Genomic DNA, 57671 nt, shown 5'->3' on the forward strand with positions numbered 1-57671 from the left:
TTTGCAAATGTGACAGATAAGCCTCAAGAACTCTATTTAGTGTGGACACCTGATACACCGGATGTTTCATTCCTTCCGTACTTTTTAAACGCAGGAACAATTCGCGATCCCGAGAATCCAGATCAAATACCAGATTTCATGTCAAAGATTAGGCTTGTGAGCATGGCTTCTACATATGGAAAAAATCAAAGCGATAGTTTCTGGCAATTCGTGGAGAAGGTCGAGGAGATTGATCACATTCCTAATATGATAGATAATCGAGAAAGGTTACTAGAATTGATGGTAGGCAAGAATGAGTGCTAGTTGAGAAGGGGAAAATGAAACACATTGCGGTTGTTGATTGTGGCCTTGGCGAGCTGCAATTTCCGTGATATTTCAAAATTGAGATTTTCGATTGTAGTGTATTTTAGGAATCTGAGATTTTCAAAAATTGGTGCTGGAATTCATCTCACTCCTATCGTGGTTAAAGCACTAGAATGAGCTAGACTAAAAGAAAAGTTCATTGGAAGCTCAAGACATTCCCGAGCCGAAATACATATACAGGAGATACAATTACCGAGTTGGTCTTGGGTGATGCAATAATTGAGCAGTGCGGTTCACCCTACTTTACGGTTCAGCATGGCGATTTTCGTACATTGATGGTCAATAGCTCAGTCCTGGACGCTTAAATTTGGAAAGCGTCTAAAAAACTTATCGATTATGGTAACGAGGTCCATTTGTATTTCGCTGATTTAGTTATAGGTGCAGATGGATTGGGAGCTGTTGTCGGAATATCGGATGTTTAAATTTTTTATCTTATTACTTAAAGAAGGCATAATTTTGTAGTTTTGTTAATTTGAGTAAACTTGGAAAGAATCAGTATCTAACAAATGAGCTGAAAAAATGGAGAGCGATGACTGTTGCTTCATTGCTTATTATTTGAATGAGCAGCGTAATCGGTACTACTTTGTTGCTAGATTTCCGCAAGAGGAATGAGACTCGGCATGAGCGAGTTGCAAAGAATTTCAAGTAAAAACAGTTGGATGCGGCCACTCTGATCCGGGGTGGTTAGCTTCTTTTGAATCTTGAAATTTACCTTTTGCCAGCACAAAAGAAAACTAATTCGATATACCTCTATTAAAATTAAAAAGTTTCATAGAATAAAAGAAAGTGAGGATGTATTATGCTGGAAACTGATGTTGTGATTATTGGAAGTGGGCCTGCAGGCTCATCTGCTGGATTGATGTTGAGCTCTTACGGAATCAAGAATACTATCGTCACTAAACACAGGTGGTTGGCGAACTCTCCACGTGCTCACTATGTGAGTCAGAGGACAATGGAAGTTATCCGAGACCTTGGCATTTCCGATGAAGTGATTGCGAAGGCATCTCCAAAAGAAATTATGGGAGATGTAGTGTTTTGTACCTCCCTCACAGGAGATGAGATCGGTCGATTTCCTTTTGGAATGAACAGTCCACAGCGGACTACGGATTATTTGGAAGCTAGTCCGTGTGAACAATATGATTTGCCTCAGCATCTCTTTGAACCGATTCTACTTTCAAATGCTGCAACTCGTGGTTCACACATCCGCTTTGATACGGAATACCTTTCTCATCTACAAGATGCGAAAGGTGTAACGGTTGATGTGCTAGATCGCCTTACTGGGGAGATATATCAAATTCGATGCAAATATTTAATAGGTGCTGATGGAGCAGCTAGTAAGGTCGCCACGGATTTAGGTTTGCCGATGGCTGGTGAGATGGGGAAAAGAGGTAGTATCAGCATCATCTTTGATGCCGATCTGACTAAGCACATTGCTCATCGACCTGGGTATCTGTGGTGGATTATACAACCTGGTGCAAATATCGGTGGAATCGGTTTAGGTTTGTTGCGCATGGTAAGGCCTTGGAATGAATGGCAAATTGTGTGGGGCTATGACATTAACCAACCTGCACCAGAACTAACAACGGAAGAGGCTATTTCCATTTGCCGTCAACTGATCGGTGATGCTGAAATAGAGATTAAGATAAAAAGCAAATCCATCTGGACGGTTAATGAGATGTACGCTACGCAATATTCCCTTGGTAGGGTATTTTGTATGGGGGACGCGGTGCATCGTCATCCACCATCCAATGGACTTGGTTCAAATACATCAATTCAAGATGCATATAATTTGTGTTGGAAGCTTGCGTTCGTGCTGAAAGGAAAAGCTGGATCAGAGTTACTCGATACCTACAGTGTCGAACGTGCCCCTGTTGGTGAAAGGATAGTAAAACGTGCTAATAAAAGCGTTCGAGAATTTAAACCAATATTTGAAGCACTTAACCTTGATGGACAGTACAGCGCTGAAGAAATGATGACCGGTATCAAATCGCTGAAAGGGACTAGTAATTCGGATGCTGTCATGCGAGCAAAACTCAGGGAAGCCATAAGTCTCAAAGCATATGAATTTGCGGCCTTGGGCGTGGAAACGAATATTTACTATCATTCGACGGCGATTAGTGGTAAAGGAATCCAAAAAACTGATCCAGAATGTGACAAAGACCTATACTATTTCCCTTCATGTATTCCTGGTCACAAATTGCCTCATGGTTGGTTGGTTCGCGATGGTATCAAAATCTCAACCTTGGATTTAGTAGGTGGAGGGCAGTTTACCCTGCTTTGTTGGCTTCAAGGTGAGGATTGGGTCAACTCAGCAAGACAGCTAGTAGCCGATACTGGTATCGACATCGAGGTTGTGCAAATCGGTCCAGGATTGAGCGTGCAGGACCCTTACGGCGACTTGGCACGACTTTGGGGAAGCGACGAGCAGGGATGTCTTTTGATACGACCAGATGGATATATCGCTTGGAAGGGCAATAACACGGCTCTTGCAGACGATGTTTTACGTGAACACGTCCAGAGCGTTTTAAGTCTCAGTTCCGCTGCGAAGTTGGAAAAAATATAGTGAGGTCTACAGATTGTAAATAGGTTTTAAGCACTTGCTACTAAGTGCTGTAGTTCTTTGTACACTGAAAAGACGGAGTCTGATTCAAGACTTCGTCTCTGTTTATTTATGGGCTGAATCGTTCTAATCTCTTTTAAGGTATGTGAAGTAGGACGAATATTTTGGAAGTCAGAAGATTTCGCAAGTCGTCGTTATATATGTCGATGCTTAGTGGTACAATGTTTTGTACGTACATAAAGGCCGCTTGATGATCGCTTGTTCTACGAAGTTGAAAATCTAAAGTATACTTATCTCCATTAATTGCACGATAAAGATAGCAACAATCCTCTTTAACTTTGCTGTACGTCTCAACTATATGCCAAGTATTGTGTGCAGTTTTGTTTTTCTTTTTCAAAATTTGATAAATCTAATTACGATAATCATGCACCCAACGCATGATTAATGGAAGACTTAATTTCAAAAATTTTTTCTGGACTTATCGTTCCGAAAAATTTATACTAAATTATATGATAGGGGGTGTTGTAAAATGGGTAGACGTATTAGTTTTAACAAAGAACACGCTTTGAATAAAGCTATGTATTTATTCTGGGAAAAAGGTTATGACGCTACATATATCTCAGATCTTATTGAAACGATGGGAATAAGTCGGTCTACTCTCTACGATAGTTTTGGAGATAAGGATGAACTATTTAAACTGGTTTTAGAACATTATAAAAACTATAGCTATCAAAAGAGAAATTTACTTTTTAGTGGTATAAACACCAAAGCATCACTTAAATCCTTTTTTTATCAACATATTGAAAAATGTTATTCAGATGATATTCCCAAAAGTTGTATTATAACTAATTCTTCACTGCTTATTGGACATATTGACCCATCCATAGAAAAAATACTTATAAATGATTTTAATGAACTCGAAAAAGTATTTAAGCAAGTCATTGAAGAAGGAAAAAGGAAAGGGGAAATTTCACAAGAGGCTAATTCTGAATTAGTTGCATATTCTTTATTAAGTTTAAATCATAGCATTAATTTTATGTCCAGATATAAAAAGGAGAAAAATTTAGCCTATCATTTAGTGGATAAGACTATTGCAGACCTATAGTCTTTCTTTTTTAAGAATTCCGGAACGAACGTACCAAAAAAATAAATAAATAAAAGGAATGATAAAGTTGACTAAAAAGGAAAATTTTCTAATATTTATTTTGGCAATTAGTTGTGGTTCACTTGCTGCAAATATTTATTATGCACAACCAATTGTACAATTCATGGCAAAAGATTTGAACATCTCTTCTGACTTATCCGGCTTGCTCACTACCTTGACACAAATTGGGTATGGATTGGGATTGTTTTTCATCGTGCCAATGGCTGACTTATTTAAAAGTAAGAAAATAATAAGCATTCTTATTGGCCTAACTATTATTTCATTAATTGGTACGCTAATTTCGACAAACGGAATTGTTTTTTTAATATTAACAACTATAATTGGCATTGGAGCCTGTGCGGCTCAAATGTTAGTTCCACTAACAATGAGAATTGTGCCTATTGAAGAGACAGGTAAATATGTGGGTAAAGTGATGAGTGGTTTATTAATTGGGATTATGATTGCTCGTCCATTATCTATCGGAATAGCTGACTGGTTTGGCTGGAGAATGGTATTTCTTTTTTCATTAATAACACTAGTTACCGTATTACTGTTAATTATAAAATTTTTGCCTAACTATGAAGTGGTATCGACTAGTAACATGTTATATCCAGATTTAATAGCTTCTATGGTAAAACTACTAATAAATACTTCTCCGTTACAACAAAGAGCTTTTTATCACGCATGCTTATTTGCAACATTTAGTCTTTATTGGACAGTTATTCCCATTTTATTAAGGTCAGAGCCATTACATTTTTCAAATAATGAAATTGCATTATTCGGCTTTGTTGCAATAGCTGGAGCTTTATTAACTCCTACTATTGGTAAAATGGCAGATAAAGGTTATATTTTTACAATGACTAATGTATCAATGGTGCTCGTACTATTATCTGTTGTACTATTATTTTTCGTTCAAGATCATTCACTATTTAGTATAATTTTAATACTTATCTCAGGTATTTGTATTGATATTGGTGTAGCGGGAAATTTATTATTAGGTCAAAAAGTTATCTTTGGTTTGAATCCAGAGATAAGAAATAGACTAAATGGATTATATATGACTATTTTCTTTTTGGGAGGAGCCTTTGGTTCATGGATTGGAAGTTATACTTACTATAAATTTAATAGTGAAGTAACTTTACTCATTGGAGCAGCTTTGCCATTAATCGCCCTATTCGTTCATCTAATAAAAAATAATACAATAAATTTATCAAAAACCAAAAATAAATACATTTCCTAACTGTCAATATCCCCTCAAAATTAGAGGGAAATCTAATTTTGAGGGGAGTATTAGCATTATCGGTTCTGTTGCACAGTTAGAAAAATAAGAGATTCCTACAGATTGGAATTAGGCTTAAGCACTCGTACTAATTGCTGTAGTTCTTTGTATACTGAAAAGACGGAGTCTGATTCAATACTTCGTCTCCGTGTATATAGGGATTAGATCGTTTCAATCCCTTTTATCGTACGTAAAGCATAACGAATATTTTGGAAAATCGCCGTTGTATATGTTGATGCTCCTGTTCAAACAGGTAATTTAGATGTTTAGCGGTACAATGCTTTGTACGCACATATAAGTTGTTCTTTTTCAGTTATTTGAACGTTCAAAGTAAGTCCGGATTCTTGTATGTTGTGATAATCGCGTGTTCTACAAAGTTGGAGATTAAAGTATACCCATCTCCATCAATTGTACGATAAAGATAGCCCCCCTTTAATTTTGCTGTACGTCTCACCTAAATGCCAAGCATAGTTTGCAGCTTTGTTTTTCTCTTTCCAAATTTGATAAATCAAAATTCTAGATTAATCCACCCGAAGCATGATTGTTGTAGGGTGAACGGAAACTCCTCGTTTTTGTAGAATCTCAGATACATCACAATAGCTTAAAGAAAACGACAGTAGTAGCCAATGGCTACCAAAATAATGTCCTTTTTGAATAGTTTCCCTTTAAAATATCACATTTATGATTCTCCTTATCCTTTTTCTAAGGTGTAGTCTTACTTAGAAAGCTTTACAACAAAACCAATTATTAAAACACCAGTGGTAATTCTGCAGTTTTTGTTAAAGGAGAAGGTAAACAAGTCTGTGTTACTCAACACTATAATAACAAAGGAGAGTTATTATGATAAAAACATTTACTGAAACACAAGCTTTGCGTGTTGCACTTGTTATAGGAGGTTCTGGTGGCATTGGACACGCCATAGTAAAAAAATTAGTCAAAAATGGATTTGCTGTAGCTGTGCATTATTCTGGAAATAAGCTTAAAGCGGATACTATAGTGAATGATATTATAAAGCAAGGCGGAAAAGCAATTAGTATTGGTGGAGATGTTGCAGATGAAAAAATTATGCAAGAAGTTTTCAATATAGTTGAAGAAAAATGGGGTGGTATTGATGTCGTAATCAATACAGCAGGTATTATGTTACTTAGCTCTATCGCAGATATGAACTTAGCTGATTTAGATAAAATGTACCGTACAAACATTCGGGGAGCTTTTGTGATTTCACAACAAGCGGCGCGCCGTGTCCGCAAAGATGGTGCAATTATCAATTTTTCTACTTCTGTTACTCGTACAAAATTCCTAACATATGGTGCTTACGTTGCAAGTAAAGCAGCGGTTGAATCAGTGACAATGGTATTGGCTCGCGAATTGCGTGGTAAAGATATCACAGTTAATGTGGTGGCTCCAGGTCCAACTGCAACACCATTATTCTTGGATGGAAAAGATGAGCAAACAATAAATAATCTTTCTAAAGCAGCACCACTTGAACGTCTGGGTACACCAGAAGACATTGCCGATACAGTAATGTTTTTAGTAACTTCAGGACGCTGGATTAATGGACAAGTTATATTTTCAAATGGTGGTCTTGCATAATAAAAATAGTTCTGGTGAAAAAATCATTTAATAGAGTTATAAAGCCCTACACAGTCTATGTGATTACAAATTATTATGCAATTCCAAACAGATTATGTATAAACTTCACCTGACGATGAAGTGTTGTCCTTTTTTCAGGTCCCCAATCATTTGGCTCCTATTTATCCTGGTTCAGGAGGATGTGCATACACAGCTGGTATTAAGATTCAGCTAGAGTATGATTTGCATAGTGGGAAATTTCTTAATTTTCAAATGAAACCAGGTAAAAATAATGGTAAAACCTTTGGTACAGAGTGTTTAGATATCTTACGCCCAGGAGATTTATGTATTCGAGATTTAGGGTGCTTTTCTCTAAAAGATTTAGACCAGATGGATCAACGAGGTGTATTCAATGTTTCACGGCTGAAGTTGAATAATAGAGTATACGTGAAGAATGAATCTCCAGAATTCTTTCGGGATGGAACAGTAAAAAAGCGATCTTTATATGTTTTACTTAACCTTGAAGATATTATGCATCAGATAAAACCAGGAGAAACTTATGAAATTTGAAATGCCTATATTGGAAAACAAAAATTACCCTCGCGAGTTGTAATATACAGACCCACATCAACTCAAATTCATAAACGTAGAAAACAGCAAACTTATGTTGAAAAGAAAAAAGGAGTTACATACTTTGAAAACAGCAAACGATTAACAGAAATCAACGTTTATATTACCAGCATACAATGGACAAGCATCCGTGTATCGTTATTTTTAGTAGTTATTTTGTAATAGTTTGTTGTAAAAAGAGAATTATATTTCTCTCTTTACAAGTACATTTCAGAGGAGTATATTAACAGTCAGAATAGCTCAATTTGTATTTGACAGCTGAATATGTATCGCTTAATCCATTATGGAGCGGGGGAACCAAATTTGTGCATATGGCACTAGGGGTGAATCCTTTTATAGGTAGGGCTACTCTCAAGGTCCGAATCCGACAGCTAACCTCGTCAGCGTTTTGAGAGGGGGGACTTGTGTATATTAAACACTAGGTGCAACCTAGTGTTTTCTTTTTTTATTCTCTTATTAGCAAAAAATGAAAATATGTATTCGTAAAGAGAGGGAGAAAAGAATGAGCTGGTTTACAAGTCTAATTACAATTGGTCTATTCGTGTTAATCGCAAAACCTATGGGAGATTATTTATATAACGCTTTTCAAAAGCATCATTTATTGCAAAAAGTATTTGGACCGATAGAAACAATATTATTTAAAGTGACTGGGGTTAAAGGTCATAGTCAAAGTGGTAAAAGATATGTCTTTTGCTTATTAATGACGAATTTTTCTTTTATTGTAGTCGTATATGCTATTTTTAGGCTACAAGGAATGTTACCGTTAAACCCTAATCATTTTGAGGGCTTAGAACCTACTTTAGCTTTTCATACAGCGATTACGTTTATGACGAATGCTAATTTACAACATTATGGTGGAGAAAGTAGCTTATCTTATTTTTCTCAAATGATAGGTGTAACGTTTATGATGTTTGCTGCTCCTGCCACTTCATTGGCAGTTGGTATTACATTTATTCGTCTATTAGCTGGGAAAAGAATTGGGAACTTTTTTGTTGATTTTGTACAATCTATTACACGTGTACTTCTGCCGATTGCGTTTATAACATCATTGTTATTTGTATTATTAGGAGTACCTCAAACGATAGATTCAACAGTAATCGTGAAAACGATTGAGGGAACTATACAAGAACTACCTCGTGGGCCGGTAGCTTCTTTATTATCTATTAAGGAACTTGGGGACAACGGCGGTGGTTTTTTTGGAACGGTATCTGCACACCCTTTCGAAAATCCTAATATGGTCAGTAATGTGTTACAGATGGTATTACAAATGCTAATTCCAATGGCATTTCCATTTGTATACGGTAGAATGGTCGGTAATCGAAAGCAAGGAAGAATGCTTTTTATATCAATGCTTATTCTTTTTATAATTAGTTTTTCGGTTCTTGTTACGACTGAATTAAAGGGGAATCCGCTGTTAAGTCAATTAGGAGTAGAAAGTTCACAAGGGAATATGGAAGGGAAGGAAACTCGTCTTGGAATTATCTCTTCTGCACTTTATGCGAATGTAACAAGTGCTTCTGGTACTGGTGGGGTCAATACGACTCATGATACGCTAACGCCGATTGGAGGAATGGTTCCGCTTGTAAATATGCTTTTAGGAGCGGTGTTTGGTGGTATTGGAGTTGGGTTTATGAATGTAATCATGTATGCGATGATTGCTGTGTTTTTAGCAGGATTAATGGTCGGTCGTACACCAGAGTTTTTAAATAAAAAATTAGAAGGAAAAGAAATGAAGTTAATTGCGATTACGATTGTATCTCAGCCATTACTTATTCTTGGAGTGGCGGCAATTGCTTTTTCTACTTATCATGGAACGGACGCTATTTCCAGTCCTGGTTTTCACGGTTTAACGCAAGTAATATATGAATATACGTCGTCAGCTGTTAATAATGGATCTGGATTTGAAGGGTTAAAAGATAATACACCGTTTTGGAATCTTTCAACGGGTATTGTAATGTATATCAGCAGATATTTAGGAATCATTACAATGCTTGCTGTTGCAGTAGGGCTTAAAAAGAAGAAGATTATTCCTGAAACGATAGGAACTTTTCAAACGGATACTCGTTTATTTGGCGGCATTTTGTTAGGGACAATATGTATAGTAGGCGCATTAACATTTTTACCAGTGCTTGTACTTGGCCCCATTGCTGAATTTTTAACGATAATTTAACTTTCTTAATGAATAAAACAGGCTAATCCATATTTTATAAGGATTAACCTGTTTTTATTTATGTATTAAAAAATCGGCGGAGTAACAGAAAATAAGACAATCGCATTTTTCTCAAAACGATTTACCCATTTATGTTTTAGATAAGCAGGTATTTTTACACTATCACCAGTTTTTAAAATGTACTCTTCTTCATTTAAATATAATGTAATTGTTCCGTCTAATACGAAGGCTAATTCTTCTCCTTTATGCTCTAGGACATTTTCTGATGAAGCAGTATTTGGAGGAACAGTCATAATTGCTGTTGCTAAATTTCCTGTGAAATCAGGTGATAACAATTCATACGATAAATTATCGATAATCATTTTTTTACGTTTATGAGAGCGTACGATTAAATCGTCTGTATTTGTTTCTTCAAGTAAAAAACTAAATGTTGGAACATCAAGGGCTTTAGCGAGCACTTTTAATGTTTGAATAGAAGGGTTAGCAGACCCGCGCTCAATTTGACTTAACATAGATGGTGTAATATCGGCCATCTTTGCTAGTTCTTTACTAGTTAAGCCTTTTTCTTTTCTTTGTTTTTCAATCTTTTTACCAATATCTATATTTTCCATAATTAAAAGCTCCTTAATAATTATTAAATTATATTTTAAAAAATTAAATTGAAATTAACTAAAATTATTTTTTATGTTAAACTATATTAAAATTAAATTAATTTAATTATAATTTATTGAATCGTAAGCTACAAGGTTATGAGGGGGAAGAGGAATGAAGGGAATAGAGAAACTAAAAGAGCAATGTCCACTATTAAACAACTTAATTGCAACAGAAGAAGTATTTTGGATAAACCCGAATATAGAAAATTATGAAACAGCGATAAAAGGCTCACCACTAAATGAAGAAAATGTAAAAGATGCGGAAGAGAGGTTAAAACGTTTTGCACCATATATTGCGAAAGTTTTTCCTGAAACGAAAGAGACGAGTGGAATTATAGAATCACCTTTAGTGAAAATACCTGCTATGAAGCAGTCTTTAGAGAAGAAATACGGGCAACCAATATTAGGAGAATTACTATTAAAGTGTGATAGTCAGCTTCCGATATCAGGATCGATAAAGGCGAGAGGTGGCATTTATGAAGTGTTGAAACATGCTGAGCAATTGGCACTTCAGCATGGAATATTAACTGAGAAAGACGATTATTCAGTTTTAGATAGCGACACATGTAGGAAGTTTTTTGCAAAATATTCTATTGCGGTAGGTTCGACAGGAAACTTAGGACTGAGCATTGGCATTATGAGTGCGAAACTAGGATTTAATGTGACTGTTCATATGTCAGCAGACGCAAAAGAATGGAAGAAAGATTTATTAAGAAGTAAAAATGTAAATGTTATTGAATATGAGGCTGATTATAGTAAAGCAGTAGAAGAAGGAAGAACGCAAGCTGAGGCTGATCCTAGCTGTTATTTTGTCGATGATGAAAACTCGCATGATTTATTTTTAGGATACGCAGTAGCGGCATCACGTTTGCAAAAGCAATTAGAAGAGTTAGAGATTGTAGTAGACGAAGAACATCCTTTATTCGTTTACCTTCCATGCGGAGTAGGGGGCGGACCTGGTGGAGTAGCGTTTGGCCTAAAGTTATTGTATAAAGACAACGTACACTGCTTCTTTGCAGAGCCAACACACTCTCCATGTATGCTACTCGGGTTAATGACAGGACTTCATGATAAAATTGCTGTTCAAGATATCGGGATTGATAATATAACAGATGCGGATGGACTGGCGGTAGGAAGACCGTCTGGATTTGTCGGTAAAACGATGGAACCATTTTTGAGCGGGAATTACACAGTAAGTGATGAAGAGTTGTATAGATTGTTAAAAGAATTGGCTGATACGGAAAATATTTATTTAGAGCCTTCTGCATTAGCGGGTATGAAAGGTCCGTTGAATGTATGTAAAGCTGAAAACGAGTATTTACAAAAAAAACAGTTAACAGAGAAGGTGAAAAAAGGTACTCATATTGTGTGGGGAACTGGTGGGAGTATGGTTCCAGAAGAAGTGATGAGTGGCTATTATAAAAAGGGTTTGGAATTAACGATAGCAGAGTAACGGAAAATGAGGCGATTTAAAGCCTCATTTTTTCATGTACATAAAATTCTTTGTTATTTTCACGTTAGTTCATTATAGTATAGATATAAAGGATTACTAATATCGATTAAAGAAAAGCTTTATTTTACATGATAAGAGGATGTGTGTATACGATGTCATTACAGACTAAATATATAGCGGGTATTTCACTTGGGGTTATGGGTGTAGGGTTTGCGGCTTCCATCCCTTTTCAAGGAACGATAGCTGGGGAGATTATACAAGGGGGATTTGAAGCCGGATTGGTTGGTGGACTTGCGGATTGGTTTGCGGTTACAGCCCTATTCCGTCATCCAATGGGAATCCAAATTCCACATACAGCTTTATTACCTAAAAATCGAAAGAGGGTAACGAAAGGACTCATTAATACGTTAGAAAATGAATGGCTGACGAAAGAAAGTATTACGAATAAAGTAAAAGAGATGCAGTTAGCACAAATGGTGCTACAAATTGCTGAGAGAGAAATGCAATCTGATGCTGTGAAAAAGGGGATTGTAACGATTACGGAGAAAGCGATTGTTACAATAGATACGGAAAAGTTAGCTGTTATTATTGAAAAAGAATTAAAAACGTATTTGCATACAATTAATACAAGTAACATCTTACAAGTGCTTGTTGATCAATTAGTTGTGCAAGAATATGATGAAAAGACACTTGATTACATATTAGTAAAAGTGAAAGATTGGACAGCGCAAGATGAAGCGCGTTACCAGCTTGGAAGTTTAGGAATGAAGGCGATGGAAAATATAAAAGTAGATGGATTCTTGCAGTTTACTTTGAAATCGTTTATGAATATTGTAGATGAAGATAAAATTGGAGGCATTTTGCAGAAGTTTATTATTAGCAATATTAACAGCTTACAAGATGCTGATAATAGTACAAGACAACTTATACTAGCGAAGATTCGTCAAGAAATTATAAATGTAAAAGAAAATGAAGCTTTACTACAGGAATTAGAAAATTGGAAAGAAAAATGGATTGCGAATTGGGATGCTACAGACAAAATAAAAGAGATGCTGGAGCAAGTACAACAAAGAGCAGTTGCCTTTGTAAACAATAAAGAATTTGCTGATAAATATGTTATTCCATTTTTAAAAACACAAATGAATAAAATAAAAGAAGACGAACAGACTGTTCAAAGAATAGAAGATTGGTTACAAAAACAAGTTGTGAATCTTGTTGAAAATAACCATTCGAAAATCGGAAAACTTGTGCAAGAGAATCTTGATAAGTTAGACGATAAAACTTTAATCGAAATGATTGAAAATAATGTAGGGAAAGATTTGCAATGGATTCGTGTGAATGGGGCTGTTTGCGGATTTATGATTGGGTTAGTTTTAGAAGGAATAAAAGCGATTATATGAGAAAAACCTTCCACAATTGTGGAAGGTTTTTTATTTTTCAATAACGCTCATATTCAAATTATAAGCTTTCTCAATATTTAATTTGAACGTTCCATTTCCTGTTTTAATCGAGTTTTTATACCAATGTTCTTGCTCGTTTAATTCTGGATTTTCTTCTGAAGAATTATTTTCTTTTTTCGTTAAATCTTCTACTTGTTCCCAAGGTGTGTTTCCGTGAGTTTCTTTTTGATTTGTTACGGCTGTTAAAGAAACATCACTTTCTTTTGCTAAATGAACAGATACGCTCGAGCTGTTTTGTACAAACCAATTATTTTGTAATTGACCTGGATAAAGAGATAGTTCGTTATTTGAAGCACGAATTTCCACATTTTTATTTTGCGGAAGAACGAGCGTTGGCTTCACCTGTGGTGCTGAGTTAAATAACGTATGCTGAACAGGTAATGATTTTAAAGTTATATACATTGTTTCTCCAGCCGTTTGAACTGAAAGAAAATCCTCTCGTTTTAAATTGAGTTTTTCATTTGCTTTCGTCGTCATTTCATATGTTCCAAAAAGATGAATCTGATTTGTATTATTTCCCTCAATTGTTAGAGGGTGATGCCCTGCATCCACTACGATTTTTTTGATAGATTCAGGTATATCAAGTTGTCCGTCTGGAATATTACTCGTTTGCCTAGTTGTGTTAATAGAATGACGAACTTCTTCTAGTAATCCAGTTGATAATAAACAGTAAAAAGCAATTCCAACGCTTCCTAAAACTCCGATAAAGAAAATACTAAAAATATCATATTTAATAAATGATTGTTCCTTCTTAGAAAATAGAAGGTAAAGTAAAATTTCAGCGCCAAGTATGATCAGTAAAACAGGCCACCATGCTGTTAGTGTATCTAATGCTTGAACTCCTTTTACGACTGAAAAAAGTAAAAAGCAACCTAACAATATAATGGAAATGCCCATTGAGAATGTTCCGACACGCCAAGTCCTCATTCGTTTGTCCCACCTTTGTTTTCTTTATTTCCAAGTAGTAATTTAAAGCCACCGCCAATTAAGAGGAGTGCAACGATCGATGTTTGGAAATAGCGATAATATAGTTCGCTAAGATGAATATTAAATATAGTTGCAAAATAATTGTCCAAAATAGGAAGGAGTGTTTGGTCTAATAAATAATAACCACCTAATGCAATTAACCCAATACCAATCCATCTTTGATGATTTATAAAATAATCGATAATAGGTTCGTCATGTACGCGTTCTTTTCCGTATTTTGCTGTTTGCTGTAATGTGTCAAAAAAGCTATAAAACCAAATGATTGGTACTAAAAATAAAAACGCAGAGAGTCTTAATAAATCGAGTAAATAAATAGATAGTAAAAAGGCTGCCATAAGTTGAAGACCACGGCGTTGCAAGCCTAAATACATATGCCCTGCTCCAGGAAACATCGCTAAAATAGAAGCGAATGTTTTACTTTTCTTTCCTTGTTCTCGATGTTCTTCAAACTCTTCAAAAATAGTACGATCAACTAATTGCTCGCCACGTTCTTTTTTCTGTAGTTGGTGAACAACATCGAAGAAATTATAAATCCATAAAACAGGTAACGTAATAAGGAAGATAAGGAAGCTTCCTTGAGATGTTAAGAGTGCAACGAATATAATCATACTTCCTATCCCTGTACAAGCTACTAGAAATGTAAGCCCACGTTGCATAAGTCCTAATTGGAAATGACCAAGTCCAGGGATGATTGATAGGAGAATGATATAAAATCGTTCACTTTCTTTAGATGGCTCTGTAAATTGTCCAGCTGCTTGTTTTTTCGATTGATTTATAATAGTGATAACTAAATCTAGTAAGTTGATTACCCATAACAATGCTAGTAAAAATAGAGAAAGAAAAGCAATATTACGTTCTCCTAATATTATTGTACAAAATACTGCAAAGGAAAATAGTAATAAAGCTCCTCCGCTATATAAAATAAACCGTCCGAATTTCTTTAAATATAAATGTCCAAGCCCAGGGATTAGCCCTAATACAAGTGCTAAAAAGGGATTTTTATTCATGCTTTAAACCTCCGTCCTTTTTTGATGTGTGCACTGTTTTGTTTACAAGTTGTTGTGAGATAGAAGTCTCATTATGTTTCGAAGATTTTTCGAAATTTGATGTCGCTGTGAAAATATAATGGAATAAACCACTTACCATAAAAATGATTGTAGCCGCTGTCGCAATTATGTAGTGAATAATCGTGCGCTTTAGTTGGTTTGATTTCATATTTTCATTAGATTGTAGCGTTTCAAAATTAATTTGTGCCATAACTTCGTTCGTAAATGAATCATCATTTATCATTGGAAGGTTTTCATTTTGTTCATCAATACTTTCCATATAAAGTGCTAAACAATGATCACATTCATAAAGGTGTTCTTCCATAGATTCACGTTCATTGCTTGCTATAAAATCTAATGTATAATTGCGCCAATCTTCTTTTGAATAATGCATCATAGAAACTCTTCCTCCTTCCAATGTTTTTTAATCCATTTTCTTGCCCTATACAGTTTCATTTCGACTGTTTTTACTTCGATATTTTCCTGAAAAGCAATTTCTTGATAGCTTTTTTCCTCTAAGTAATGCGCGAGAACGACATTACGGTAATTTTCCGGAAGTTCTCTTAGTTTTTGAGCAATCAATAATTTTTGCTCTTTCGTCAATAGTAAAGCTTCAATGTTATGAGAGGATTTTATATTTTCCTCAGTTTCTTTACATAAGGAGAGTTCTTCGTTTTCTCTAGCTTTCTTCCTCTTATAATCAATAGCGTGATTGGTAGCAATACGTGCCATCCACGTTTTTAATCCGCGATATTGATAATTAGGGAGAGAGGTGTGAATTTTTACGAATACTTCTTGTGTAACATCTTTAGCATCTTCTTCATGTCTTAAAATAGAAAAGATAACTTGAAAAATATAATGACGATATGTTTGTACAAGGATACGAAAAGCATGTTCGCTTCCTTGCTGTGCTTTTTCGATTAATTGTTTTTCTTCAATTGTGCTTTCCCTCCTTTTGACGCCTTCTATTATATAGACGTAAAAAACAATAAGTCACCCTACACATGTTGTAAAAAAAGAATAATATATTTTTAGAGAAGGGGCTATATGAAAAAGGTGTGAAAAAATGGTAAGAAGAAGTATATAATGAGCAAGTAGGAAATGTTACGTGAAGAAAGGATGTGAATGTTAGTAGGGAAAGGTCCATACTAACAAACATGAAAATTAAAATATTAATAGCAGATGATAATTCTTTTATTAGAGAAGGCATGAAAATTATTTTAAATACATACGAAGAGTTCGAAGTATTAGATACTGTAAATGATGGAAAAGAAGCTGTAGCATATTGCAAAAAACATGATGTAGATATTGCTCTTTTAGATGTTCGTATGCCAAATATGAACGGTGTAGAGGCAACGAAATTTATTTGTGAAGAGACGAAAACGAAACCGCTAATTTTAACGACGTTTGATGATGATGAATATATTTTAGACGCAGTAAAAAACGGAGCAAAAGGTTATTTATTAAAAAATAATGATCCAGAGCGTATTCGTGATGCGATAAAAGGAGTATATAACGGTCAAACTGTTATGCAAGATATTGTTCTTGATAAAATTAAGAGTAATTTACTAGAAAATAAAGAAACAGAGTCTAAAATAGATAAGAGTCTTTTCACAGAAAGGGAGCTTAGTATTATTGCATTAATTGCAAAAGGCTTCTCAAATAAAGAAATTTCGAAGCAGCTCTTCATATCAGAAGGAACGATTGCAAATTATATTACATCAGTTTTAGGGAAAACTGGACTTGAGCATCGCACACAAATTGCAATTTATTACTTAACAGGGAAAGTAGATTAATGATATGGAATTTTGGTTAACTGTAAGTAAATTAATTGTCTTTATATATATTGTGTTTAGTTACATTCACTCAAATGTTACGAACTTACCGTGGGTTATATTTACGTTACTTATATACCTTTCTGTAAACGTAATGATTTCTATATTAAAAAAAGATACATACAAAAAGTTTTTAATCTGTGTGTCCATTGGCGTAGTTATGTTATTTACATGGAAGGTTCATCCGTTTTTTATTTTGTTTTTGCCTTTGAATTTATACGAAATTACATCAAATTATATAGAGAAGAAATGGCAGCTCTTTATCATTATGATGATTCCTATTGTTTTTATAGATGAAAGTATTCGAATGACCTATGGATTAATTGTTGCATTTTCTTTTCTTGTTTTAACTATGGCAGATCGATATATATCGCGTGTATTAAAGCTTGAATCACAAAATGATAAGATGCGAAAAGATATGCAGCGACTTACGAAAAGCCTAAATGAAAATAAAGAATACATGAGACAATCAGAGTACACATTTAAGTTAGAAGAGAGAAATCGACTATCTCAAGAAATTCATGATAAAATCGGTCACTCGATGACAGGCGCACTGATTCAAATGGAAGCAGCAAAGAGATTGCTTGAAATAGATAAAGAAAAAGCTGCGGAGTTATTACAAAATGCCATTCATATTTCAAAAGATGGAATTGAAAGCATTCGGATTACATTAAAAAATATGAAGCCACCAACAGAGCAAATTGGCATTCATCGTATGAAATTATTCATAGAGGAATTTGCCGGCAAGCATGATGTAAACATTCCTTTCGTATATAAAGGAAACTTAGATATGATTTCTCCCATTCAGTGGAAAATTATCGGTGAAAATGTTACGGAGGCATTAACAAATACGATGAAATATGCTGATGCGACAGTCATCTCAATAGATATTCATGTACTTAACAAAGTGGTTAAAGTACAAGTGAAGGATAATGGTAAGGGGGCAGTTCTTGTTAAAAAAGGCCTCGGTATTATGGGGATGGAGGAGCGAACAGCGTCTGTAAACGGAAAAATTATTGTAGATGGTACAAGTGGTTTTTCAGTAACAATGTTGTTGCCGATATAAGGGAATGGGACGAGGATGAATCATCTCATATGAAAAAAGTGAATAATCTCATGTGAAAAGAATGAATTTCTGCACTGAGCAGGTTCATTCTTTTTGTTTATAATAACAGCAGAGAAACCGAAATAGGGGTGAAATGATGAATACATTAGAAATTAAAAATTTAACGAAAAAATTTGGTGATTTCATCGCGGTAGATAATATGTCCTTATCTATTAAAGAGGGAGAAATATTTGGCTTTTTAGGATCGAATGGTGCTGGTAAAAGCACAACGATTAATATGATTGCTGGTTTATTAAGAAGTAATGAAGGTGAAATTAGTATACTAGGAAAAAATATAAAGAAACATAATCGATTTGCAAAGATGAATATCGGTATCGTTCCACAAGATATTGCGATTTATGAAGAGTTAACTGCCTATGAGAATGTGAAATTCTTTGCTGGATTGTACGGGTTACGAGGAGTTGAATTAAAAGCAAGAGTAGAGGAAGCACTTCAATTTGTAGGACTAAGTGATAAACATAAAAGTTATCCGAAAAACTTTTCTGGCGGGATGAAACGAAGACTGAATATCGCTTGTGCAATCGCACATAGACCGAAGTTAATTATTATGGATGAACCGACAGTTGGAATTGATCCGCAGTCAAGAAACTATATCCTTCAGTCTGTCCGAAAATTAAATGAAATGGGAAGTACGATTATTTATACGAGTCACTACATGGAAGAAGTAGAAGAGATTTGTACGAAAATCGCAATTGTAGATCACGGTAAAGTAATTGCAGAAGGAACGAAAGAACAGTTAAAAGCGATTATTACCGATACGAAAGATATTTGGATTGAAGTGAAGTCAGTAGAAAATCTAGATGTAGAAAAATTAAAAGAAATAAACGGTGTGAAAGCTGTTCAAATCGAAGAGAACGTAATTAAAGTGAATTCCGATGCAGGATTAAACAATTTAAATAAAATTATTCAACACTGCATTAATCACGATATTGAAATTCGTTCGTTAGAGGAGCAGGCTCCAAACTTAGAAACTGTATTCCTTACGTTGACTGGAAGAAACTTACGAGATAAATAAAGGTAAATGAAGAAAAGGTAAAGGGAGGTTCATCAATTGAACATCTTCAATATTGCAGTTATGCATATTAAAAGAGATTTCAGGGACGTAAGAACTTTAGTTTTTATGTTAGCATTTCCAATTGTGCTTATGCTTGTGTTAGGAACAGCGTTAAGTAACGCATTTAATAGCGATAGTCATTCCATTAAAGATATACAAGTGCTATACAAAGATGAAGCGAGTAGTACATTTTCTCAATCATTTGAAGCATTTACGAAAGAAGTCGATAAATCAGGAATTCACTTTAAGAAAATTTCCGAAGGTATAGATGGGAAAGAAGAAGTAAAGCAAAATAAATATGCTGCTTATGTAGAGTTAAAGAAAGATGGTGCGAAATTTTTTGGAAGCGATAGAAGTAGTGTAGAGGGAAGTATTGTGGAAGGTATGCTTACGACATTTGTTGATAAGTACAATGTAGCGGTCGAAGTTGCAAAAGTAGATCCGAGTAAGGTTAGCGCAGTTATTTCAAATGGAAATCATAATGATTATATAAAAGAAACATCTTTACAAGCTGCTAAAAAACCAGGTTCAATGGATTACTATGCGGTTGTAATGACGACGATGATTGCACTGTACGCTGCAATGGGAGCAAGTTTTTTAATTCGAGGAGAACGAATACGTAAAACAGGAGATCGTCTCATTGCTGCGCCTATAAGTAAGGCTGAAATTTTCATTGGAAAAGTGCTCGGTAGTCTTGTAGCGAATGCGCTTTGCATAGTACTTGTTATTTTATTTAGTAAATTTGTTTTTCAAGCAAATTGGGGCGACCACCTTGGAATCATATTTTTTATTTTATTAACAGAAGTCTTTCTAGCAATTAGCTTCGGTTTAGGGGTCGGATATATTACAAAAACAGGTGAAGCATCTAGAGCAATTATTATGGTTGTTGTGCAATTAGCTTCTATTTTTGGCGGTGCTTATTTCGTAGTGGAAGAAAATGTCGTTACGAATTTATCGCCATTAACGTGGGCCAACACAGCCATTATGAAAATTATTTATGCAAATGACATAGGAGCAGCACTGCCGGTTATTTCTTTAAATCTTGGAATTTCAGCAATCTTTTTATTAATCGCGATTATCGCATTACGTAGACGGGAGGGGCTGTAATATGAAAGATATTTTATGGCTCATACGAAAAACATTAGCTGCGCTTTTAAAAAATAAAAAAGGATTATTACTTATTGTAAGTTTGCCGATAATAGGAACGCTCATTTCTTTTTCAATATATGGAAATGTAGGGCAAGGAACGTTAAATATTGGGGTTATAAATAAAGAAAATCAGCCTATCGCAAATGATACAATGAAATTTTTAGAAGGACTCAAGCATGTAAATGTTAGTAAAATTAAGGAATCTGAAGTGGAAGATAAACTCACTTCAAAAAAACTTGATGGTGTTATTACATTACAGTCTGGTTTTTCCGAAAGTGTTCGAGCAGGGAAACCGAGTCATATTGAAGTTTCATCGATTAAAGGTGATCAAGTAACAGTATTTATAAAATCATATTTATATAACTATGTTGATAATATCGCTGCGATTAGTAAAGTGGCAGGGGCGGATCAAAGTACGTTTGATAGTATGTACGCTGGTTATCAAAAAAGTTCATTTAAAGTAAAGTCTGAGACACTTGAAGATACTTCGAAAAATAAGGATATGACAAATCAAACGATTGGTTATCTTATCATGTTTATGCTATTTTCGGCAGCGAATTTATCAGGAATTATTTTAAAAGAAAAAGAGAACAGAACGTATTTTAGATTATTATCGACACCGATAGATGGAAAGAAATTTATATTATCTAATGTCGCGGTGAATATGATTATACTAACAGTGCAGATTGTAATTGCCGTATTATTTATGAAGTATGTTTTTCATACAAATATAAATATGCCTTTCACAGTGATGATTGGTGTACTCATGATATTTGCTTTAATCGCAATTGGTTTATCATTAGTCATTGTGTCTTTTTCAAAAAGTTCGACAGCTTCAAATGCATTGCAAAATATAGTGATAGTACCAACATGTTTGCTTGCTGGATGTTATTTTCCATATGACATCATGCCGAAAGCAGTACAAAAAGCAGCCGATTTTCTTCCGCAACGTTGGTTACTAGACACGATCTCAAAACTACAGCAAGGAATTCCATTTTCTGAGTTGTATTTAAACATTTTAATCTTATTCGCCTTTGCGATTGCATTTTTCTTAATTGCGATTTATAAGTTTGGAAGAAATAATGATGCAAGGAACTTCATTTAATGAAAAAAGGTGCGGCGTAATGCCACACCTTTTTGTATTTGAAATTTAAAGTATCTTTTGTAATATAGGGATACTTTTATATAACACTTCATTATGTGAAGCATGCACAATATATTTATTACCATCTAGAAGAAAAACGCTATGTAAAACAGTGTTGCCATCACCATGCTTTGTAAGTATATCACCAACGACTTTGCCATCTGTCCATTTCAGTTTGGAATGTGAAGGAGCGACTTGTAAATATTGAATTGTTTCCTCTCCGTCTCCTGTAATGAGAGTCGTCTCAATGTTTCTTTTCTGTATAATAAATCTATTTTCATTTAATGTATCGAGGAAAGGGTTTTTCGTTTGCATCTTACTATAAGGAAGAAATGTAATGAAAGACCCCGATCTTGTGAATAAATAATTTCCATAATCTTTGCAAGGGATAGCATCTTGTAATCCTGGAAAGTAAAGGCGTATCGCCTCAACTTTATTCATTTTGTGTAAGGTGCTTAAGTAGTGAATGTATTGTTCCATACAAAAATGAACGATATTTATTTTAGAAGAGGCATGGACAGGGAGACTACCTCCAGTCCAATAACTGTAATTGGGGGGAGATCCAGCGTTTGGTGTACAAAGTATAATAAGCTGATTCACATCATTTTTATATTCTTCACTTTGCACGTAAGAACGTCCAAGAAGTCCGCCCATACTATGACAAATTAGATTTAGTTTATCGCAACCTGTAAATTCTTTAACATAGGCAATTGTTTTTAATAAGTATTTTTGAGTAGAAAAAACAATAAGCTGCCTCCAGTCATAAAAACAGACAAACAGATTTCTATTTCGTTCGTACCCCATACTTTCTAACATCATGATGAAGGGTTCGTAAATGAATGTAGAAAGTCCAAAGCTCCAACTACCAGTACCAGGAATAATAATATTACTCATTGAACTGAAAAGACCTGGGATAAAAATAATCGGAGTTTTTCCTTTTTGCATATTTCTCTCTCCTTTAACTGTTTAGCATTAATAAAAATAAGAAATACATTTCGTATGAAAACATATTTTAATGAAACACTACGAAATAATAAGTAATATGAGCGGAAGGAAATCAAAATGATTAAAAAAATATTGCGAGTTACTTCTATTATTATTGCTATTTTCATTTTTATTTTAATTTGGATGCATATTGATGTTACCCTCGGCAGGAAGATGGAAGCTGGGAAAAACATGCCGACAGAGTATGCGCCTCATTATAGTGATTTTCAATTATATGTAGAAGGGAAATCATTATATGAGCAGCTATTCGAAGATATTAAAAAAGCGAAAAGCTCCATCTACACTTATTTTTTCATTTTGTCGGATGATAAAAGTAGCCATACTTTTTTAAACTTATTAAAAAAGAAGGCGAAAGAAGGAGTAAACGTATATTTATCAGTTGATCGTATTAATGATTTATCATTTGAAAGAAAGATGAAAAATGAATTGCGGGAAAGTGGTGTACATTTTACATATAGTAGAAAACCTGAATTGCCATTCGGATTTTATTCCCTTCATCATCGTAATCATCGACGTATTACGACGATTGATGGAGAAATTGGTTATACAGGTGGTTTTAATATAGGGGATGAGTACTTAGGGAAAGATAAGCGATTTGGATATTGGCGTGATTACCATGTGCGGATAAGAGGAGAAGGGACAAAAGATTTAGAAGAACAGTTCGCTTTAGACTGGAAACGAGATACGAAAAAAGAGATAAAAAGAAGTACGAATAAAGCTAGTAAAGGGAATACATTACATACTATGGCTAGTTACAATGGGCATTACGTCGCTGAAAAATATATAGAGTTAATAAAACAAGCGAAGCATTCGATTGTCATTACAACGCCATATTTTATAGCGAAAAATAAAGAGTTAATGAATGCTTTAATCGCGGCGCAAAAACGTGGTGTTACTATAAAAATACTTTGGTCATATAAACCAGATATTCCTCTCATTAAAGAGGCAGCATATCCGTACATACGTCAAGTTGTTAATAACGGGATTACGGTATATGGTTATAAAAAAGGGATGTTTCATGGAAAGTTAATGCTTATTGATAATGAATTAACTGTTATCGGTACAACGAACATAACTGCACGTAGCTTCTATATAAATGATGAGATGAATTTTTATATTCATGGTGGACCGATTATAACCAAAGTTAATGAGGTGTTAGCGCAAGATTTTCATGATTCAAAAGAGATGACAAAAACGTTTTTTGACAATTTATCTTTTTGGGAGCGTTGTAAGGAGAAAGTGGCGGGATTGGTTGATTTTTATTTGTGATGATTAAGAAAGAAAAGGTGTCCTTTATAGACACCTTTTTTTGATGGAAATAATCATTATTCATGCACAAGCATCGAAACATCATCATTAATCAGCGTCCCCACATGTTCCCCTAAACATATTTTCTTCATCACTCCAGGCTCATCAAAGTTAAAGACGTGTGCTGGTAAATTGTAATCCCGAGCAAGTAATAAAGCGGCTTGATCCATGACTTGAATGTTTTGCCTAACAACATCGTTATAGTTTAGTTTCCGGTACATTTTTGCTGATTTATTTTGTTTGGGATCACTTGTAAAGACACCGTCTACTCCTTGTTTTGCGACTAAAATGGCGTCACTATTCATTTCAATGGCTCTTTGGACACTAGGGTAATCTGTCGTAACGAACGGTTGCCCATTTCCGCCTCCAAAAATGACGATATATCCGTTATCTAAATGATGGACTGCGCGTAGGCGAATGTAAGGTTCTGCTACTGCATTAAATGGGAGGGAGGTCATAACGCGTACTTCTCTATCTGTTTTACTTGTTAAAACACCGCGGAGCATTAAGCTATTAATAATTGTACCTAATGTACCGATATTATCAGCTTCTACACGATCAATTCCCCATTCTTCAGCTAGATGACCTCTGAAAATGTTACCGCCACCGATGACGATGGATACCTCAATACCTAAATCAACAATGGATAAAATTTCGTTTGCGATATGTTCTAATCGTTTGGAGTTAAAGCTATTTCCAGATTGATCGGCAAGTGCGCCGCCGCTTAATTTAATTAAGACCCGTTTATATGGTTTCACAACAATTCCCCCTATATAGATCGCAATAAAAAAGGAACAAAGGCGAATGCCCTTGTTCCTTTTTAAGAAAATGAAAAAGAAAAGAAGAAGATAGGACGAATTTCTGTACATAGTTTTTCATAACATCCACTCCTTTTCATTTCGATTTGTTGTAAGTGTATATCTTTTTGATTATACAAAATAATCCGATTCCTTATCAAGTATATTTTATCGCTTTTTAATAAAATGGTGTCAATGAAAAAGAAAAGAAAAATTTTCGAATTTTTTGTGACGAACTTGTAGGTTTTTGTATGATTTTGTAGGTTCGCTTATAAGATGTGTGAGTAAGCCTTTATAAATACAAATTGAAAGCGTTCGCATGAAGGGGATGAACATATATGAAAAAATTCGGATTGGCAACACAAATTTTTGTCGCGCTTGTTTTAGGGATTGTAGTAGGGGCAATCTTTTATGGCAATAAAACGGCGATTTCTTATATTACACCAATTGGGGATATATTTATTCATTTAATTAAAATGATTGTAGTGCCAATTGTTATTTCAGCATTAATTGTTGCGGTAGCTGGTGTAGGAGATATGAAGAAGCTTGGGAAACTAGGCGGAAAAACAATTCTTTATTTCGAAATTATTACGACGATTGCTATTTTAATGGGATTACTGGCAGCAAATATATTCCAACCAGGTGCTGGCGTTGATATGAACAACTTACAGCAAAGTGATATTTCTTCTTATAAGCAAACGGCAGATGCGACAGCGAAGAAAGGGTTTGCAGAAACGATTGTTCATATTGTACCGAAAAACGTGTTTGAATCAATTGCACAGGGGGACTTATTACCGATTATTTTCTTCTCAGTATTATTCGGTTTAGGTGTTGCAGCAATTGGTGAAAAAGGAAAACCTGTATTTAACTTTTTTGAAGGTGTGCTCGAAGCGATGTTTTGGGTTACAAATCAAGTAATGAAATTTGCACCATTTGGTGTATTTGCATTAATTGCTGTTACGGTTGCAAAATTTGGTGTAGGAACATTACTTCCGTTAGGAAAATTAGTGCTAGCTGTATACGTAACTGTTATACTATTCGTTGTGATTGTAATGGGTATAAACGCGAGAATGGTTGGAATAAACATTTTCACATTAATAAAGATTTTAAAAGAAGAGCTGATTCTATCATTTACGACAGCAAGTTCAGAAGCAGTTTTACCCAATATAATGAGAAAAATGGAAGAGTTCGGTTGTCCAAAGGCAGTTGCCTCTTTCGTAATTCCGACAGGTTATACATTTAACTTGACTGGATCGGCTATTTATCAAGCGTTAGCGGCATTGTTTGTTGCGCAAATGTATGGTGTGCACATGTCCCTGACGGAGCAAATAACGTTATTATTCGTTCTCATGTTAACATCCAAAGGTATGGCGGGAGTTCCAGGTGCATCGTTCGTTGTTGTATTAGCGACGTTAGGTTCAATGGGTTTACCGTTAGAAGGTATCGCGTTAATTGCGGGAATTGACCGTATTTTAGATATGATTCGCTCAGCTGTCAATGTATTAGGAAATGCATTAGCGGCCATTGTTATGTCGAAGTGGGAAGGCGAATTCGATAATGAGAAAGCAAAACAATATGTAGAAACAGTCAAACAAACAGAAGCAGCATAAGAAATCGTTAAGGAGTGAATAATCATGGCAACATTAACTGAAGTTAAAAATGATGTGCGAATTGAAAAAGATTTTTTAGGTGAAAAAGAAGTACCGAACTATGCGTACTACGGCGTTCAAACATTGCGTGCGGTAGAAAACTTCCCGATTACAGGGTACAAAATTCATGAAGGTTTAATTAGAGCATTCGCAATTGTAAAAAAAGCAGCAGCGCTTGCAAATACAGATGTAGGAAGATTGGAATTGAATAAGGGTGGCGCGATCGCAGAAGCAGCTCAAGAAATTCTAGATGGAAAATGGCATGATCATTTCATCGTCGATCCAATCCAAGGCGGAGCAGGTACTTCAATGAACATGAACGCAAATGAAGTCATTGCCAATCGTGCTCTTGAATTATTAGGAATGGGAAAGGGAGACTATCATTATATTAGTCCAAATAGTCATGTGAATATGGCACAATCAACAAACGATGCATTCCCAACAGCGATTCATATCGCAACATTAAATGCATTAGAAGGCTTATTACAAACGATGGGTTATATGCATGATGTATTTGAATTAAAAGCAGAACAGTTCGATCATGTTATTAAAATGGGGCGTACACATTTACAAGATGCTGTTCCAATTCGTCTTGGACAAGAATTTAAAGCATACTCTCGCGTACTAGAACGTGATATGAAACGAATTCAGCAATCACGTCAACATTTATATGAAGTAAATATGGGAGCAACTGCAGTTGGTACAGGGTTAAATGCAGATCCAGAATATATTCAAGCTGTTGTAAAACATCTTGCTACAATTAGTGAATTACCACTTGTTGGTGCGGAAGATTTAGTGGATGCAACACAAAATACGGATGCATACACGGAAGTATCAGCGGCACTTAAAGTATGTATGATGAATATGTCTAAAATTGCGAATGACCTTCGCTTAATGGCATCAGGTCCACGTGTTGGTTTAGCAGAAATTATGTTGCCAGCTCGTCAACCAGGTTCTTCTATTATGCCAGGGAAAGTAAACCCTGTTATGCCAGAAGTAATTAATCAAATTGCATTCCAAGTAATTGGTAACGACCATACAATTTGTCTTGCTTCAGAAGCAGGACAATTAGAATTAAATGTTATGGAACCAGTACTTGTTTTCAACTTACTTCAATCTATTAGCATTATGAATAACGGTTTCCGTGCCTTTACAGATAATTGCTTAAAAGGAATTGAAGCGAATGAAGATCGCTTAAAAGAGTATGTTGAGAAGAGTGTAGGAATTATTACAGCCGTGAACCCTCATATCGGTTATGAAGCAGCAGCTCGCGTTGCAAAAGAAGCAATTGCAACAGGTCAATCCGTTCGAGAACTTTGTGTGAAAAATGGAGTATTGTCACAAGAAGACTTAGAATTAATTCTAGATCCATTCGAAATGACTCATCCAGGGATTGCAGGAGCAACTCTTTTAAAGAAAAATTAAAAGAAGAGGGGGGACAATCCCCTCTTTTTTGTTTACAATATAGAAATGCTATATATGAATAGAGGTAGGGATGTTATGAGTAAGTTTACAGTGGCTTCTAATGGTTCATTAGAAACAACATTAAGAGGAGTAGAAGTATTAGCGACACCACTTTTAAATAAGGGGGTAGCTTTCACACAAGAAGAAAGAGAAGAGTTAGGCTTAAAAGGGTTATTACCGCCAGCGGTTTTAACGTTAGAAGAACAAGCACGCCGAGCATATGAACAATTTTGTTCTCAGCCGGATGATTTATTAAAAAATGTATACTTAACAGCGTTACATGATCGAAATGAAGTGTTATTTTATCGTATATTAACAGATCATTTACGTGAAATGTTACCGATCGTATATACACCAACAGTTGGTGTAGCAATTCAAAGATATAGTCATGAATACCGTAAACCACGTGGGATTTATTTATCAATTAACGATCCATCAGGTATTGAAGAAGCATTTGCAAATATCGGTGCAACAGCTGAAAACATTGATTTAGTCGTTGTAACAGATGGAGAAGGTATATTAGGAATTGGTGACTGGGGTGTTGGTGGTATTAACATAGCGATTGGGAAATTAGCTGTTTATACGGCCGCAGTTGGAATCGATCCTAGCCGTGTATTACCGGTAATTTTAGATGTAGGTACAAATCGTGAGGAACTACTAAACAATCCATTTTATATTGGAAATCGTCACCCTCGTATAACAGGTGAAGCTTACGATGAATTTATTGATACATTTGTACAAGCGGTAAATAAACAATTTCCGAAAGCACTTTTACATTGGGAAGACTTCAGTTCTCGAAATGCACGAAAAATTCTAGATAAATATCGTCATGACGTTTGTACATTTAATGATGATATTCAAGGTACAGGTGCAGTTTCACTTGCTGCAGTATTATCGGCGGTAAAAGCTTCTGGTGTACCGTTAAGTGAACACCGTGTCGTTGTGTTTGGTGCGGGTACGGCTGGAATCGGTATCGCAGATCAAGTAAGAGATGCAATGGTCCGTGCGGGCTTATCAGACGAAGAATCGCATAATCGTTTCTGGTGTATTGACCGTAACGGGTTAGTTACAGATAATATGGAAGATCTTCTTGATTTCCAAATTCCATATGCAAGAAAAGAAGCTGAAGTAAGTGAGTGGAAACAAAATGATGTGATTGGACTAGCTGAAGTTGTGAAACATGTAAAACCGACAATTTTAATTGGTACATCTACTGTTGCGGGCGCATTTAAAGAGGAAATTATTAAAGAAATGGCTTCTCACGTAGAAAGACCAATCATTTTACCGATGTCGAATCCAACGCCACTTGCTGAAGCGAAACCAGCAGATTTAATCGAGTGGACAGAAGGAAGAGCGTTAGTTGCAACAGGAAGTCCATTTGAACCGGTTACATACAACGGTGTAACGTATGTGATTGGACAGTCAAATAACGCACTTATTTTCCCTGGACTAGGTCTTGGAACTATTGTTGTCCGTGCAAGCGTCATGACGGATGGAATGTTCGCAGCAGCTGCTGAAGCAGTTGCAGGTATGGTCGATACAAGTCAGCCAGGAGCACCTATTTTGCCAGAAGTTGAAGAGTTACGTAATATTTCTGAAATGGTTGCAATTGAAGTAGCTAAAGTTGCAGTTGCAGAAGGAATTGCTAGAGAGAACTTAAGTGATAACGATATCAAGATTGCAGTGAAAGAAGCAATGTGGAAGCCTGAGTATCGTCAAATAAAAGCGGTAGAAAAGGTTAGCATATAGAAAAAAAGCCCGTTTATAATAATAAGCGGGCTTTACTTGTACATTTTTGAAAAAATACATAGGAAGTGGCATCTTTGAATTGGAATCAAATATGGAAGAAAGATATGTATCTTTTAATTATATTAATGGTGGTTGTCCCAATTGCTGGAGAACTAAATTTTCATCCTTTTAATGATACGTTTCGTGTTAGCTTCGGGACACCGCTTTTCTTCTTTTTATTACTATTTTTAAGAAGAATACCAGCAGCTGCTGCGGGTATTCTTGTCGGTATATCTGTAGTCTTATTCCGTGTATGTCTTGACTGGGTATTGCAAGGATCATTTCATATGACAGAATCATTTTATTTGCGCTATCCTGTATTCTTTTATTATTTTATTTATGGAAGTCTTTTTTCGCTTTGTAGGGTGAATAAGTTCCATCAGAAGCCAATTGTTATTGGGTGCCTTGGAATTTCAATTGAAATTATCGCAAGTATGTCTGAACTTGCGTTTTATCATATGTTAGTGCTTGGGACAACAATAACAGTTTCTGAAGTAAATAAACTCATTATAATTGCTATTTTTCGTAGTTTCTTTGCACTTGGTTTTTTAAATATGATGAATTTATATGAAACGAAATTAAAAGAATCCCAAGTTCGAAAAGAAAATGAAAATATGTTAATGCATCTCTCTAATTTATATGTGGAATCTGTTCATTTGAAAAAGACGTTACAAAATGCGGAGTTAATTACACAAGAAGCATATCAATTATACCGAAATTTACAAGCGAACGATGATTCGAATAGTAAAACAGCATTAAAAATAGCAGGAGAAGTGCATGAAATAAAAAAGGATAATCAAAGGATTTTTGCAGGATTATCTAAACTGTTATTAGATAAAAATGTGGCTGAGTATGTAGAAGGACATGAATTAGCGGAAATGATTGTAAGAATAAATGAGAAGTATGCTGAAATGCTAGAAAAAGATATACGTTTTTCTAAACATATAGAAGGTGAGCACGCTGCATATCACGTGTATACAGTTCTATCAATTTTTAATAATTTAGTTGCAAATGCAGTTGAAGCAATTGAGGATAGAGGCCTCATTATTATTAAGCTATATAAACGAGATAAACATATATTCTTTGAAGTAATTGACGATGGTCCTGGTATTGCACAGAAGTATAAGAAATTAGTATTTAAGCCAGGGTTTACTTCAAAGTATGATCAAACGGGAACACCGTCCACAGGAATTGGACTTTCTTACATAAACGAAATGGTAACAGAGCTCGGCGGAGAAGTGAGGTTAGAAGACCGAAAAACTGGAAGAGGGTGCAAGTTTATCGTTTGTTTACCGGAGTGTAGTTTAAAGCGGGAAGGGGAATAGATTTGTTTTATTATATCGTAGATGATGACGAAGTTTTCCGTTCGATGCTTTCGCAAATTATTGAAGATGGAGATCTTGGGGAAGTAATTGGAGAGTCGGAAGATGGAGCTTTTATTGAAGCGGACCAACTGAATTTTAAAAAAGTAGATATTTTGTTTATTGATTTATTAATGCCACTACGAGACGGGATTGAAACAGTTCGTCATATTGCGTCAGCTTTTACTGGGAAAATCATTATGATTTCTCAAGTTGAATCGAAGCAACTTATAGGTGAGGCGTATACACTTGGAGTAGAATATTATATTACAAAACCACTAAATAAAATTGAAGTTGTATCTGTTGTACGAAAAGTGATGGAGCGTATTCGCTTGGAGCGTTCTATACATGATATTCAAAAATCATTGAATAACGTTTTTAAGTGGGAACAGCCGCAAGTTCGAAATGAGCCAATACAAGAAGGGAAAAAAATAGCGGATTCAGGGCGCTATTTATTATCAGAACTCGGTATTGCGGGAGAGAACGGGAGCAAAGACTTACTTAGTATGTTGGAATATTTATATGGACAGGAAAAGGCACAAACATTTGAATTTGGATTTCCTGCGTTAAAAGATATTTTCCACCATATTACGATGAAAAAATTGGGGGATATAGCTTTAGATACGGATATTGATAAAGAGAAAAAAGCATCTGAACAAAGAGTGCGCAGAGCCATTTATCAGTCGTTAAATCATTTGGCCTCTTTAGGATTAACCGACTTTTCAAATCCGAAATTTGAAAGCTATGCGCCGAAATTTTTTGATTTCACTGTAGTTAGAAAACGGATGACAGAAATGACGAAAGATGAACTAGCATCTTCTGGTCATACACGAATTAATACGAAAAAATTTATTCAAGTATTGTATTTTGAGGCGAAACGGTTGATGGAGATAGAGTGAAGAAGGTGCTTATAAATAAGCATCTTTTTTTGTTAAATCAACATTTTATATTTTTCTAGATAGCATGTAAAATGTTAGATAAGAGAATATGGTTTGAGATTAAGGAAGTGTCAAAACAATGAGTTTTACATTAAATAAATCGATTATTAAAGAGGTATGCGGAGAGACCTCATATAAAAGAGGAGAGGCGTATTACCGATCAAATAAAGTAATTATTAATCGTTACGATGATAAAAAAGAGATTTGCGAAGCGACAGTAAAAGGAACTGAAGATTTTCATGTTACAGTAGAAAAAGCTAAAAAGGGTGATGTTGTTGCGAAATGTAGTTGTCCTTCATTAGCGTCTTTTCAAACGTACTGTCAACATGTTGCAGCAGTATTGATACAAATAAATTATAATCAGCAGACGGGTGGAATGCTCCCTGCTAGTCGCGAAAATATGAGCGGTAATGATCAATTAACAAGTGGGATGTTTCAATTGTTTGCAGACAAACCACTGAGGCCAAAAAGTAAACAACACCGTTTTGATACACGTGAAATACTCCATGTTGAATTTATTTGTACACCAGTAGTTACGAAACAAGGAGGAGCACTTCTAGCAATTCAGTTGAAACTTGCCAAAACGTATTTCGTAAATCGTATTAGAGAGTTTCTTTCTAAAGTGGAGAAAAGAGAGCTTTTTAATTGTTCCAGTGAGTTTACATATACACCAGATGTACATAGCTTTAAACAAGATACAGATGCGATTATTCAGCAACTTATTAAAATGTATCATAATGAAAAAATGTACGAGGAAGCGCTAGAAGTACATGCGAAACAAGATGACAGTATGATTTTAATACCGCCAGCTTCGTGGCAAGATATGCTTTCTTTACTTTCTAGAGTAGAATTTGTGAAACTTAATCAAAATGGACAATCTTTTCACGGTTTACAAATTTCAAAAGGACTACTTCCTTTACATTTTGAGTTTAATAAAGGGAGTAACGGTGGGTTTACACTTTATATTGATGGCTTACAACAAGTTGAGGTAATGGATACGTATAGTTATGCTCTATTTGGAGGGAAACTGTATCAGTTGAACGCTGAGGATTGCAAGCGACTTATCGAATTAAAAAAAATGATGAATCGCTCTAGTAGTAACCAATTATATATTCCGGTGGATAAGATGGAATATTTCGTAGCGAAAGTTGTACCAGGTTTAATGAAGTTAGGAACTGTACGAATAGATGAAGTAGTATCATATCGTGTTGAAACACCCGTATTAAAAGCGAAATTATATTTAGATAGAGTGAAAAATCGCTTGTTAGCGGGTCTTGAATTTCACTATGGAAACGTCATAATTAATCCGCTAGAAGAGGATGGACAGCCGTCTGTTTTTAATCGTGATGAGAAAAAGGAAAAAGAGATTTTAGACATTATGAGTGAAAGTGCCTTTGCGAAAACGGAAGGCGGTTACTTTATGCATAATGAAGAAGCTGAGTACAATTTTTTATATCATGTCGTTCCAACATTAAAAGGTTTACTAGATATTTATGCGACGACAGCAATCAAATTACGAATTCATAAAGGGGATACAGCTCCTCTTATTAGGGTGAGAAGAAAAGAAAGAATAGACTGGTTGTCATTTCGTTTTGATATAAAAGGAATACCGGAGGCGGAAATTAAAGGTGTATTAGCAGCTCTTGAAGAGAAACGTAAATATTATCGATTAGCGAACGGCTCTTTATTATCACTGGAGAGTAAAGAGTTTAATGAAATTAATCAATTTGTAAAAGAATCGGGTATTCGGAAAGAATTTTTACATGGTGAAGAAGTGAATGTACCGCTAATTCGGAGTGTAAAATGGATGAACGGACTTCACGAAGGAAATGTATTAAGTTTGGATGATTCTGTTCAAGAGTTAGTAGAAAATATTCAAAACCCGAAAAAATTAAAGTTTGCTGTTCCAAATACGTTACAAGCAGTAATGAGAGAATATCAAGTATATGGATTTCAGTGGATGAAAACACTCGCACATTACCGTTTTGGTGGTATTTTAGCAGATGATATGGGGCTTGGGAAAACACTGCAGAGCATTGCTTTTATAGATTCTGTTTTACCTGAAATTAGAGAGAAAGAACTGCCTATATTAGTGGTTTCTCCGTCATCTCTCGTTTATAACTGGCTTAGTGAGTTGAAAAAATTCGCCCCGCATATTAGAGCAGTTATTGCAGATGGAAATCAGGCAGAGCGCCGTAAAATTTTAAAAGATATGAAGAAATTTGATGTCGTAATTACGTCATATCCATTACTTAGAAGAGATATAAGATTGTATGCAAGGCCGTTTCATTCGCTATTTCTGGATGAAGCACAAGCGTTTAAAAATCCTACAACACAAACAGCAAGAGCAGTGAAAACGATTCAAGCTGAGTATCGTTTCGGACTTACGGGAACACCTGTAGAAAATTCATTGGAAGAGCTATGGTCTATCTTCCATGTCGTCTTCCCAGAATTACTACCAGGTAGAAAAGAGTTCGGTGATTTAAGACGTGAAGATATTGCGAAGCGCGTCAAACCTTTTGTATTAAGAAGGCTAAAAGAGGACGTTTTAAATGAGTTGCCAGATAAAATAGAGCATTTACAGTCATCGGAGTTGTTACCAGATCAAAAGAGACTGTATGCTGCTTATTTAGCGAAATTAAGGGAAGAAACGTTAAAGCATTTAGATAAAGATACGTTGCGCAAAAATAAAATTAGAATTTTAGCTGGTTTAACGAGACTACGCCAAATTTGTTGTCATCCTGCTTTATTTGTTGATGATTATAAGGGGAGTGCAGCTAAATTTGAACAACTGTTAGAGATTTTAGAGGAATGTAGAAGTACGGGGAAGAGAATTCTTATCTTTTCTCAATTTACGAAGATGCTTTCCATTATTGGTCGGGAGTTAAATCGTCAAGCGATTCCATACTTTTATTTAGACGGGAGTACACCTTCGCAAGAGCGTGTAGAGCTATGCAATCGGTTTAACGAAGGAGAAGGGGATCTATTTCTTATTTCTTTAAAAGCTGGTGGTACGGGCCTTAACTTAACTGGTGCAGATACAGTCATATTATACGATTTATGGTGGAATCCAGCTGTTGAACAACAAGCAGCGGATAGAGCATACCGAATGGGACAAAAAAATACAGTGCAAGTTATTAAGTTAGTTGCTCATGGGACAATTGAGGAAAAAATGCATGAACTTCAAGAGAGTAAGAAAAATTTAATCGCTGAAGTGATTGAGCCAGGAGAAGAGAAATTATCTTCTATAACTGAGGAAGAAATTCGAGATATTCTTATGATTTAATATGGAAAAAGCTATGCTTTCAAACTTATGAGAGCATAGCTTTTTTGTTGTAATAATTATATTTTGTTTTGTACAAAGTAAAGAAATCAAATGCTATTTAGATTACTTCTTTGTGCCTTTACTTTTGTATGGCTTTGCAGCTTTCTTTTTCTTTGCGCTTGATTGCCAACGGTTCCATCCTTTACTTCCTGTGCCTTGTCCTACACCTTTTTTCGGTTTTGCTTTCGTTTTGCTCATATAATCACTCCGTTATATAAAAAATCTTATTTGATAATAGTCAATGATTTAGAAAATACTCTTGATAAATGACTATGTTTGCTTTAAGTAAAAACAAACTGCTTGAATGGTATAGTATATCATGAATTTGCAAGTAAACTGAAAGGAATTACAAAGAAAATGAAAATAATAAGAAATACTGCGGATTCTATTTTTCGAACGATTACATTACTTGTTGTGTATATGTTAGTTTCGGTTAGTGAAACGTTTTTTGGATTGACGAGGCAAAAGAAATAAAGACGCTATATTAAAAACAATCAATAAAGCCGTAAAATAGAGAATTGAAAAATATTTTAAAACTTTTTGTTGACTTTCTCGATTTTTTGTATAGAATAATCATTAATAAAATGTTTCAGAGATGTGACAACAAAACGACTATGAAAGGACGAGTAGTAGTAGGACGTAGTCTAAGCGAGTCAGGGGTGGTGTGAGCCTGATACGAAGCCTATTATGAAGAACCTCCTGGAGTTGCTAACCGAAATCCTTTATAGGAAAGTAGACTTAGCCGGGAACTTCGCCGTTACAAGAAGAACAGTATCGAGATACTTCATCTCCGTACTGTATAAGTGAGCAACCTCTGTTGCTAATTTGGGTGGTACCGCGGAACCAAAGCCTTTCGTCCCAGTTTTTTGGGGAAGAAGGGCTTTTTTTGTTGGCTTCTTTTCACAACATCCAAACATTTTAGGAGGAAACCACCATGTATCAATCATTAATGACAGTAAGAGAGACTCAAATTGCAATTAAGGAAGTTAAAACATTTTTCGAGGATCAATTAGCAAAACGTCTTGGACTATTCCGCGTATCTGCACCATTATTCGTAACGAAAAAATCAGGATTAAACGATCACTTAAACGGTGTAGAACGTCCAATTGAATTTGATATGTTACATTCAGGAGAAGAATTAGAAATTGTTCATTCACTAGCGAAGTGGAAACGATTTGCAATACATGAATATGGATATGAAGCTGGTGAAGGTTTATATACAAACATGAACGCGATTCGTCGTGATGAAGAACTTGATGCAACACATTCCATTTATGTTGACCAATGGGATTGGGAAAAAATCGTTCAAAAAGAATGGCGTACTGTAGAATACTTGCAAGAAACAGTAAAAATAATTTATGGAATATTCAAAGATTTAGAAGATCACTTATTTGAAAAATACCCGTTCCTTGGAAAGTATTTACCGGAAGATGTTGTTTTCATTACTTCCCAAGAACTAGAAGATAAATATCCAGAATTAACACCGAAAGATCGTGAACATGCAATTGCGAAAGAACACGGTGCAGTCTTTATTATCGGAATTGGTGATGTGCTTCGTTCAGGTGAAAAGCACGATGGACGCGCAGCTGATTATGATGATTGGAAATTAAACGGTGACATTTTATTCTGGCACCCAGTACTTCAATCTTCATTCGAACTATCATCAATGGGAATTCGTGTTGATAGTAAATCACTTGATGAACAATTAACGAAAACGGGTGAAGACTTCAAACGTGAGTATGATTTCCATAAAGGTATTTTAGAAGACGTACTACCATTAACAATCGGCGGTGGTATTGGACAATCAAGAATGTGCATGTACTTCTTACGTAAGGCACATATCGGTGAAGTTCAATCTTCTGTATGGCCTGACGATTTACGCGATGCTTGTAAGAAAGAAAACATTCATCTGTTTTAATAATAGAAGTGAGAGAGAATAGCTCAAATATAGAGCTATTCTCTCTTTTTTATTAAATGCGAACTTTTTTTGAAAATATTTTCACTTCAGCAATGTATATTTCAGTAAAAGTTTTTTATAAAACATCACTTACTTTTTTGTCACTTTACACTATGCAAACAGCTTTTTATTTAATAGGAAGGAAATAGATTAATATGATTTTTTATAAGCTTTACTGAAAATATTAAATTAGCCCATGTGTACTAAAGGTTCAATTTTCGCCATAAATGATTGATGAAGTGCTTCAACACCTGTTACTAAATGAAGGCGGTCGATAACGACAGACACTTTAATTTCTGATGTACTTACCATTTTAATATGAATATCTTCTTCTTTTAAAGTAGTGAACATATTAGCAGCAACCCCCGGATTAGATACCATACCAGATCCTACAATTGATACTTTTGCTAAATGATTTTCATGTTCTACAGACCCATAGTGAAGAGTTTCTTGATATTGTTCTAACACTTCTAAAGTCTCTCTTAAATCATTAGAGTGAATTGAGAAGGAGAGGTGAACAGTTCCTTCATTTGTAATACTTTGAATAATAATATCTACATTAATATGTGCCTCTGCTAATGTAGAGAAAACTGTTGAAAGTGAACCTTGTTCTAATCCTTTAATTGTAACGCGTGTAATATTATCTTCAAATGCAATACCTTTAACGATTGATTGTTGTTCCATGTTACATTCTCCTTTTACAATTGTTCCGTTTTCTTGTTCCATACTTGAGCGAACTTCTAAAACGACATTATGATTTTTAGCAAATTCAACAGCACGTGGATGTAATACACCAGCACCGAGATTTGCAAGCTCTAACATTTCGTCATAAGAAATTTCATCTAATTTGTAAGCATCTTGTACAACTCGTGGGTCTGTCGTATATACACCTGTCACATCTGTATAAATATCACATTTTTTCGCTTTTAATGCCGCCGCTAATGCAACAGCTGTCGTATCAGAACCACCACGGCCAAGCGTTGTAATTTCATTTTCTTCACTGATTCCTTGGAAACCAGCTACGATAACAATCGTACCTTCAGCAAGATAAGACTGAATTCGATCTGTATTAATATCAGTAATCCGTGCACTACTATGTACAGATTCAGTCGTAATACCAGCTTGCCATCCTGTTAATGAAATTGCGTTATAACCTTTTGCTTGTAGTACCATTGTTAATAATGAAATAGTTACTTGTTCTCCTGTCGATAGAAGCATATCCATTTCACGTTTGCTTGGATTTTCAGCAATGGCGTTAGCAAGTGCTACAAGTTCATCTGTACTTTTCCCCATTGCTGAAACGACAGAGACAATGCTATGACCTCGTTCATATTCTTCAATAATTAAATTTGCTACATGTTGAATGCGTTCAATGCTCTCGACAGAAGTACCACCAAATTTTTGTACAATCGTTTCCATTACGAATTCCTTCTTTCGTCCATTTTTAAGAATAGATTAGGACATATACAAATCCCAATATTCCTGTAGTTACCAGAGAGAAAAGCAAAAAACACCATCTCAAATAAGTGAGGATGGTGCTGTTACAGGAAAAGGGAAACAGAAAACGGAGCTAATAAAAAAACCGCCAAAAAAGGAATATCATAAAGATGATATCTCTTTTTTGTAGATAGCTCTTCATACGCACACGTCTGTACATATGACAGTTCTGTTTCTATTCGAAAACAGCCCCAATTGATAAATGCAGAGAAATTTATCAATTTCGGCAACACTTCCTTTCATCTAATTTCATAGACATCTCTGTGTCTCCATTAGAATACTCATAAGTATTGCAACCTCTATCTCACGTTTTAGGCGAGAGTGTTTGATTTATGAAGTTGTTGGTAACATTTGTTTTATAATAATTTAAATTTTTCAGGGAATCAAGTGTTTTATATATATTTTCAAAATTCTTTCTTTTCCGAAAAAAAGTTTGTGAAAAATGTAGCAAAATAAATTTATTATATGTACATTAAAAATATAGAGTATAGGAGGTGGAAGCATGAAAAGGAAAAGGTCTATTTATGTTGCGACAGAGATGAAAACAACAATGGAGAAATTATGGGAATATACGCAAGAACCAGACATACATACAGAGTGGGATGCTCGTTTTACTGAAATTTCTTATTTAGAGAAGAAAGAGGGAGAACCGCAGAAGTTTTTATATAAAACAAAGATCGGTTTTGGACTTGAAATAGCCGGAGAAGGGGAATCGATAGGTGAAATAAGAAAAGAAACTGGTGAACGGATTTCTTCTTTGAAATTTTGGACAGAAAATACATTATCACTTATACAAATAGGGCGTGGTTATTGGAAGTATACACCGCATAAAGAGTGTATTCATTTTGAAACGCAATATGATTATGATACGAGATTTGGTCATATAGGAAATGTGATCGATTCATATATGTTTCGTCCTTTATTAGGATGGGCGACAGCATGGAGTTTTGACGCTTTAAAATTGTGGCTAGAAAAGGAGCTGCATCCTAGTCTACTAATTAGAAGAACGATTACGTATTGGCTCGTTTGTTTTTTATTTGCTTTCGTATGGATATATCAAGGGATTGTCCCAAAAATAATCTTTAGCCATCCAGAAGAAGTGAAGATGCTTTCAATACTAATTGGGTCGAATGAGAGTAGTATTTTTATACTTAAAATAGTTGGGTTGTTAGAAATAATATGGGGTGTTATGTGGTTATTGCCACTTCAAAAACGAAAGTTGTTTATATTACATATTGGTATGTTAATAGGTTTAACTATAGTGGCAGGATTTACGAATATCGCAAGCTTTACACAACCGTTTAATCCAATTACATTAAACCTCCTTTTAATAGGATTATCGATTGTAGGTTATATAAATAGCTTTGATTTGCCAAGCGCAAAAAATTGCAAGCGGATGAGAAAGGGATAAATGTATGGCTAATATTTACGAAAGACTATTAGGGGATTCTTATAAGAAACTTCATCCAAAATTACAGAAACGCTATGAGATTACAGAAGAATATAGCTTCATCGGAGAAGGGAAGATGGATGAAATTTACGGAGGTTCTTTTTTCGTTAAAATGATATTAAAAATTGCATCGAAGTTCCGAATGTTTTTTTCTGAGCGGGGGCAAGAAGTTCCGTTTACGATACATAATTCCGCTGAGCGGGATGAACATGGAAATGAATTTGTACGGTGGAATCGTACCTTTTATTTTCATAATAAGAAAAGATATTTTAACGCCGTTATGCAGCTGGATGAAGAAGAAAATAAAATTGTTGATTATTTTGGTGAACCACATTTACTCGTTTCTACATTGAATTTTTATATTGATGATATGGGGGCAATGCATATTTCTTCTTCTAAACAATGGTTTTATATGTTTAGAAGAAAAATACCATTACCGAAATTTTTATACGGAGAAGCAAAAATTGTTGAAAGCTATGATGAAACACTACAATGTTTTCTAATTCATGTACAAGTACGAAATCCGTTAATTGGGTCACTATTTTCATATAAAGGAACATTTGTGGAAAGGAAATAAACGAAATGAAAAATATAATATTTGGACTTGCTTGTTATATTGTTTTTCTAATATGTGAGTGGTCGAATATAAATCCTGTTGAAGCAATTATATTATTATCTGTTTTATTATTTATACCGATGTCTTTTTGTATTATTGATAAAAAAACAAGAAATGAATCGTATTTATTATTGTATAAATTCGTATCGTTTTTATATCCAGTTGCAGCAATTTGTGCAATGCTAGCTTTCGTAACAAATCATTTTGTTTTTGCACTCCTTTGGTTTATATATACAGGAATTATCGCGTTATTTGGTGTTAGTAGGTTGCTAGAAAGAGGATGGAAGCCTTTAGAAGAAACAGCTATAGATAGTGCGTTTATTTATTTGTTTTTAGGAGGTTTTTGGTTTTTTGCTTCAGTATGGAAGCTTAAAATTATGAATTTTAGTTCAGATATAGTTTTACTTACAGCTGCACATTTTCATTACTCAGCATTTCTATTACCACTATCAGTTGGATTACTTGGAAGAATAAGAGAAAAGAGAAGTAAACTTTATGATGCTATTACACTTATCATCGTTATTTCTCCAATGACAGTTGCTATAGGAATTACATATTCGAGGATATTTGAATTTTTTGCAGTTGTGCTATATTTATGTGCTATTTATGGATATGGTATTTACGTTTGGCGAACGAAATTTAATTCGATTACTGCAAAGGTGCTCTTAATTATTTCGTCAAGTACGCTCATGGTAACGATTATGTTCTCGCTCATATACTCATATGGAAATTTGAAACAAGTAATGACAATTACAATTGCACAAATGGTTTGGATTCACGGTGTTGTAAATGGAATTGGAGTAGCGTTACCGGCATTTGTCGGCTGGATGGTTGAAAAGAGTGTTCCGAATTATAAATATTACGGGAAACCCATGAGCCAATTAAAAGGGAGTTCTACAGTCGGAGAGATGTTTTTACATAATCAAAACGTAATAGATAGTAAAGAATATAGTGGAATAGTTGAAAAAATGAATGATTTCCATAGTGATACATTTCATAAAACGAAGATACCTGTAAGTATTATTCAATTTTATGAGAATACGAAAGAGTATCATTTACAAGCAAACATTAGCTGGGCACGTTGGTTTCGTCCATTCGCATCTTGTTATGAAAAAATAAGTAAACGTGTAGGACAAATACATTTAGGAATGGGCGACAAGTGGGAAACGATGCATGGCTCTATCGTTAGTGTTATAGATGAGAAAGATGGAAGGGAAAACGTAAGAGCTTGGCTAAGACAAAATGAAGAAGGAGAGTCTATTTTTGTAGCCCTTTACTCAAAACATACACACGAGAATGAGACATATATGAATATCGGATTACCTTTACCATATTCGAATATGACGGGTATTTTGAGATTACGCAATGATAATGATGATTTAATCATTACTAGTAAGTTAAGAGAAAACGGTAAGGGAGATGAGGGGATTTATTTATATACTCGTTTTTTAACAATGCGATTACCGTTAGCAGAGACTTTTATCATTAAAGAGAGCGCTGATCACACTTTAACAGCTCACCATAAAATGTGTCTATTCGGAATGGAGTTTTTACATATTCATTATAAAATTAACAAAATTGAGAAGAAATAAGAAAAGCTTGGAGAGGTTTCCAAGCTTTTTTTATGGATAATTGTTAAATGGATATGTGTATACCTTCTGGATAATTTAACAGATTAGGAGATTTCATTTGCGATATCTTATTATTACGTTGAATTATACTCGTATTGTTTTGGAGTAGGGTGAGTTTGATTCTTGAATTTTTTTGGTAATTTTATCCTAATATGAATTATTTCGTATATAATTAAAAGTGTAATAGTTTTAATTTTCTGCATTCAATTCAAGTATTAGGGGTATCGGAAAAGAGGAGAGAAAAATGCAAGGGGAAGTACAAACAGAAAAAGGTTTAGGATATGTCGGCAAATTACTGTTGCCAGTTAAAGTGTCACGGCATTTTAAGTTTTTGTGGATTGGACAATTGTTTTCAACATTAGGGAGTTCTATAACAATGGTTATTTTGCCAGTCGTTGTATACTCATTAACTGGTTCAACAGTTGTAATGGGGATGACTATGGCAATGTATATGCTACCTAATATTCTTGCTTTACCGTTTGCAGGGTTAGTTGTAGATCGAATTGACCGAATAAAATTAATGTTATTTACAGATATAATCCGCTCTATATTAATGCTATTACTTGCATCGCTTATATTTATGGATTTGTTAACGATTACACTTTTATATGTCCTCGTTGCCTTATACGGACTTATGGAAGGGATATTCCAGCCAGCATATTCTGCTGTGAGGGCGAAAGTATTCGTACCTGAAATTCGTAATGCAGCTAACGCACTCACACAAATGAGTAATCAAGGCATACGGTTAATTGGACCAGCACTTGGTGGATTAATCGTTTCAGTTACATCTGCAGGAATAGGATTTGGACTAGATGCAGCAACGTACTTATTATCATTTTTATGTTTATTATTTTTAAAAGAAATTAAGTTTAAAAAAGTAAAATCGATTGAAAGGAATAAGGTCGATTACAAAACAGATTTTATGGAGGGCGTTTTAGTTCTAAAAAGTCATCCGTGGCTGTGGATTACAATTTTAGTTTTTTCTTTCGTGAATATTTGTTATGCCGGCATTATCGTCGTATTAATTCCATGGTTGTTTAATGTTCATCATCATTTTGATGCTTACGTTTACGGACTAGGAATGGCATCTTCTGGTGGTGGGGCTGTAATAGCTGCACTAATGTTTGGCGGGAAGCAGCAGTGGCAGAAGAGGGGATTGCTTGCTTATGGAGGTGTGTTAATAAGTGGGCTGGCACTTTTAATTATGCCTTTCATTTCTTGGGCACCTGTTTTAATAGTTTTAATGGCAATTGAAGGGTTCGGTATGATGATATTTGGCCTTATTTGGGAAACGAGTTTACAAGAGCTCGTGCCGGAAGAAGCTTTCGGAAGAGTAGCAAGTCTAGATATGTTAGGATCATTTGCATTATTGCCACTAGGATATGTAGTTGTTGGTTGGTTAGCGAATGTAATAGGCGGAGAGGTAACTATACTAATGCTAGCACTATTAGTAATCTTTACAATTGCAATTGCGGTATCTGTTCCAAGTATTCGTAAGTTTGATTAATAATTTAGATTAAAATGAAAGGAGTTATCTTATATGGTTGTACATTACCTCAACGATTTTTTAGTATCGGAACTAGAAGACGTATATGTTGTAAAAGAACAGGTATTTGATGCGAAGAATTTCACTGTATATATTGTGACTCCTGTTGATAATGAAATAGAGTATGAACGACTCATATTACTGAAGCATTTTTCTAATGAAGAGCCTTCTGTACATATTTGGGAAACAGGTATTTGTAAGGAAGCAACGAAAATGGAAATTGCAAACGAAGTGACAGAAGCGATCCAATCTGGTTTCATAAACAAAGACTAAGCCATAAAGCAAGGCTTAGTCTTCATTAAATACAAATGTTTGTTTCATTTTCTTACCCTCATTTACCGGATGACCGCTGTAAGAGAAATTCTTCTCTTCCCAAGTGATAACGACTTTAAAATTATGGCTATTAAAGTCTAATGGAAATACCATGTAGTCAAAGCTTGTATGACTTTCAGAAATGTTTACATCAGATGTAGTAGGTTTAAAGGTAGCTTTAGATGTAGGATTGTTATCAAGTATTTCCACAGATACATTTGATACATCATTACCGATGTTTTTTACGAATAAACTATACGTATCATATATACCTTGTTTTGGCTGGATTGCTTGTTTGTTTGAGTTATGAGATTTATCAATTTCGATATACCATTGTTTAGACTTTGACACAATTGGTAGCGACTGAAATGTGTAAGCACTAGCTTGCATTGGTAGTGCGATACAGATAAGCACAAAGAGAGAGAATATTATTCGTTTCATCTTTATAGAACTCCCATTCTGTAATGGATTTATTGGTTATTATCTTCTCTTTGTGATTGAATATACCATATAATGTAAGGTGGAGTGTTAGGAATCATTATATTATTTACCATGACTATATTCGGCATAGTTGTGTATGTAGTAAGAAAAAATAAATTTGTTTTTTCTATACTTAATTTCCTACTATTATGCGGGATTATTTTATCGATTTCTTTAATTTCTGGTATATATGATCCGTATGCTGATACACATTCGATTCAATCGAAATAAATGAAATAGTGAACATAGGGGAAATGTGTGTTGAGAATAGTAGTAATCATTGGCTTTACAATGTTTTCTTATTTTTTACCAGAAGGGGGATTTCACCTATAATTCGCTTCTAGTATAGGTGATGTAATAAGGCTTCAATTTTTTGTGTCGTAATATAAAGGACAGCTCAAAATAAGTCAAAATGAAAGTGAATATGAAAAAATTCCCAAAAATATGTTAAAATAACATTGTCATACAACAAGGGGGATTTGTTTTATGGAAAATGGGCATCTTGCTAAAGTGGATTTAACGAAAAAAAATGAATCGAAATCTAAGTACAATAAGAAACTCGAAAGATACCAAAGACGTTTATTAGCGCTGCAGCAAATTTTAAAAGAAGAAAAAATTGCGGTTATGCTCGTTATGGAAGGTTGGGATGCGGCAGGTAAAGGTGGAGCGATTAAGCGGGTGACGGAGCACCTTGATCCACGCGGTTTCCAAGTAACTCCAATTGGAGCACCTGCACCTCATGAAAAACGGTACCATTATTTGCAACGTTTCTGGAGGAAAATTCCTCAGTACGGGCAAATTACTATTTTTGATCGTTCATGGTACGGCCGTGTGTTAGTTGAACGTGTTGAAGGTTTTGCTACAAAGGAAGAGTGGAAGAGAGCATATGATGAGATTAATGATTTTGAAAAACTATTAGCAGATGACCATTACATAATAGGGAAGTTCTTCTATCATATTAGTAAAGATGAACAGTTAAAGAGGTTTAAAGATAGAGAGAAAAATCCTTTGAAAAGATGGAAAATTACAGACGAAGATTGGCGTAATCGTGAAAAATGGGATGATTATGTCGAAGCGATGGAAGAAATGTTTGAAAAAACAAATAAGCCAAATGCTAAATGGCAAATTATCGCGAGTAATGATAAATTATACGCACGTTTGAAAACATTGAAAGTGATTATTTCATTAATTGAGGAATATTTCTTAGAGCATGGTATAGAATTACCTTCTTATTATTATGAAATAAAAGAAGGTAAGACAGAGGACTTTGAAACTAATCAAGATGTAGTTATAAAATAGTACAAAGCTTGAATATGAAATATAAAGAAGAACCATCCTGTAACTTTGGGAAACCAAATTACAGGATGGTTTTTTTATTTAGAAACATTTTACAATTTACAGAATAAGGTATATAATCAACAATCATATTAACATTGTTAATATGATTGTTGATTATATACTACACGTGGGGGTTTTATTTTGAAGGGAAGAGATGTTGTTTTAGGTTTATTAATGGAAAAGGAATTGTCTGGTTATGATATTAAAATTGTGTTCGAAGACGTATTTACTCATTTTTTTGATGGGAGTTTTGGTATGATTTATCCAACTTTAAGACAATTGGAAAAAGAGGGGAAAATAAAAAAAGAGGTTGTTATGCAAGAAGGGAAACCGAACAAGAAAATGTACTTTATTACAGATGAAGGGCGTGAAGAGTTTTATCAATACATGCAAACGGATGTAGAGAAAGACGTTTTACGTTCGGATTTTTTAATGAGAATGTACTTTGGTAATTATAGTGATGATACGATGATAAAAAAATGGATTGAAGACGAAATTAAAAGGAAAGAAGCGTATATTGCGGATCTTCGTTTGAAATATGAAAAGTGGAGAGAAGGTATTACTTTTGTTGAGGAAATTTCACTCGATGTAGGTATTGCATCGTATAGTGCGCAAGTAGAGACGTTGAAGAGAAAATTAGAACAGTTAGAAGCGAAAGAAAATAATAAAACAGAAGAATGAAAAATACGCTCACAATAAATAAAGGGGTAGATGAACATGGAGCAATCAAAGGGTATTAAGATTGTCTTTTTAATGTGTTTAGGTATCTTTCTTTGTATGATTGATACGACAATTATGAATATAGCTTTACCGGCAATACAATCGAGTGTAAATACTTCATTAGAAAAGATGTCATGGGTATTAAATGTTTATACAATGACAATTGCAGTACTCGCCATTCCGTTAGGACGGATAGCTGATATTTTTGGGAAAGCAAAGATGTATATTCTTGGTTTGGTGATTTTTGGTGGCGGATCAGTACTTTGCGCTTTTGCTAATACAGGTGATTTTCTCATTTTTTCTCGTTTTATACAAAGTGTTGGCGCTGCAATTTTATTTCCAACAAGTATGGTAATTGGTGTATCAGCTATGCCATTAGCTAAGAGGCATGTTGCACTTGCAATATTAGGAATAACACAAGGATTATCAGCGGCGATGGGACCAGTAATAGGCGGAATTATTACGCAAAATTTAGGATGGAGATGGGTGTTTTTCGTCAATGTTCCAATTTGTATAATAGGAATTGTTTTATGTAGTATCATGCTACAAATAAAAAATGAAGAACGTATTATCTCAAAAATAGATTGGATGGGACTTTTTCTAAGTAGCTCAGCAATTTTTTCATTTACTCTCATATTAGTAAAAGGTAATACATGGGGATGGCAAAGTAATATTGCTTTGTCTTGTTATGCAATTAGTGCTATTTCTCTTATTCTATTTGTTTTAGTGGAACGAAAGATTCATAATCCGATGGTGAACTTAAAATTATTTAAAGATCGAATGTTTGTAGGAGCATCTATTGTTGTTATATTAAGTAATTTATTTTTAATCGGAGTTACTGTACTGCTTCCAACCTTCCTGACTAAAATACAATACCGTACGGAAATTGAAGCTGCTTTTTTAGTGACACCTATTTCAGCGATGATATTTCTTGTTTCGCCAGTTGCAGCAACTTTAATAAAAAAACTGGGGAAAGTAGCTATTATTTTGTCGGGATTTCTTGTTATGGGCCTAGCGTATTATTGGTTACAAATGATTGACGTCAATTCAACAAATATAGAAATTATTATTCCATGTATGATATTAGGTGCTGGATATGGCTTAGTAGTGGGACCAATTACTGTTTTAAGTGCATCTTCGTTTGAAGGGGAATTATTAACTGCTTCTCAAAGTGTTGTCTCGATGTTACGACAAGTTGGAATTGTATTAGCGGTCGCAATATTTGTATCTAACTTAACTCACAATTTAACTGTAAATAAAGAGAATGTATATCGTTATGCAGAAGAAAAAGTGCGGAATATTCATGTGAATAGTGCCGAGCAAGCTGAGATTTTACAAATGATTAAAGAGAAAATAGAGAATCAAAGTTTAGAGTCTAACATAAATAAGAAACAAAATGAAATTACAATGGGATTAAGTAAAGAGAAAAAGGAAGAAGTAATTCATAAAAAGACGGATGAAATATTAAGCGGGATTCCAGTAGAATATCGAGATATGAAAAGAGAAGAAGTAATAATGCAAGTAATAAAAGAAGTTGAAAAGCAAGAGGAAAGTGTAAAGAAAGAAGTACTCGCATTTTCAAATGATGTAAGTCAGTATGCCAAAAATAAGATGGCTATGAGCTTTACTGATTTATATAAAGCAAGTGTTCCAGTTATTTTAATTTGTGCTTTAGTAAGTTTGTTGTTTTTGGAAGGGAAGGCTTTCAGTAAAAGAAGAGGGAAAAAGAGTAGTAGGGGAATTGTAAGAGAAATAGGCTAAATATGAATTGCATTCTAATTATCGAAAGTTGGCTATTAACAAGGGAAAGAACTCCACGGTAACGGGTGAAACGTAAACTGTGGAGTTCTTTCCTTTGTACTTATAGGTATATGTATCATTGTCATTAAGTATTTGCTTCCATTCATTATCTTTCAAGATCATGTTTTCGAATCTAAGAAAGATAAACTGTATAGTATGAATAAGTTGTATAAGTATTTTTTACATGCAAAGAATGGGCACGTATCAAGTTCAAATAAAGGATGTATAATATTATTTTTATAGGATTCTACATATGTTTTTCAAAGGGGGTTCTTTATATGTCTATAAAACATATAAATCTGGTGATTCGATTTTTTCTAGAACTATGTGCTCTTGCATCACTATGTTATTGGGGCTTTCGATTTTGGGAAAATGTATATGTAAAATATGTTTTTGGTATTGGTTCACCACTACTTTTTGCGATAATATGGGGGATTTACATTGCACCTAAAGCATCATTGAAAATGCCAGAACCATATAGGTTTATGTTAGAAACTATATTGTTTGGAGTTACCTCGGTTGCTCTATATGTTGTTGATCAAACAACCTTTGCTATTATTCTTGCAGTGGTATTTATAATAAATCGCATGTCATGTAGTCTCATACTGTATTTTAATGCTAAGTTTCTTCACGAAAGAAACTTAGCATTATTTAAAGTGGAGGAGTAATGAAATATGAAAAAATTTAAGTGTTATAAATTTGGGGATTTTGTTGTTCTATAGTACATTAACAAGAGGTATTAGTTTTATAGAGAGGGTGAGGAAATGAGAGATACAGCAGGTGCTTCAATAAGTAATCATATGTATACAGAAGAAGACCAACAAAAATTATATAAACGAACATTAATAATCGTCAGCATTTCACAAATGTTTGGCGGGGCGGGATTAGCTGCTGGAATTACAGTAGGTGCACTTCTTGCGCAGCAAATGCTTGGAACAGATGCATATGCAGGTTTACCGGCTGCTATGTTTACGTTGGGATCTGCGGTAGCGGCTTTCATAGTAGGAAAGCTTTCGCAACGATATGGACGCCGAGTAGGACTTGCAACAGGTTTTATGGTAGGTGGACTTGGGGCTATTGGAGTTGTATTGGCAGCTTTAACAAATAGTATTATTCTTTTACTAGTCTCTTTACTCATATATGGTGCAGGTACAGCTACGAATCTACAAGCTCGTTATGCTGGTACGGATTTAGCGGATAAGAAGCAACGAGCAACTGCTATTAGTATTACGATGGTGATGACGACTTTTGGTGCAGTTGCAGGACCAAATTTAGTGGGAGTAATGGGAAGTTTTGCTCATTCTATTGGAATTCCTGAACTTGCTGGGCCGTTCATCTTATCAGCGGCAGCTTTCATACTTGCGGGTCTTGTACTTTTCGTTATGCTTCGTCCAGATCCATTAATTATTGCTAACATAATAGAAAAATATAAACAAGAACATACATATAAAGGGCAACCAATAACAGAAGAAATGATAGAAAATAAACGTGGTGTTACTGTTGGAGCAATCGTAATGATACTTACTCAAGTGGTGATGGTTGCGATTATGACGATGACGCCAGTTCACATGGGACACCATGGTCATGGATTAAGTGCAGTAGGTCTTGTGATTGGTTTTCATGTAGGTGCAATGTATCTTCCATCTCTCGTTACAGGGATGTTAATTGATAAAATTGGCCGAACTACGATGAGTATAGCTGGTGGAGTGATTTTACTTGCAGCGGGTGTCACAGCTGCGATAGCACCGAGTGATTCTTTAATATTATTAATTGTTGCTCTTTCTTTACTTGGATTAGGATGGAACCTCGGATTGATTAGTGGTACAGCACAAATCGTTGATTCCACAACTATTTCTACACGTGCTAAAACACAAGGGAAAATAGATGTTTTTATTGCGTTAGCCGGAGCTTCAGGTGGAGCGATGTCAGGAATGGTAGTAGCTAATTCCAGTTATGCCGCATTATCATTAGCGGGAGGAGTGTTAGCATTATTGCTGATTCCTGTTGTGATATGGTCTCGGACTGGTAAATAAATTTCATATAATTAAAAAGAGGTTCTAGTTATTTTCTAGAACCTCTTTTTAATATGTTTAACTTAAATCCCACTCCACAATAAGCCCTAAATGCGTAAGCCCACCGCCAAATCCGTATAGTAAAAGTGTGTCTCCATTATTTAATTTTCCTTTTTTTCTAGCTAAATCTAAAGCGAGTGGAATGGAGGCTGAAGATGTATTCCCCATATATTTCACACTTGTTAAAGTCTTTTGTATTGGAATTTCAGATTTCTCACAAATAGATTCAATCATTCGTAAGTTAACACTGTGTGGTACGAACCAGTCTATATCATCTATTTGCATATTTGCGGTATGTAATAATTTTTTTATACCTGCAGGCACCGTGCGTGTTGCCCATTTATATACTTCTCTCCCATTTTGAACGATTTTTTCATTTGTTTGCAGTGGTGTGCCATTCATAGTAGTAGATAAGTTTGTTCTGTATAGATGAATACCACCATCACCGTTTGTTCCCATATGAGTACCGATAAAGCTTGGTTTGTTTTCATCTCTTTCTAATAAAAGAGCTCCAGCACCATCACCGAACAAAATACAGGTCGTTCTATCGGTGTAATCAGTAACTTTCGATAATGTCTCTGTCGCTATGACAAGTACTTTTTGATGTGATCCAGAAGTGATTAAGCTATTACCGACGTGCAGACCATATGTGAAACCAGCGCAAGTCGCGTTTAAATCAAAAGCTAGTGTATGAGGTATGTTGAAGTATTGTTGTATTTGGCAAGCAACACTAGGGAAAGCATAGTCAGCAGTAGTTGTAGCGACGATGATACAGTCGACATCTTCTAAGCTTTTCTTAAATGCTGTACATAAATTTTCAATTGCTTTAATGGCTAAGTGAGAGGAGTATTCTTCTTCACTAGCGATTCTTCTTTCCTTCATTCCTGTTCTTTGCACAATCCATTCATCATTCGTATGGACCATCTTTTCTAAATCGTTATTAGACAATACTCGATCTGGAACATAAGTACCAATTGCGGTAATACGAGATTTAGAATTCATAGGAACATCTCCTAACTTATTTTTATAACCTGATACTAATATCAGGTTATAAAAATGTCAATAAAGACTTTTATTGTATTGAAACAATAATGTTTAATTCACTGTGGAGGAATTTGGCGAGTGGCGTAAAAATAATATACGAGAAGTTTCTAAAATTGATAATGAAGGGAGTTGAGCTCCTTGAAAAGAATTTTGCGCATGTTGCCTGTTGTAATTATTTGTATTTTTATTATTTTTTTAGATAAATCTTATGCGTGTGATTGTATCAACGTATCAGCAGAAGATGCATTCAAAAAAAATGATGTAGTGTTTGAGGGGAAAGTAATTGAAGTTGGTAGGAAAGAGGGGGTTGGAACTGAAATATTATTTGAAGTGAAGAACATTTGGAAAGGGACAAGTTCTTCGCAAATTATTATTTATACAAATGGTGGCGATTGTGCCTTTCACTTTTTAGAGGGAGGAGAGTATTTAGTGTTTTCCTCTAAAAGAGGGGAAGAGAAATACTTATACACACATAGTTGCAGTGGAACAAAGAGATTAGATGAAGCAGAGGTGGAGAAAACGGCTTTAAGTCATATTGCAAAAGGGTCTGTTCCGACGAAGAAAGTAAATTTAAAAGGTGAAATGGTGAGCAGTTTAAGTTTGTGGCAAGTTGCTATGATTTTCATAGGCCTGTTATTGATAATTGCTTTTGTTATTTTTATTGTGAGACAAATTCGCAAAAAATGACGATTAAAGTAAATATATATAGATTTTCTTTTTGTTTCTATAGGTGGTTTAACCTTGTGAAAGCGAATTACTTATGCTACACTTTATGTAACTTAAAATGAACGGAGGGGCTTCCTTTGATCTTAATCAGATTACGTCTCAATACTTTGTGCCGATAATTGAATAGCGCTCAAAGGCTCTGTCTGTGTACAGAGTGAACGGGATTGGTCTGCCTATTTTAAAGGAACCCTTTATTAAGCTCATATGTGAAAAAGAGGGAGGGACGAATACGCCCTCTTTTTGTTTTGCCTTTAAAAATAGAATGAGATAGTATAGGTGAACACTTGTTGTGGATACGTATATTACCTTGGGACTTATTGACTATGAGATAGGGTGAAAGTATAACTTTCTTCTATTTCTTTGGTGAACCCTTATCCGTTTACGAAAGCACAGGCAGTGACCTGTGCTTTTTATTTACGTAATCGAAATGGAGGAATAAATATATGGAAGAATTATTACAAAGAGCAGTTTTAGTTGGTGTAAATTTAGGTAATGAAAGTGATTTTGCATATTCAATGGAAGAGTTAGAAAATCTTGCGGAAGCTTGTGATGTAGAGGTAATCGGGCAGGTGACGCAAAATTTACAACGAGTAAATCCATCACATTATATTGGAAAAGGAAAGATTGAAGAAGTAGCAGCTTATGTAAAAGAAATAGATGCGAATATGGTTATCTTTAATGATGAATTATCGCCGTCACAAATTCGAAATCTAGAAGAAGATTTAGACTGTAAAGTTATTGATCGTACCATTTTAATTTTAGATATTTTTGCGCAACGTGCGAAAACGAAAGAAGCGCAGTTGCAAGTAGAAGTAGCGCATCTTCAGTACATGATGCCTCGTTTAATCGGTCTTCGTGAATCGTTAGGAAGACAGAGTGGTGGTGTTGGCACGAAAAATAAAGGTGTTGGTGAGAAGAAATTAGAGTTAGACCGTCGTAAAATTGAAGAACAAATTGCAGTTTTAAATAAAGATTTAGAAGCACTTGTTGCCCAGCGTCAAACGCAACGAAAGCAACGCAAGAAAAATGAAATACCAGTTGTAGCATTAGTAGGATATACGAACGCAGGAAAGTCAACGACGATGAATGCAATGCTTGAAATTTATAATGGCACGGAAGAAAAACAAGTATTTGAAAAAGATATGTTATTCGCGACGTTAGAAACATCTGTACGAAATATTGATTTGCCAGATAATAAATCGTTTTTATTAACGGATACAGTTGGATTTGTAAGTAAATTACCACATCATCTTGTAAAAGCCTTCCGCTCAACGTTAGAAGAAGTAGCCGAAGCAGATTTACTTATTCACGTTGTAGATTACGCAAATCCAAACTATGAACAATTAATTGATATTACAAATGAAACGTTAAAGAAAATTGGCGTGGAAAATATCCCGACAATTTATGCATATAACAAATCAGATATGGTAGATGTTGAAATTCCAAAAGTACAAGAAGATCGCGTTTATTTATCAGCGAAGAAACATGTTGGAATTGAAGAGCTTGTAGAAATGATTCGCTCATACATTTATAAAGAGTATACGAAGTGTGAAATGTTAATTCCGTATGATCAAGGGCAGGTAGTTTCTTATTTCAATAATCATGCGCACGTTTTATCTACGAGTTATGAAAACGAAGGTACAAAAATTGAATTAGAATGTAAGACGAGTGATTACGAAAAGTATAAGCGTTTTGCGATTTAATTTGAGAGGCAACCCAGTATGCGATTGGGTTGCCTTTTTCTGTAATGTTTTACTGCTGAAAGTTACATAGATGCAAGCGAATGACGGGAGTTTGGATCATAATAAGTTGTATTTCTGGAAAAAGAAATGAAAGCAGTATAGAATAGAAATGTTTCAAAACTCAGAATTTATTACACTTACTGTAATAAATATATATTTTGTACAGAAAGGGGAGATTCATATATGCAGGCAGTTTCACAAAAAAATACAGTGGAAACACCGACAATATATCGAATTTTATTTGCGATTAGCTTCGGACATTTTCTAAATGACTCGATGCAAGCAGTTGTGCCGGCGTTGTTTCCTATTTTGGAAAAAACGATGAATTTATCCTATATGCAAGTAGGGTGGATTGCGTTTGCTTTAAATATGACGTCATCGATTATGCAGCCGGTTTTTGGTATGTATTCAGACAAGAAGCCGTCACCATTTTTATTACCGCTCGGTATGTTTTCAAGTATGCTCGGGATGATTGGACTCGCATTTGCACCGAACTTTATTATTGTTATTATTTCTGTTTTATTTATTGGATTAGGTTCCGCGGTCTTTCATCCAGAAGGCGCCCGCGTTGCTTATATGGCGGCCGGTGCAAAACGGGGTTTAGCACAAGCAATTTATCAAGTAGGAGGAAATACAGGGAATTCTCTAGCCCCTATTTTTACAGCATTAATTTTTGTTCCTCTTGGTCAAATTGGTTCTTTAGGTTTTACAGCCTTTGCGGCAGTAGGAATTGTATTACTTATTTTCGTATCAAATTGGTACAAAAATGAATTAGCGACTGGTGCTGTAAGAAGGAAAAAGAGAGCTGCGCTTGAGGCAGAAAATGCAATTGTAAGTAGGCACATTAAATTCGTTATAATACTTCTTGTTTTTCTAACATTTGTACGCTCTTGGTACGGTGCAGGTATCGGGAATTTCTATCAATTTTACTTAATTGAGCATTACGGTTTATCTATAAAAAATGCACAGTATTTCGTATTCGCATTTATGATTGCTGGTGTATTAGGCACTTTCTTCGGTGGACCGTTAGCAGATCGATTTGGTAAGAAAAATATTATCGTATTTTCAATGCTAGGGTCGGCGCCGCTCGCACTATTATTACCTCATGTTTCGCTCGTGTGGGTTGTACCGTTATTTTTATGTATCGGTTTTATTAGTTCGAGTAGTTTTAGTGTAATTGTTGTATATGCACAAGAACTTGTACCTGGAAAAGTAGGGATGGTATCAGGACTAATTGTAGGTCTTGCGTTTGGACTTGGAGCTTTAGGGGCTGTAGTTCTTGGGAAATTAGCTGATATATATAGTCTACAATTCATTATGCTATTATGTAGTTGTCTACCATTAATTGGACTTACTTCATGGTTACTACCAAATGATAAGAAAACGATAGAATAGGAGATGCACTATGAAATTGTGTGAGAATGTTACAGAATTAATAGGAGATACACCTGTCGTCCGATTATCTAAATTTGTTCCAGAAGACGCAGCTGATGTGTATGTGAAACTAGAAATGTTTAATCCGTCACGCAGTGTGAAGGATCGTGCTGCTTATAATTTATTTCACGTTGCTGAGGAGAATGGTCTCATAAAACCAGGAGATACAATTATTGAACCGACGAGTGGGAACACTGGAATTGGTCTAGCGATGAATGCTGCTGCTAAAGGCTATAAAGCAATTTTAATAATGCCAGATAATATGTCAAAAGAGCGAATTAATTTATTGAAAGCATACGGAGCAGAAGTAGTTTTGACACCGGCAGAACAAAGAATGCCAGGAGCAATTGCGAAGGCGTTAGAACTGCAAAAGCAAATACCGAATAGTTTTATTCCGCAGCAATTTGAGAACCCAGCGAATCCGAATATCCATCGTTATACGACTGCACTTGAAATTTATGAACAAATGGATGGTGAGCTCGACGCTTTTGTAGCAACGGCTGGAACTGGTGGGACAATTACAGGAACAGGTGAAACGTTAAAAGAAAAACTACCCGACTTATATATTGCAGTAGTAGAACCGAAAGGATCTCCCGTTTTATCTGGTGGTGTTCCAGGTCCACATAAACTAGTAGGAACAAGTCCAGGATTTATACCGAAAAACTTAAATACAGAAGTGTATAACGAAATTATTCAAATTGCAGATGAAGAGGCATTAACGACAATGAGAAACTTAGCAAGACAAGAAGGTTTATTAGTTGGACCATCCTCTGGAGCTTCTGTATACGCTGCTATAATGATAGCGAAGCGTTTAGGTGTTGGTAAAAAAGTTTTATGTATTGCGCCTGATACAGGGGAACGTTATTTGAGTATGGGGTTATTTGAATAAAAGTGATGGAAACACCTTAATAGTGAAATAGAGCTATTAAGGTGTTTGTTTTAAGTTAATAAGAGGGGAGAAGGACAATGAAACTATTAAAACCAACACGTGAATATAGTGAACAAATTATAGAGTATCAGCAGGCATTTTCACATGAAGGGGAACAGCCACACGGTAGTAGTTCTTTACAAAATTTTGATTCTCTAGATGAATGGTTTGTAAAAGTGCGTATACAAGAAGTAGGAGAAAACTTACCACTCAATCGAGTACCATCTAGCCAATTTTTAAGTTTTGAAAAAGGAGAACTTATAGGTTTTGTGAATATTAGACATCGATTAACTCCAGAATTATTGCTGGAAAGCGGTCATATCGGTTATAGTGTCCATCCGAATAAACGTCGCCAAGGTTACGCTACGAAGCAACTTCAACTTTCATTGGTTGCGGCACAAAAATTAGGATTGAAGAAAGTGTTAATAACTTGCGATAAATCTAATATTGGTTCTGCTAAAACGATTCAAAAGGTGGGCGGTGTGTTAGAAAATGAAGTGGTTTCTTCGCATACTGATGAAATTGTTCAGCGTTATTGGGTAGAAATATGATTTAGTGGGAATTTGAAAAGGTAGTGTAATGTGTGATATCGAAATAGATAAATGAAAAGTAAGGGAATTACTGTAGTTCTAGGGGGAATTGAAATGGGATTAAGAGAGATAGCGCTAAAAATGTCGGAGATTTATAGGGGAAATCTGAAAGTCGAAGCTATCATTTTAGCAGGTTCTGTAGCAAGAAAGTTAGAAGATGAGCATTCTGATATTGAATTACATATTTTATGGTCAGCGCCGCCAGAGGATGAGGATCGTAGGGCTCCTATTCATCGTATTGACGGGACGATTTTATCCTATCATCCGTATGAGGAAGAAGAATGGTCGGAAACGTATTTGACGAAAGAAGGAATTAAACTGGAAATTAGTAACTTTTTAACAAAAACAGTAGAGAAAGTTATTTCAGACGTTGTAGATCAATACGATATAAATTATGAAAAACAATGTATTGTGTCATCCGTTCATGATGGTGTTAGTTTGTATGGGGAAGAGAAAGTGAATGAATTAAAAGATAGAGTGGCGGCATATCCAGAAGAATTAGCAAAACGGATGATTTCAGAAAACCTT

The 57671-nt window shown here is 34.9% G+C and carries 48 protein-coding genes, 3 pseudogenes, 2 riboswitches and 1 other annotated feature (2 of these 54 running past the window's edge); of the genes and pseudogenes, 38 read left to right on the forward strand and 13 right to left on the reverse strand.

The window, feature by feature from the left end; all coding sequences use genetic code 11:
- Together ACQKNR_RS22235 and ACQKNR_RS22240 are read left to right on the forward strand one after the other, a co-directional pair.
- Positions 1-303: the end of a cupin domain-containing protein gene (locus ACQKNR_RS22235; protein WP_427320648.1), read on the forward strand. It extends 408 nt beyond the left edge of the window; 303 of the gene's 711 nt are visible here — the last part of the coding sequence; its start codon lies beyond the left edge, outside the window; it ends in the stop codon at positions 301-303.
- An 859-nt stretch (positions 304-1162) separates the two neighbouring features.
- Positions 1163-2926, forward strand: a complete 1764-nt coding sequence (locus tag ACQKNR_RS22240; protein WP_427320650.1) for an FAD-dependent oxidoreductase — start codon at positions 1163-1165, stop codon at positions 2924-2926.
- A 26-nt stretch (positions 2927-2952) separates the two neighbouring features.
- On the opposite strand, the pseudogene ACQKNR_RS22245 reads toward ACQKNR_RS22240, so the two are convergent.
- Positions 2953-3365 (reverse strand): annotated as a pseudogene (locus ACQKNR_RS22245) (DDE-type integrase/transposase/recombinase); the annotation flags it as partial.
- A gap of 87 nt (positions 3366-3452) precedes the next feature.
- Between ACQKNR_RS22245 and ACQKNR_RS22250 the strand changes: the two are divergent.
- Both ACQKNR_RS22250 and ACQKNR_RS22255 read left to right on the forward strand, forming a co-directional pair.
- A complete protein-coding gene (locus tag ACQKNR_RS22250; protein WP_427320652.1) occupies positions 3453-4028 on the forward strand; it encodes a TetR/AcrR family transcriptional regulator in 576 nt (191 codons plus the stop codon).
- Positions 4029-4086: 58 nt separating this feature from the next.
- Positions 4087-5307, forward strand: coding sequence for an MFS transporter (locus tag ACQKNR_RS22255; RefSeq protein WP_427320654.1), 1221 nt, complete (start codon positions 4087-4089; stop codon positions 5305-5307).
- A gap of 95 nt (positions 5308-5402) precedes the next feature.
- On the opposite strand, the pseudogene ACQKNR_RS22260 reads toward ACQKNR_RS22255, so the two are convergent.
- Positions 5403-5989: pseudogene (locus tag ACQKNR_RS22260) on the reverse strand (IS6 family transposase).
- A gap of 197 nt (positions 5990-6186) precedes the next feature.
- Here ACQKNR_RS22260 and ACQKNR_RS22265 point away from each other — a divergent pair.
- The 3 genes and pseudogenes from ACQKNR_RS22265 to kdpA all read left to right on the forward strand — a co-directional run bounded on the left by ACQKNR_RS22265 (position 6187) and on the right by kdpA (position 9718).
- Entirely contained in the window at positions 6187-6939 is a 753-nt protein-coding gene (locus tag ACQKNR_RS22265) for an SDR family oxidoreductase (protein WP_427320656.1), read from the forward strand.
- A gap of 126 nt (positions 6940-7065) precedes the next feature.
- Positions 7066-7668, forward strand: a pseudogene (locus ACQKNR_RS22270) (transposase); the annotation flags it as partial.
- 140 nt (positions 7669-7808) lie between these two features.
- Positions 7809-7950: riboswitch (cyclic di-AMP (ydaO/yuaA leader) on the forward strand.
- 100 nt (positions 7951-8050) lie between these two features.
- Entirely contained in the window at positions 8051-9718 is a 1668-nt protein-coding gene (kdpA, locus tag ACQKNR_RS22275; RefSeq protein ID WP_427320658.1) for a potassium-transporting ATPase subunit KdpA, read from the forward strand.
- A 65-nt stretch (positions 9719-9783) separates the two neighbouring features.
- On the opposite strand, the gene ACQKNR_RS22280 is transcribed toward kdpA, so the two are convergent.
- Positions 9784-10329 carry a helix-turn-helix domain-containing protein gene (locus tag ACQKNR_RS22280; protein ID WP_427320660.1) on the reverse strand — a complete coding sequence of 182 codons (546 nt, stop codon included), beginning with the start codon at positions 10327-10329 and terminating at the stop codon, positions 9784-9786.
- Positions 10330-10483: 154 nt separating this feature from the next.
- Between ACQKNR_RS22280 and ACQKNR_RS22285 the strand changes: the two genes are divergently transcribed.
- Positions 10484-11824 (forward strand): D-serine ammonia-lyase, encoded by a 1341-nt coding sequence (locus ACQKNR_RS22285; protein ID WP_427320662.1) that lies wholly within the window; start codon positions 10484-10486, stop codon positions 11822-11824.
- A 152-nt stretch (positions 11825-11976) separates the two neighbouring features.
- Positions 11977-13224, forward strand: coding sequence for a DUF445 domain-containing protein (locus ACQKNR_RS22290; RefSeq protein WP_427320664.1), 1248 nt, complete (start codon positions 11977-11979; stop codon positions 13222-13224).
- A gap of 30 nt (positions 13225-13254) precedes the next feature.
- On the opposite strand, the gene exsE is transcribed toward ACQKNR_RS22290, so the two are convergent.
- The 4 genes from exsE to ACQKNR_RS22310 are packed head-to-tail and all read right to left on the reverse strand — an operon-like array spanning position 13255 to position 16307.
- Positions 13255-14211, reverse strand: coding sequence for an exosporium protein ExsE (gene exsE, locus ACQKNR_RS22295; RefSeq protein ID WP_427320666.1), 957 nt, complete (start codon positions 14209-14211; stop codon positions 13255-13257).
- Entirely contained in the window at positions 14208-15278 is a 1071-nt protein-coding gene (locus ACQKNR_RS22300; protein WP_427320668.1) for a hypothetical protein, read from the reverse strand. The genes exsE and ACQKNR_RS22300 overlap by 4 nt, the downstream gene beginning before the upstream one ends.
- Positions 15271-15714 carry a hypothetical protein gene (locus ACQKNR_RS22305; protein ID WP_427320670.1) on the reverse strand — a complete coding sequence of 148 codons (444 nt, stop codon included), beginning with the start codon at positions 15712-15714 and terminating at the stop codon, positions 15271-15273. Before ACQKNR_RS22305 ends, ACQKNR_RS22300 begins: the two co-directional genes overlap by 8 nt.
- A complete protein-coding gene (locus tag ACQKNR_RS22310) occupies positions 15711-16307 on the reverse strand; it encodes an RNA polymerase sigma factor (RefSeq protein WP_427320851.1) in 597 nt (198 codons plus the stop codon). The genes ACQKNR_RS22305 and ACQKNR_RS22310 overlap by 4 nt, the downstream gene beginning before the upstream one ends.
- Before the next feature lie 167 nt (positions 16308-16474).
- On the opposite strand from ACQKNR_RS22310, the gene ACQKNR_RS22315 reads away from it, so the two are divergent.
- The 5 genes from ACQKNR_RS22315 to ACQKNR_RS22335 all read left to right on the forward strand — a co-directional run bounded on the left by ACQKNR_RS22315 (position 16475) and on the right by ACQKNR_RS22335 (position 21586).
- Complete coding sequence (locus tag ACQKNR_RS22315; RefSeq protein WP_427320672.1) at positions 16475-17113, forward strand: response regulator; 639 nt, start codon at positions 16475-16477, stop codon at positions 17111-17113.
- A gap of 4 nt (positions 17114-17117) precedes the next feature.
- Positions 17118-18218, forward strand: a complete 1101-nt coding sequence (locus ACQKNR_RS22320; RefSeq protein ID WP_427320674.1) for a sensor histidine kinase — start codon at positions 17118-17120, stop codon at positions 18216-18218.
- Positions 18219-18354: 136 nt separating this feature from the next.
- Positions 18355-19293: an ATP-binding cassette domain-containing protein gene (locus ACQKNR_RS22325; RefSeq protein ID WP_427320675.1), complete on the forward strand. Its 939-nt coding sequence runs from the start codon at positions 18355-18357 to the stop codon at positions 19291-19293.
- Between the two features lie 36 nt (positions 19294-19329).
- Positions 19330-20439, forward strand: a complete 1110-nt coding sequence (locus ACQKNR_RS22330; protein ID WP_427320677.1) for an ABC transporter permease — start codon at positions 19330-19332, stop codon at positions 20437-20439.
- A gap of 1 nt (position 20440) precedes the next feature.
- Entirely contained in the window at positions 20441-21586 is a 1146-nt protein-coding gene (locus tag ACQKNR_RS22335) for an ABC transporter permease (RefSeq protein WP_427320679.1), read from the forward strand.
- A gap of 45 nt (positions 21587-21631) precedes the next feature.
- Here ACQKNR_RS22335 and ACQKNR_RS22340 read toward each other — a convergent pair whose 3' ends face one another.
- Positions 21632-22570 (reverse strand): esterase/lipase family protein, encoded by a 939-nt coding sequence (locus tag ACQKNR_RS22340; protein ID WP_427320681.1) that lies wholly within the window; start codon positions 22568-22570, stop codon positions 21632-21634.
- 117 nt (positions 22571-22687) lie between these two features.
- Here ACQKNR_RS22340 and cls point away from each other — a divergent pair, with 117 nt between their 5' ends.
- Positions 22688-23899, forward strand: a complete 1212-nt coding sequence (gene cls, locus ACQKNR_RS22345; protein WP_427320683.1) for a cardiolipin synthase — start codon at positions 22688-22690, stop codon at positions 23897-23899.
- Positions 23900-23955: 56 nt separating this feature from the next.
- On the opposite strand, the gene pyrH is transcribed toward cls, so the two are convergent.
- Positions 23956-24696 carry a UMP kinase gene (gene pyrH / locus ACQKNR_RS22350; RefSeq protein ID WP_427320685.1) on the reverse strand — a complete coding sequence of 247 codons (741 nt, stop codon included), beginning with the start codon at positions 24694-24696 and terminating at the stop codon, positions 23956-23958.
- 377 nt (positions 24697-25073) lie between these two features.
- Between pyrH and ACQKNR_RS22355 the strand changes: the two genes are divergently transcribed.
- The 6 genes from ACQKNR_RS22355 (at position 25074) to ACQKNR_RS22380 (ending at position 35221) form a co-directional block, all read left to right on the forward strand.
- Positions 25074-26345, forward strand: a complete 1272-nt coding sequence (locus tag ACQKNR_RS22355; RefSeq protein WP_427320687.1) for a cation:dicarboxylate symporter family transporter — start codon at positions 25074-25076, stop codon at positions 26343-26345.
- 24 nt (positions 26346-26369) lie between these two features.
- Positions 26370-27809 carry an aspartate ammonia-lyase gene (aspA, locus tag ACQKNR_RS22360; RefSeq protein ID WP_427320689.1) on the forward strand — a complete coding sequence of 480 codons (1440 nt, stop codon included), beginning with the start codon at positions 26370-26372 and terminating at the stop codon, positions 27807-27809.
- Between the two features lie 75 nt (positions 27810-27884).
- Positions 27885-29597 (forward strand): oxaloacetate-decarboxylating malate dehydrogenase, encoded by a 1713-nt coding sequence (malS, locus tag ACQKNR_RS22365; RefSeq protein ID WP_427320691.1) that lies wholly within the window; start codon positions 27885-27887, stop codon positions 29595-29597.
- Positions 29598-29662: 65 nt separating this feature from the next.
- Positions 29663-30961: an ATP-binding protein gene (locus ACQKNR_RS22370; protein WP_427320693.1), complete on the forward strand. Its 1299-nt coding sequence runs from the start codon at positions 29663-29665 to the stop codon at positions 30959-30961.
- Positions 30962-30963: 2 nt separating this feature from the next.
- Positions 30964-31896: a response regulator gene (locus tag ACQKNR_RS22375; protein ID WP_427320695.1), complete on the forward strand. Its 933-nt coding sequence runs from the start codon at positions 30964-30966 to the stop codon at positions 31894-31896.
- Between the two features lie 118 nt (positions 31897-32014).
- Positions 32015-35221, forward strand: a complete 3207-nt coding sequence (locus ACQKNR_RS22380; RefSeq protein WP_427320697.1) for an SNF2 helicase associated domain-containing protein — start codon at positions 32015-32017, stop codon at positions 35219-35221.
- A gap of 102 nt (positions 35222-35323) precedes the next feature.
- Here the strand turns inward: ACQKNR_RS22380 and ACQKNR_RS22385 are convergent, their stop codons facing one another.
- The gene (locus tag ACQKNR_RS22385) at positions 35324-35458 is read right to left on the reverse strand and encodes a DUF3934 domain-containing protein (protein WP_000047591.1); all 135 of its coding nucleotides are present in this window, start codon (positions 35456-35458) and stop codon (positions 35324-35326) included.
- 407 nt (positions 35459-35865) lie between these two features.
- Positions 35866-36124, forward strand: a binding site (T-box leader).
- Between the two features lie 70 nt (positions 36125-36194).
- On the opposite strand from ACQKNR_RS22385, the gene asnA reads away from it, so the two are divergent.
- On the forward strand, positions 36195-37178 hold the full coding sequence (gene asnA, locus ACQKNR_RS22390; RefSeq protein ID WP_427320699.1) for an aspartate--ammonia ligase: 984 nt from the start codon (positions 36195-36197) through the stop codon (positions 37176-37178).
- A gap of 228 nt (positions 37179-37406) precedes the next feature.
- On the opposite strand, the gene ACQKNR_RS22395 is transcribed toward asnA, so the two are convergent.
- The gene (locus ACQKNR_RS22395; protein ID WP_427320701.1) at positions 37407-38636 is read right to left on the reverse strand and encodes an aspartate kinase; all 1230 of its coding nucleotides are present in this window, start codon (positions 38634-38636) and stop codon (positions 37407-37409) included.
- A 201-nt stretch (positions 38637-38837) separates the two neighbouring features.
- A riboswitch (Lysine riboswitch) is annotated at positions 38838-39024 on the reverse strand.
- A 192-nt stretch (positions 39025-39216) separates the two neighbouring features.
- Between ACQKNR_RS22395 and ACQKNR_RS22400 the strand changes: the two genes are divergently transcribed.
- The 5 genes from ACQKNR_RS22400 to ACQKNR_RS22420 all read left to right on the forward strand — a co-directional run bounded on the left by ACQKNR_RS22400 (position 39217) and on the right by ACQKNR_RS22420 (position 44230).
- Complete coding sequence (locus ACQKNR_RS22400) at positions 39217-40125, forward strand: DoxX-like family protein (protein WP_427320703.1); 909 nt, start codon at positions 39217-39219, stop codon at positions 40123-40125.
- A gap of 4 nt (positions 40126-40129) precedes the next feature.
- Entirely contained in the window at positions 40130-40741 is a 612-nt protein-coding gene (locus ACQKNR_RS22405) for a DUF4166 domain-containing protein (protein ID WP_427320705.1), read from the forward strand.
- Between the two features lie 5 nt (positions 40742-40746).
- On the forward strand, positions 40747-42372 hold the full coding sequence (locus ACQKNR_RS22410) for a YndJ family protein (RefSeq protein ID WP_427320707.1): 1626 nt from the start codon (positions 40747-40749) through the stop codon (positions 42370-42372).
- Positions 42373-42655: 283 nt separating this feature from the next.
- Positions 42656-43918, forward strand: a complete 1263-nt coding sequence (locus tag ACQKNR_RS22415; RefSeq protein WP_427320709.1) for an MFS transporter — start codon at positions 42656-42658, stop codon at positions 43916-43918.
- A 33-nt stretch (positions 43919-43951) separates the two neighbouring features.
- Positions 43952-44230 (forward strand): hypothetical protein, encoded by a 279-nt coding sequence (locus ACQKNR_RS22420; protein ID WP_427320711.1) that lies wholly within the window; start codon positions 43952-43954, stop codon positions 44228-44230.
- 15 nt (positions 44231-44245) lie between these two features.
- On the opposite strand, the gene ACQKNR_RS22425 is transcribed toward ACQKNR_RS22420, so the two are convergent.
- Positions 44246-44710: a hypothetical protein gene (locus ACQKNR_RS22425; protein WP_427320713.1), complete on the reverse strand. Its 465-nt coding sequence runs from the start codon at positions 44708-44710 to the stop codon at positions 44246-44248.
- Between the two features lie 525 nt (positions 44711-45235).
- Here ACQKNR_RS22425 and ACQKNR_RS22430 point away from each other — a divergent pair.
- From ACQKNR_RS22430 to ACQKNR_RS22450, 5 genes are all read left to right on the forward strand, one after another.
- Positions 45236-46048, forward strand: a complete 813-nt coding sequence (locus ACQKNR_RS22430; protein WP_427320715.1) for a polyphosphate kinase 2 family protein — start codon at positions 45236-45238, stop codon at positions 46046-46048.
- Between the two features lie 180 nt (positions 46049-46228).
- Entirely contained in the window at positions 46229-46768 is a 540-nt protein-coding gene (locus ACQKNR_RS22435; protein ID WP_427320717.1) for a PadR family transcriptional regulator, read from the forward strand.
- 36 nt (positions 46769-46804) lie between these two features.
- On the forward strand, positions 46805-48568 hold the full coding sequence (locus ACQKNR_RS22440) for a DHA2 family efflux MFS transporter permease subunit (RefSeq protein ID WP_427320719.1): 1764 nt from the start codon (positions 46805-46807) through the stop codon (positions 48566-48568).
- Positions 48569-48885: 317 nt separating this feature from the next.
- Complete coding sequence (locus ACQKNR_RS22445; protein ID WP_427320721.1) at positions 48886-49275, forward strand: YrdB family protein; 390 nt, start codon at positions 48886-48888, stop codon at positions 49273-49275.
- A 96-nt stretch (positions 49276-49371) separates the two neighbouring features.
- Positions 49372-50640 (forward strand): MFS transporter, encoded by a 1269-nt coding sequence (locus ACQKNR_RS22450; protein ID WP_427320723.1) that lies wholly within the window; start codon positions 49372-49374, stop codon positions 50638-50640.
- 57 nt (positions 50641-50697) lie between these two features.
- Here the strand turns inward: ACQKNR_RS22450 and ACQKNR_RS22455 are convergent, their stop codons facing one another.
- Positions 50698-51681, reverse strand: a complete 984-nt coding sequence (locus tag ACQKNR_RS22455; RefSeq protein WP_427320725.1) for a ketoacyl-ACP synthase III — start codon at positions 51679-51681, stop codon at positions 50698-50700.
- Positions 51682-51861: 180 nt separating this feature from the next.
- Between ACQKNR_RS22455 and ACQKNR_RS22460 the strand changes: the two genes are divergently transcribed.
- The 6 genes from ACQKNR_RS22460 to ACQKNR_RS22485 form a co-directional block, all read left to right on the forward strand.
- Positions 51862-52410: a cobalamin biosynthesis protein CbiN gene (locus ACQKNR_RS22460; protein WP_427320727.1), complete on the forward strand. Its 549-nt coding sequence runs from the start codon at positions 51862-51864 to the stop codon at positions 52408-52410.
- Positions 52411-52892: 482 nt separating this feature from the next.
- Entirely contained in the window at positions 52893-54152 is a 1260-nt protein-coding gene (gene hflX / locus ACQKNR_RS22465) for a GTPase HflX (protein WP_427320728.1), read from the forward strand.
- A gap of 222 nt (positions 54153-54374) precedes the next feature.
- Positions 54375-55586 (forward strand): MFS transporter, encoded by a 1212-nt coding sequence (locus ACQKNR_RS22470; protein ID WP_427320730.1) that lies wholly within the window; start codon positions 54375-54377, stop codon positions 55584-55586.
- 10 nt (positions 55587-55596) lie between these two features.
- On the forward strand, positions 55597-56514 hold the full coding sequence (gene cysK / locus ACQKNR_RS22475) for a cysteine synthase A (protein ID WP_427320732.1): 918 nt from the start codon (positions 55597-55599) through the stop codon (positions 56512-56514).
- A gap of 77 nt (positions 56515-56591) precedes the next feature.
- On the forward strand, positions 56592-57104 hold the full coding sequence (locus ACQKNR_RS22480; protein WP_427320734.1) for a GNAT family N-acetyltransferase: 513 nt from the start codon (positions 56592-56594) through the stop codon (positions 57102-57104).
- A gap of 93 nt (positions 57105-57197) precedes the next feature.
- Positions 57198-57671, forward strand: partial view of a DUF4037 domain-containing protein gene (locus ACQKNR_RS22485; protein WP_427320736.1) — the 5' portion only. It continues 351 nt past the right edge of the window; only the first 474 of its 825 coding nucleotides appear in the window; the start codon lies at positions 57198-57200; the stop codon falls past the right edge of the window.

This window comes from Bacillus sp. NPDC094077 (assembly GCF_050279465.1).
Classification (GTDB): Bacteria; Bacillota; Bacilli; order Bacillales; family Bacillaceae_G; genus Bacillus_A.

What these genes read in the sequence shown, in the direction of transcription:
- ACQKNR_RS22240 (WP_427320650.1), top strand. Translation starts at nt 1,163, where the DNA reads ATGCTGGAAACTGATGTTGTGATTATTGGAAGTGGGCCTGCAGGCTCA.
- ACQKNR_RS22250 (WP_427320652.1), top strand. Translation starts at nt 3,453, where the DNA reads ATGGGTAGACGTATTAGTTTTAACAAAGAACACGCTTTGAATAAAGCT.
- ACQKNR_RS22255 (WP_427320654.1), top strand. Translation starts at nt 4,087, where the DNA reads ATGATAAAGTTGACTAAAAAGGAAAATTTTCTAATATTTATTTTGGCA.
- ACQKNR_RS22265 (WP_427320656.1), top strand. Translation starts at nt 6,187, where the DNA reads ATGATAAAAACATTTACTGAAACACAAGCTTTGCGTGTTGCACTTGTT.
- kdpA (WP_427320658.1), top strand. Translation starts at nt 8,051, where the DNA reads ATGAGCTGGTTTACAAGTCTAATTACAATTGGTCTATTCGTGTTAATC.
- ACQKNR_RS22280 (WP_427320660.1), bottom strand. Translation starts at nt 10,329, where the DNA reads ATGGAAAATATAGATATTGGTAAAAAGATTGAAAAACAAAGAAAAGAA.
- ACQKNR_RS22285 (WP_427320662.1), top strand. Translation starts at nt 10,484, where the DNA reads ATGAAGGGAATAGAGAAACTAAAAGAGCAATGTCCACTATTAAACAAC.
- ACQKNR_RS22290 (WP_427320664.1), top strand. Translation starts at nt 11,977, where the DNA reads ATGTCATTACAGACTAAATATATAGCGGGTATTTCACTTGGGGTTATG.
- exsE (WP_427320666.1), bottom strand. Translation starts at nt 14,211, where the DNA reads ATGAGGACTTGGCGTGTCGGAACATTCTCAATGGGCATTTCCATTATA.
- ACQKNR_RS22300 (WP_427320668.1), bottom strand. Translation starts at nt 15,278, where the DNA reads ATGAATAAAAATCCCTTTTTAGCACTTGTATTAGGGCTAATCCCTGGG.
- ACQKNR_RS22305 (WP_427320670.1), bottom strand. Translation starts at nt 15,714, where the DNA reads ATGATGCATTATTCAAAAGAAGATTGGCGCAATTATACATTAGATTTT.
- ACQKNR_RS22315 (WP_427320672.1), top strand. Translation starts at nt 16,475, where the DNA reads ATGAAAATTAAAATATTAATAGCAGATGATAATTCTTTTATTAGAGAA.
- ACQKNR_RS22320 (WP_427320674.1), top strand. Translation starts at nt 17,118, where the DNA reads ATGGAATTTTGGTTAACTGTAAGTAAATTAATTGTCTTTATATATATT.
- ACQKNR_RS22325 (WP_427320675.1), top strand. Translation starts at nt 18,355, where the DNA reads ATGAATACATTAGAAATTAAAAATTTAACGAAAAAATTTGGTGATTTC.
- ACQKNR_RS22335 (WP_427320679.1), top strand. Translation starts at nt 20,441, where the DNA reads ATGAAAGATATTTTATGGCTCATACGAAAAACATTAGCTGCGCTTTTA.
- ACQKNR_RS22340 (WP_427320681.1), bottom strand. Translation starts at nt 22,570, where the DNA reads ATGCAAAAAGGAAAAACTCCGATTATTTTTATCCCAGGTCTTTTCAGT.
- cls (WP_427320683.1), top strand. Translation starts at nt 22,688, where the DNA reads ATGATTAAAAAAATATTGCGAGTTACTTCTATTATTATTGCTATTTTC.
- ACQKNR_RS22355 (WP_427320687.1), top strand. Translation starts at nt 25,074, where the DNA reads ATGAAAAAATTCGGATTGGCAACACAAATTTTTGTCGCGCTTGTTTTA.
- aspA (WP_427320689.1), top strand. Translation starts at nt 26,370, where the DNA reads ATGGCAACATTAACTGAAGTTAAAAATGATGTGCGAATTGAAAAAGAT.
- malS (WP_427320691.1), top strand. Translation starts at nt 27,885, where the DNA reads ATGAGTAAGTTTACAGTGGCTTCTAATGGTTCATTAGAAACAACATTA.
- ACQKNR_RS22380 (WP_427320697.1), top strand. Translation starts at nt 32,015, where the DNA reads ATGAGTTTTACATTAAATAAATCGATTATTAAAGAGGTATGCGGAGAG.
- ACQKNR_RS22385 (WP_000047591.1), bottom strand. Translation starts at nt 35,458, where the DNA reads ATGAGCAAAACGAAAGCAAAACCGAAAAAAGGTGTAGGACAAGGCACA.
- asnA (WP_427320699.1), top strand. Translation starts at nt 36,195, where the DNA reads ATGTATCAATCATTAATGACAGTAAGAGAGACTCAAATTGCAATTAAG.
- ACQKNR_RS22395 (WP_427320701.1), bottom strand. Translation starts at nt 38,636, where the DNA reads ATGGAAACGATTGTACAAAAATTTGGTGGTACTTCTGTCGAGAGCATT.
- ACQKNR_RS22400 (WP_427320703.1), top strand. Translation starts at nt 39,217, where the DNA reads ATGAAAAGGAAAAGGTCTATTTATGTTGCGACAGAGATGAAAACAACA.
- ACQKNR_RS22405 (WP_427320705.1), top strand. Translation starts at nt 40,130, where the DNA reads ATGGCTAATATTTACGAAAGACTATTAGGGGATTCTTATAAGAAACTT.
- ACQKNR_RS22410 (WP_427320707.1), top strand. Translation starts at nt 40,747, where the DNA reads ATGAAAAATATAATATTTGGACTTGCTTGTTATATTGTTTTTCTAATA.
- ACQKNR_RS22415 (WP_427320709.1), top strand. Translation starts at nt 42,656, where the DNA reads ATGCAAGGGGAAGTACAAACAGAAAAAGGTTTAGGATATGTCGGCAAA.
- ACQKNR_RS22420 (WP_427320711.1), top strand. Translation starts at nt 43,952, where the DNA reads ATGGTTGTACATTACCTCAACGATTTTTTAGTATCGGAACTAGAAGAC.
- ACQKNR_RS22425 (WP_427320713.1), bottom strand. Translation starts at nt 44,710, where the DNA reads ATGAAACGAATAATATTCTCTCTCTTTGTGCTTATCTGTATCGCACTA.
- ACQKNR_RS22430 (WP_427320715.1), top strand. Translation starts at nt 45,236, where the DNA reads ATGGAAAATGGGCATCTTGCTAAAGTGGATTTAACGAAAAAAAATGAA.
- ACQKNR_RS22440 (WP_427320719.1), top strand. Translation starts at nt 46,805, where the DNA reads ATGGAGCAATCAAAGGGTATTAAGATTGTCTTTTTAATGTGTTTAGGT.
- ACQKNR_RS22445 (WP_427320721.1), top strand. Translation starts at nt 48,886, where the DNA reads ATGTCTATAAAACATATAAATCTGGTGATTCGATTTTTTCTAGAACTA.
- ACQKNR_RS22450 (WP_427320723.1), top strand. Translation starts at nt 49,372, where the DNA reads ATGAGAGATACAGCAGGTGCTTCAATAAGTAATCATATGTATACAGAA.
- ACQKNR_RS22455 (WP_427320725.1), bottom strand. Translation starts at nt 51,681, where the DNA reads ATGAATTCTAAATCTCGTATTACCGCAATTGGTACTTATGTTCCAGAT.
- hflX (WP_427320728.1), top strand. Translation starts at nt 52,893, where the DNA reads ATGGAAGAATTATTACAAAGAGCAGTTTTAGTTGGTGTAAATTTAGGT.
- ACQKNR_RS22470 (WP_427320730.1), top strand. Translation starts at nt 54,375, where the DNA reads ATGCAGGCAGTTTCACAAAAAAATACAGTGGAAACACCGACAATATAT.
- cysK (WP_427320732.1), top strand. Translation starts at nt 55,597, where the DNA reads ATGAAATTGTGTGAGAATGTTACAGAATTAATAGGAGATACACCTGTC.
- ACQKNR_RS22480 (WP_427320734.1), top strand. Translation starts at nt 56,592, where the DNA reads ATGAAACTATTAAAACCAACACGTGAATATAGTGAACAAATTATAGAG.